A 56760-nucleotide genomic window follows, 5' to 3' on the forward strand; every position below is an offset into this window, starting at 1 on the left:
GTGGCGATATCGGTGCGCGACTTGCGGAAGTCGCGGTCGGTCAGGCCGTAGAAGTTGCTGTGGTCGCCGCCGGAATAAGGCTTGTCCGGGTTGGCCGAGGTGCGGTTGGTGCCGGAGTAGGTGTAGGGCACGCCGGAATCCGGCAGGTCGTCGCTTTCGACGTGGTACCAGTCGAGGTTGACCCGGGTGTCGGTGCCCAGGCCGAAGGCCAGGGACGGGGCGATGCCCCAACGGTCGTAGTTGACCTTGTCGCGGCCGGCGACGTTGCTTTCGTGGCTCATCAGGTTCAGGCGACCGGCAATGGTGTCGGTGAACTGATAGTTGCCGTCGAGGGTATAGCGCTGGGTCTGGTCGGAGCCCCAGGTGAAGCCGCCGTCGAAGGAGTTGCCCAGATGGGCTTTCTTGCTCACCAGGTTGATGCTGCCACCTGCGGCGCCACGGCCGCCGACTGCGGAGTTCGGCCCCTTGCTGACTTCGATGGATTCCACGGCGAACAGCTCGCGGCTCTGTGCGCCGGTGTCGCGCACGCCATCGATGTAGGTGTCGTTCTGCGAGTCAAAGCCGCGGATGAACGGACGGTCGCCTTGCGGGTTGCCGCCTTCACCGGCACCGAAGGTGATGCCCGGTACGGTACGCAGGGCGTCCTGCAGGGTCAGGGCATTGGTGTCCTTGAGGACCTGTTGCGGGACCACGGTGACCGAACGCGGAGTATCGACCAGCGGCGCGGTGTATTTCTGCGACGAGGCGCGCTCGACCTTGTAGTCGGTGCTGGCCTGCTCGGCGGCCTGGGCATTGATGCTGGTGGCATCGAGGGTCAACGGACCAGCCGGCTTGGCAGGTACTGGCTCGTCGGCATAGGCCATGTGCGCGGCGGACGTGGCGGTGATGGCGACACCGATGGCGGATGCGAGCAAGCGCGGTGAGCTGACAGTGGCTGGAACGAATTGACGCGACATCAGGTGGACCCCCTCCCAAGGTTTCGAGGGGGCGGAATATAAGAGCAAGTGATTGGCACTCACAATTGAGAAAGGCTTGCATTTACATTCTTTACACCTTTCTTCACGAAATTTTGCCAAGGATCAATGGCCGCCCCTCGGTTGGGGCTTGTGACCTACGGATAAGAATCAATACCATTGACAACTTTTTCCGCTTAGGTGCCAGATCGCCATGCTTTCACACATTCCCGGCCTGTTCAACCGTGAGGAAGTGCTGCGCATTCGCGAGGCACTGGAGGCTACCGACTGGGCCGACGGCAAGATCACCGCAGGCTATCAATCGGCCAAGGCCAAGCACAATCTGCAGTTGCCCGAAGGTCATCCGCTGGCCAAGGAAATCGGCGCGGCGATGATCGAGCGCCTGTGGAGCAACCCGCGCTTCATGTCGGCGGCGCTGCCGCACAAGGTGTTCCCGCCGCTGATCAACTGCTACCGCGAAGGCGGCAACTTCGGTTTCCATATCGACAACGCGGTGCGCCAGCCCAAGGGCAGTGTGGAGCGGGTGCGTACCGACCTGTCGTCGACCCTGTTCTTCAGCGATCCGGAGGACTACGACGGCGGTGAACTGGAGATCCAGGACACCTACGGCATGCAACGGGTCAAGCTGGCGGCGGGGGACATGGTCCTGTATCCGGGCACCAGCCTGCATCGGGTCAACCCGGTGACCCGTGGCGCTCGCTATGCGGCGTTCTTCTGGACCCAGAGCCTGGTGCGCGAGGACAGCCAGCGCGCGCTGCTGTTCGAGATGGACAGCGCCATCCAGCAACTCACCGCCGATGTGCCGGATCACCCGTCGCTGCTACAACTCACCGGCACCTATCACAACCTGCTGCGGCGCTGGGTGGAGGTCTGAGGCATGGCGTTCCAGTTACGGCGTGAGGAAGTGGTGGGCTCGGACGAATTCGGCCAGATGCTCGAACAGAGCCCGGCCAAGGCGGCCCAGGCCCTGTTGATGGCGGCGGGCAAGGGCGTGGTCGAGGCCCAGGCGCTGCTGGGGCAGATCCTCCTCGACGGGCGCGGGATCGAGAGGGACCCGGCGCTGGCGCGGACCTGGTTCGGGATTGCCGCGCAGCAGGGCAGCGCCATGGCTCACAACATGCTCGGGCGTTGCCTGGAGCATGGCTGGGGCGGCGAGGCGGATGTGCCCAAGGCGGCGTTGCATTACCGGCATGCGGCCAATGGCGGACTGGACTGGGGGATCTACAACCTGGCCAACCTGCTGGCGACCGGGCGTGGCGTGGAGCTGGACCATGAGCTGGCGCTGGCCTGCTACCGGCGCGCGGCGCAAATGGGGCATGCGAAGTCGATGAACCTGCTGGGGCGGTACCTGGAGGAGGGCTTGCATTGCCAGGTGAATGTGCCGGCAGCGCAGGACTGGTATCGGCGTTCGGCGGAGGCCGGGGATTTCCGTGGGCAGTTCAGTCATGCGGCGGTGTTGGCGGCGCAGGGTGAGCTGGAGGGGGCGCTGAGGTGGCTGCAGGTGGCGCTGGAAGGCGGCAATGCCAATTTCCTGCGGGTGGCCGGACCGGCGCTGGAGCAGGCGGCTGAGCCGGAGATTCGGGCGATGGCGGGGGCTTACAAGAAGCGTCTGGCTGAGCTTGTGTAGTGGCCTTGAGGGCCTCATCGCTGGCAAGCCAGCTCCCACAGGGATCGCGTGCACCGCTGAACCTGTGGGAGCTGGCTTGCCAGCGATGAGGCCCGAAAGAGCGATACAAAAAAAAGGGGCTGATCACTCAGCCCCTTTTTTCATTTACAGGTAGTAGGCCTTCAGCGGCGGGAAGCCGTTGAATTCCACCGCGCTGTAGCTGGTGGTGTAGGCACCGGTCGACAGCCAGTACAGGCGGTCACCGATCGCCAGGTTCAGCGGCAGGCCGTACTTGTACTGCTCGTACATGATGTCGGCGCTGTCGCAGGTCGGGCCGGCGATCACCACTTCCTCGGTCTCGCCTTTCTTCTCGGTCCAGATCGGGAACTTGATGGATTCGTCCATGGTTTCGATCAGGCCGGAGAACTTGCCCACGTCGGTGTAGATCCAGCGCTCGACGGCGGTACGGGATTTACGCGCCACCAGCACCACTTCGCTGACCAGGATACCGGCGTTGGCGATCAGCGAACGGCCCGGCTCGAGGATGATTTCCGGCAGATCGTCGCCGAAGTCTTCCTTCAGGAAGCGGATGATCTCTTCGGCGTAGGTTTCCAGGCTGTTGGTCCGGGTGATGTAGTTGGCCGGGAAGCCGCCACCCATGTTGATCAGCTTGAGCTCGATGCCGTCTTCTTCCTTCAGGCGCTCGAAGATCACCTTGACCTTGGCGATCGCGGCGTCCCACACGGAGATGTCACGCTGTTGCGAGCCGACGTGGAAGGAGATGCCGTAAGGCACCAGGCCCAGGTCGCGGGCGAGGATCAGCAGGTCCATGGCCATGTCGGTCTGGCAGCCGAATTTGCGCGACAGTGGCCAGTCGGCAGTGGTCGAGCCTTCGGTGAGGATACGCACGTAGACTTTCGAGCCCGGGGCGGCCTTGGCGATGTTGCGCAGGTCGGCTTCGGAGTCGGTCGCGTACAGGCGCACGCCCTTCTCGTAGAAGTGGCGGATGTCCTTGGATTTCTTGATGGTGTTGCCGTAGCTGATGCGGTCCGCGCTGACGCCGCGGCTCATCACCTTGTCCAGCTCGTAGATCGAGGCGATGTCGAAGCTCGAGCCTTTTTCCTTCAGCAGGTCGATGATCTCGACCGCCGGGTTGGCCTTGACCGCGTAGTAGACCTTGGCGAACTCGAAACCGGCGCGCAGGTCGTCGTAGGCCTGGCTGATCATCTGGGTGTCGATGAGTACGAACGGGGTTTCTTGCTTGTCGGCGAACGCCTTCATTTTCTGGAAGGTTTCACGCGCAAAGTAGTCTTCGACCTGAATCGACATACCTGGGAACTCCATGGGCAAACTGAATGAATAAGTGGCTGCAACTGAACGCCCTCCGTATCCCCACTTTGGTTCGCCTACTTCCCAAGGCATGTCGCCGAAAGCAAAAAGGTCAACCGCGCGCGATACATTGCTGCTACGGGTGACCTTGCTGTCTCGTCGTCAGTACTTGAGCCGGATGGATCGTTTCCAGCATGGACGTTCGGCGCGAACTTTAGGACCTGAGGGGTTCAAGATCAACTAAAAATGTCGCCTTTTCGTACTCCTCGGCGGCCTGTTGTCGACGTGTTCCTTTCATAACCGACTCAGGTGACAGCCATATGTTCCGTCAGATCGCCCTTGCGTAAAAAATTGTGGAATAGCTGGCGAAGTGCTCACTTTTCCAGAACTTCGACACTCAGCCTTTCAATTGGCGCGTTTCCCTTCAAGTTGCTGTTCACTTATTAAGGATGACCGTTTGTCGAGTGTCTTCGAATGGCTGTTTGAGGGGGCTGGGTGTTCATATTTATGGCCACTCGTTTCGTGAGTGTTCGGCGCGAAAAAAATTTGCGTCGACGACCCTCGCGCACCTTCGATCGGGCACCTGAAGGAGGGATTTGCCCGGCTTAACGAGAAATATTACTATTCGCGCACTTTTCCATTGCCTGACGACGACCTTCCTATCGTGTCTCGACACAAAGGCTTCCTCGACCACTACCACGAGCTGATCGGCACCTGGACGCGCAAGCTGCGCAGTCGCCAGCAGGCCGAGGATCTCGCGCACGATGCCTTTGTCCGCGTCCTGGAAACCCAGCAGGATGCGGTGGCGCAGCCGCGCGCCTACCTGCACCAGACTGCACGCAATATCGCCGTGGACGGATACCGCCGCGAAGACCGCCGCCAGTCCCTGGAATTGCAGGCCCTGGAGCTTGCCCCGCAGCTGGACGACGACCCGGAGGCGTTCATGAATGCCCTGCAACTGGCCGACAGCGTCGAGCGGGCGCTGGCCGAGCTGCCGCTGAACTGCCGCAAGGTGTTCGTCTGGCAGAAACTCGAGGGCCTGACCCAGGCGGAGATCGCCGAGCGCATGGGCCTGAGCAGGAACATGGTGGAAAAGTATATGATCCGCACGCTTCGCCATCTGCGCGAGCACCTGGATGTGGCGAACAGATGAGTCAGGCGAAGGTATTCATGAATCAGGACGCAAGTCCCGGCCCGCAGGAGGCCGCGCGCGAGCAGGCAGCCGAATGGTTCGCCCGTGTTCAGGACGGGCCGCTGTCGGCTGAACGGCAGGCGGCTTTCGAGGCCTGGCTCGCGCAGGATCCTCTCCATCGTGACGAATACGCGTTGCTGGCCGACCTGTGGCGTGCCAGCGATCTGCTGCCGCGTGTGCGGCTTGAAGCCCTGTGTGTCGAGGACAAGGTCGCCGTCCTGCCCCGTCGTCGCTTCATTCGCCAGGCCTTGGCGGCGGGCGTCATGGCTGCTGCCGTCGGCCTCGGCTGGTTCACCTGGCAGGACGGCAAGCTCAACCATCATGAACAGTTGCAGACCGGCCTTGGCGAACACCGCCAGGTCGAGCTGCCGGACGGCTCCCGTCTGGAAATCAACTGTCGTACCCGCCTCGAAGTGCGCTTCAGCGCCGGTCAGCGGGATATCCGCCTGGAGCAGGGCGAGGTGATGTTCAGTGTCGCCCATGACAGCGAGCGGCCATTCGTGGTGGATGCGGGCAACGGCACGGTCACCGTCACCGGCACCCGCTTCGATGTGCGCCGCGACCCCGGTCAGACCCGGGTGGTGGTGGAACAGGGCTCGGTCCGGGTCCAGGGCCATCGCGAATCCCAGGCGCTGCTCAGTGCCGGGTTCGGTTCCCATATAGATGAAGAAGGCAACGTCGCCGCGGCGTACAAGGTGGACCCTGCCGCGCTGACCGCCTGGCGTTCCGGCAAGCTGGTATTCAACGACGCCTCCCTGGCCCAGGTGGCCGAAGAGGTCTCGCGCTATCGTCAGCATCCGCTGCACGTGGCGCCGAAAGTGGCGAAGCTGCGCCTGAGCAGCACCTTCCGCGTCGACGATACGGGCGCTCTACTGCGGGCCTTGCCGAGCATCCTGCCGGTCAGCGTGGTGGCCCATGCCGACGGCTCCCAGGAAATAATTTCAAAATAGATTCAGGTATTTTCCCGGTTGTTCGTCTTCCTGCCTGACTTGTAACTGCCAAGCATTTTCATTCTCAGGAAGTCCCGAAGACGTGAACAACAACAAGCATGCTCCGCGTTCCGCCGGCCGTTCGCGCTGGCTGCCCCTGGCGCTGGCCCTGGCGGTCAGTGCCGGCATCGGCAACAGCTACGCCGACTCGACCCCGACCAGCATCCAGATCCAGGCCCAGCCGCTGGCCAGCGCGCTGAACCAGTTGGGTCAGCAGACTTCGCTGCAACTGTTCTTCAGCCCTGACCTGGTGGCCGGCAAGCAGGCCCCGGCGGTGTCCGGCAACCTGGCGCCGGAGCAGGCGCTGCGGGCCCTGCTGCAGGGCAGCGGGCTGACCTACGAGATTTCCCAGGGCAGCGTGGTCCTGCATGCGGCACAGACCGGCGCGCAGGCGGGTGAAACCCTGGAGCTGGCGCCGACCGATATCTCCATGGTCGGCGACTGGCTCGGTGATGCCCAGGAAGCGGTGGTGCAGAACCATCCTGGCGCACGCACTGTGGTGCGTCGCGAGGCGATGATCGAGCAGGGCGCGATGAACGTGCGCGACGTGCTCAAGGGCATTCCCGGCGTGCAGGTGCAGGACTCCAATGGTACCGGCGGCAGCGACCTGTCGCTCAACGTCGGGGTGCGCGGCCTGACCTCGCGCCTGTCGCCACGCTCCACGGTGCTGATCGACGGCATCCCGGCGGCCTTCGCGCCCTATGGCCAGCCGCAACTGTCGATGGCGCCGATCTCTTCCGGCAACCTCGACAGCATCGACGTGGTTCGTGGTGCCGGCTCCGTGCGCTACGGGCCGCAGAACGTCGGCGGGGTGATCAACTTCGTGACCCGGGCGATCCCGGAAAAGGCCACCGGGGAAATCGGCACTACCCTGGAAACCTCTCGCTACGGCGGCTGGAAGCACATCGACACGGCCTTCCTCGGTGGCACCGCCGACAACGGTATCGGCGCCGCGCTGCTGTACTCCGGGGTCAATGGCAACGGCTACCGCCGCAGCAACAACGGCAACGATATCGACGACGTGCTGTTCAAGACCCACTGGGCACCGACCGACCAGGACGAACTGTGGCTGAACTTCCACTACTACGACGGCTCGGCCGACATGCCCGGCGGCCTGACCCAGGCCCAGTACGATGCCGACCCGTACCAGTCCGACCGCGACTACGACAACTTCAGCGGCCGGCGCAAGGATGTGTCGCTGAAGTACCTGCGGCAGATCGACGATGTCACCCAGTTCGAGGTGCAGACCTACTACACCGACAGCTTCCGTGGCAGCACCATTGCCGCCCGCGACCAGAAGACCCTGTCGTCCTTCCCGCGCAGCTATCACACCTTTGCCATCGAACCGCGGCTGTCGCGGCAGTTCTTCATCGGTGATGTGACCCAGGAAGTCAGCGTCGGCGCCCGCTACCTCAAGGAAGCGATGCACGAGCAGGCCAGCCGCCTGGCGCTGATCAACAACGTGCCGACCGTCACCCCGACTTCCGACGGCCATGTCTATCAGGACCGTACCGGCGGCACCGAGGCCAGCGCGTACTACATCGACGACAAGATCGACGTCGGCAACTGGACCATCACCCCGGGCCTGCGCTTCGAGCACATCAATACCGACTGGCACGAACGCGCGGTGCTCGGTACCAACGGCGTGCGGGTCCAGGCCAAGAGCCGCAGCATCAGCAGCGACGAACCGCTGCCGGCGCTGAGCGTGATGTACCACGTCTCTGACGCGTGGAAGCTGTTTGCCAACTATGAAACCTCGTTCGGCAGCCTGCAGTACTTCCAGCTGGGGCAGGGCGGTGTCGGTGACTCGACCGCCAACGGCCTGGAGCCGGAAAAGGCCAAGACCTACGAGATCGGCACGCGCTACAACGGCGAGCACTGGGGCGGCGAACTGACCGCGTTCTACATCGACTTCGACGACGAGCTGCAATACATCAGCAACGATGTGGGCTGGACCAATCTGGGCGCGACCAAGCACCAGGGCATCGAGGCGTCGGTGCGGTATGACCTGGCCGGGCTGGATGCGCGGCTGGACGGCTTGAGTGCGAATGCCGGGTTCACCTACACCCGTGCGACCTACGAAGGCGAGATCCCGGGCTTCAAGGGCCGTGACCTGCCGTTCTACTCGCGCCAGGTGGTCAATGCCGGGCTGCGTTACCAGGTGGACCGCTGGACCTGGAATCTGGATGCCTTCGCCCAGTCGAAGCAGCGTGCGCCGGGGACCGGGATGAATGCCGACGGCAGTTTCACCGGCAACTACATCACCGCGCCGAGTGCCGATGGGCAGTATGGCGATATCCCGGGGTACGTGACCTGGAGTGCGCGGGGCGGCTATGACTTCGGCCAGGAGCTGTCCAACCTGAAGCTGGCGGCGGGGGTGAAGAACATCTTCGACAAACAGTACTACACGCGCTCCAGCGACAACAACTCGGGGATCTATGTGGGTGAGCCGCGGACGTTCTATGTGCAGGCCAGCCTAGGGTTCTGACCTTCAGGGCCCTATCGCTGGCAAGCCAGCTCCCACAGGGACCGCGTACCCTGTGGGAGCTGGCTTGCCAGCGATGAGGCCATCAGCCGTTACACAGCAGTTTCAGCCGGAGACACGATACTGGTCTTGCCCCCACGCGAGCGCCCCGAGCTCAGGTAGGCCGCAATCGACTCCTGGGTCACCTCGCCCAGGAATACCTGTTCCGCATCCAGCACCGGCAACCACGCCCGGTTGAATTCATACATCCGCGACAACAGGATGCGCAGGTGCTCGTCATGCGCAGCGGTGGCATTGAACTGCCGCAGGAAATCGGCACACACACCCTGCTGACGGTGCAGGTCCCGACGTCGCACATAACCCAGCGCACGATTCTCGCCATCGGTCACCACCACATACTTGCGGTCGTGCTCGTCCATCAGCTCCAGCGCTTCCGCCACCGGCATTTCCGGGCTGGCCGACGGCGCGTTGTCCGCCGCGTCTTCCGCGCGCACCAGCAGCAGGCGCTTGAGCGTGCTGTCCTGGCCGACGAAGTTGCTGACGAACTCATCCGCCGGATGCGCCAGCAAGGTGTCCGGGTGATCGATCTGGATCAGCTTGCCCGCGCGGAAAATCGCGATCTTGTCACCCAGCTTGATCGCTTCGTCGATGTCATGGCTGACCATGATCACGGTCTTGTTCAGCGCCCGCTGCATCTCGAAGAATTCGTTCTGGATCATCTCGCGGTTGATCGGGTCGACCGCGCCGAACGGTTCGTCCATCAACAGCAGCGGCGCCTCGGCCGCCAGTGCGCGGATCACCCCGATGCGCTGCTGCTGGCCGCCGGACAGCTCGCGCGGGTAGCGCTGCAGATACTGCTTGGGCTCCAGGCGGATCATGCTCATCAGTTCGCGGGCGCGGTCGTGGCATTTCTGCTTGTCCCAGCCGAGCAGGCGCGGGACCACGGTGATGTTTTCCTCGATGGTCATGTTGGGGAACAGGCCGATCTGCTGGATCACATAGCCGATGCGCCGGCGCAGGGTCACTTCGTCGAGGTCGGTGGTGTCCTCGCCATTGATCAGCACCTTGCCCGAAGTAGGCTCGATCAGGCGGTTGATCATCTTCAGCGTGGTGCTCTTGCCGCACCCGGACGGGCCGAGGAAGACGCAGATCTCGCCTTCGTTGACGGTCAGGCTGACCGAGTCGACCGCCTTGACCTCCTTGCCGTTGCTTTGGAAGGTTTTCGAGAGGTTCTGGAGTTCGATCATTTGAGCAGTCCTTCTGGAGTCAGCTTGCGTTGCAGGGCTTGCAGGAGCAGGTCGGCGGCGATGGCCAGGAGGCTCACCAGCACGGCACCGACCAGCAGCATCGACATGTCGCTGCGGCTGATGGAGGTCAGGATAAGTACGCCAAGACCGCCGGCGCCGATGGTGGCGGCGATGGTCATCACGCCGATGTTCATCACCACGGCGGTACGCACCCCGGCGAGGATCACCGGTACGGCGATCGGCAGTTCGACCATGCGCAGACGCTGGCCGAAGGTCATGCCGATGCCGCGGGCGGCTTCGCGGATGCCCGGCTCGACGTTGGTCAGGGCCAGGTAGGTGTTGCGCATGATCGGCAACAGGGAATAGAGGAACACCGCGGTGATCGCCGGCAGCGGGCCGAGGCCCTGGCCGAACTTCGAGTAGAACGGCAGGAGCAGGCCGAACAGGGCGATCGACGGCACCGTCAGCAGCACCGTGGCGCTGGCCTGGAGCGGGCCGGCGAGGGCCGGGAAGCGGGTCATCAGGATGCCCAGCGGCACGCCGACGAGGATCGCCAGGGTCACGGCGATGCCGACCAGGGTGATGTGCTGGCCGGTCAGTTGCAGCACTTGCGCCCAGTCGAGGTGGGCGAAGGTATCCAGCAGGCTCATTGCGCACCTCCTTGCAGCGGGTGTTCACGCAGGAAGTCGTCGGCCACCTTGCCCGGGCTCTGGTGTTCGACATCGACCTTGGCGTTGAGCTGGCGCATGGTCTCGTCGTCCAGTTGCTCGGCCAGCGGTTTCAGCAGGGTCGCCAGTTCCGGGTTGGCATCGAGGATAGCCTTGCGTACCACCGGCGCCGCGGTGTAGTCCGGGAAGTAGTGGCGGTCGTCTTCCAGCAGCTTCAGGTCGAAGGCGCTGAGGCGGCCGTCGGTGGTGTACACCAGGCCGGTGAACACCTGGCCGTTGCGCAGCGCGGTGTAGACCAAGCCGGCATCCATCTGGCGGATGTCCTTGCGGGTGAACTGCAGGTCGTAGGTTTCGGTCAGGCCGGCGAGGCCGTCCGGGCGGTTGGCGAACTCGGTGTCGAGGGCGAGGACGTGGGTCTTGCCCGCTTCGTCGCGCAGCACCTGGTTGAGCTGGCTGATGGTCTGCACCTGCGGGTACTCCTCGGCCACGTTACGCGGCAGGGCCAGGGCGTAGGTGTTGCTGAAGCGCGAGGGCGCCAGCCAGATCAGGTCTTTCTTCGCGTCCAGTTCCTTGACCCGTGCGTAGGTCGCGGCGGCGTCGGGCAGACGTTCGTCGAAATGGTTGTAGGACACCAGCGACACCCCGGTGTATTCCCAGACCATGTCCAGCTGGCCGCTTTCCTGGGCGCTACGCGCCAGGTTGCTGCCCAGGCCGCTGGTGATGCGCACCTCGAAGCCGTGCTGGCGCAGGTAGCGCGCGGTGATTTCGGCGAGCACGGTCTGCTCGGTGAAGACCCGCGCGCCGATGCGGATCAGGGGTTTTTCGGCAGCCTGGGCAAATCCCGCGAACAGCAGGGCCGCGCCCAGGAGCAAGGCGATTCGTTTCATGGTGATCCCTCGGTCAGTGAGTCAGGCCGCGTTCCAGCCAGCGGCGGCTGCCCTGGGCGACCAGCGCGTCGAGCAGCAAGGCCAGCAGGGCGGTACAGGCCGCGCCCAGCAGCAGTTGCGGCTGGTTGTTCAGGGCGATGCCGGGGAAGATCAGGCTGCCCAGGCTGTTGGCGCCGATCAGGAACGACAGCGGTGCGGTGCCGACGTTGATCGCCAGGGCCACCCGCACACCGCCGACGATGATCGGCACGGCGTTGGGCAGCTCGACCTTGAACAGCGACTGACGCGGGGTCATGCCGATGCCGGTGGCGGCTTCCTTGAGCGAGGCGGGGACGTTTTTCAGGCCTTCGTAGGTGTTGCGCACGATGGGCAGCAGCGAGGCGAGGAACAGCGCGAAGATCGCGGGGCCGGCGCCGATGCCGAGGATACTCAGGGCGATGGCGAGGACGGCGAGGGGAGGAACGGTGTTGCCAATGTTGAAAACCTGCATGAAGCGTTCGGCGCGGTCGACCCGGTGTGGTCGACTCAGGGCAATGCCGGCGGGGATACCCACGGCCAGCGCCGCCACCATCGACAGCAGCACCAGCATCAGGTGCGCCTGCAGGTAGAACCAGAGATCGGCGCGGTAATGCGCGATCGTATCGATGCCGATCCAGTGGATCAGCAGGGCCAGGATGACGAGCGCGGCGGCACATCCCATCAGCCCCTTGCCATAGCGTGCAGCCATAGGCGGACTCCTTTTTTTATCGTCGGCGCACGGCTGCCGTGTGGTCGCCATTCCAGGCGACGGGCGAGCCGTGTGCGAAAAGTGGCGGGCAAAAACTGCGCGCCATAAGCGAAGCCCCGTCAGGCTCGTGTTGCCGGTGAAACCACCCCCGACCAACGGTCATTGCAGGGGAATGGACGCCTCCATCGCTTTAAAGGTTCCCATCTGATGCGGCATTTGGCCAGCGCTAATCCCCCGGGTGTTCGAAATTTCGCACGAGGAATGAGCGTGATTCTTACGGGGAGGCGTTGAATTACCTGCTGTTGGGCCGTTAGTCGCGAGGGGCAGCATTTACCTCCGTACTTCTTGCGAATAGTCGCTTGAAGGAATATTCCTTCGGAGGTATTTTATGCCGTGGACGGTTAAGTTTTGTACAGAGTTCGCTGAAGAGATACAGCGTTCCGATCAATTGTTCAAAGAGCAATTGGCGGTGCATCTGATGCTGTTGAGGGAAATCGGTCCTCTGTTGGGCCGCCCCAGAGTGGATACCTTGAGAGGCTCTCGCCATCAGAACCTCAAGGAACTGCGGTTTTTTTCCAATGGTTGCGTCTGGCGCGTGGTGTTCGCATTTGATCCCTCCCGCTGCGCCGTGGTTTTGGTCGCAGGTGACAAGGCAGGCGTCAATCAGGAGCGTTTCTACAAGGGCTTGATTGCTTGCGCGGATGAGCGGTTTGACAGGTATCTGGCAGGAGGTGCCGGGAAATGACAATGACACTTGATGATTTGATGGACAGCTTTTCTCCAGAGCGCAGGGTACGGGTCGAGGAGCAAGCCCGTGAGCTGATTCGTGAGGAGTTGACCCTGCAGGCTTTGCGACGGCAGTTGGACGTTACCCAGGAAAGCCTTGCCGAGCGATTGGAAATGGGTCAGGCCAATATCTCCAAAGTGGAGAACCGCAGCGACATGTTGATTTCGACGCTGCGCGATTATGTCGAGGCGTTGGGAGGACGGTTGGAACTGGTCGCCTGCATGCCGGGTCGCGCTCCGGTAAAACTACAGGGTTTCACTGACAGCCCGTCGGCTGCCGAGTAGATTTGCGCGCTTTAATATCCATATCAGGGGAGCCGATTTTGGTCCCCGCCCGACTTCAGGTATGATATCGCCCCTTTTTTCAATCCCCAGTCAGGCGATTTCCCATGACCCAGCAGGCCGCCGAAGTCGCGAAGCGCCGCACTTTCGCAATCATTTCCCACCCCGACGCCGGTAAGACCACCATCACCGAGAAGCTCCTGCTGATGGGCAAGGCCATTGCCGTTGCCGGTACGGTGAAGTCGCGCAAGTCCGATCGCCATGCCACCTCCGACTGGATGGAAATGGAGAAGCAGCGCGGTATCTCCATCACCACCTCGGTGATGCAGTTCCCCTATCGCGAGCACATGATCAACCTGCTCGACACCCCGGGCCACGAAGACTTCTCCGAAGATACATACCGCACCCTGACCGCCGTGGACTCGGCGCTGATGGTGCTCGACGGCGGTAAGGGCGTCGAGCCGCGGACCATCGCCCTGATGGATGTCTGCCGCCTGCGCGATACGCCGATCGTCAGCTTCATCAACAAACTCGACCGTGATATCCGCGACCCGATCGAGCTGCTCGACGAGATCGAGGCGGTCCTGAAGATCAAGGCCGCACCGATCACCTGGCCGATCGGTTGCTACAAGGACTTCAAGGGCGTCTACCACCTGTCCGGTGACTACATCATCGTCTACACCCCGGGCCACGGCCACGAGCGGACCGAGGTGAAGATCATCGAGAAACTCGACTCCGACGAAGCCCGCGCGCACTTGGGCGACGAGTACGAGCGTTTCATCGAGCAACTGGAACTGGTTCAGGGCGCCTGCCATGAGTTCAACCAGGACGAGTTCATCAATGGTCAGTTGACCCCGGTGTTCTTCGGTACCGCGCTGGGCAACTTCGGTGTCGACCATGTGCTCGACGCCGTCGTCGACTGGGCTCCGCGCCCGCTGGCCCGGGTCGCCCACGAGCGTACCGTGGAGCCGGTGGAAGAGAAGTTCAGCGGCTTCGTGTTCAAGATCCAGGCGAACATGGACCCGAAACACCGCGACCGCATCGCCTTCATGCGCATCTGCTCGGGCAAGTACGAGAAGGGCATGAAGATGCGCCATGTGCGCACCGGCAAGGACCTGCGCATCGGCGATGCGCTGACCTTCTTCTCCTCCGAGCGTGAGCAACTGGAAGAGGCCTTCGCCGGGGACATCATCGGCCTGCACAACCACGGCACCATCCAGATCGGTGACACCTTCACCGAAGGTGAGAGCCTGGGCTTCACCGGTATCCCGCACTTCGCCCCGGAGCTGTTCCGCCGTGTGCGCCTGAAGGACCCGCTGAAATCCAAGCAGCTGCGCCAGGGCCTGCAGCAGCTGGCGGAAGAGGGCGCCACCCAGGTGTTCTTCCCGGAGCGCAGCAACGACATCATTCTCGGCGCCGTTGGTGTGCTGCAGTTCGATGTGGTCGCCAGCCGGCTGAAAGAGGAATACAAGGTCGAGTGCGCCTACGAGCCGATCACCGTCTGGTCGGCACGCTGGATCACCTGCGATGACAAGAAGAAGCTCGAGGACTTCAAGGTCAAGGCCCTGGAAAACCTTGCGGTGGACGGCGGTGGTCACCTGACCTACCTGGCGCCGACCCGGGTCAACCTGTCGCTGATGGAAGAGCGTTGGCCGGATGTGAAATTCCGGGCTACTCGCGAGCATCACTAAGGGCAGCGGCAAGCTTCAAGCCATAAGCCACAAGAAAAGGCGGAGCACATTGGCCCCGCCTTTTCTTGCAGCTTGAAGCTTACGGCTTGCAGCTCAAGATCAGTTCCCCGCCTTGATGCTGGTCCAGATCCGGGTCCTGATCCGGTCGATCTTCGCCGGCATCGCCTCAAGCGCATACAGCTTGTCCATCACCTCGTCCTTCGGATAGATCATCGGATTGGCCTTCAGCTCTGGCTTCACCAGCGCATCCGCCTGCTGGTTACCGTTGGCGTACTGCACGAAGTCGCTGATATTGGCCATCACCTCGGGCTGCAACAGGTAGTTCATGTAGGCATACCCCGCTTTCTCATCCGGTGCATCCGCCGGCATCGCCACCATGTCGAACCACATCGGCGCGCCTTCCTTGGGAATCGAGTAGCCCACCTTCACGCCATTCTTCGCTTCCTCGGCACGGTTCTTCGCCTGCAACACATCCCCGGAGAAGCCCACCACCACGCACACATCGCCATTGGCCAGGTCGCCGGTGTACTTCGACGAGTGGAAGTAGCTGATGTATGGCCGCACTTTCATCAGCAGGTCCTTGGCCTTGTCGTAGTCCTTCGGATCCTGGCTGTGGTGCGGCAGGCCGAGGTAGTGCAGGGCGATCGGCAACAGCTCCGGACCGTTGTCCAGCACCGCCACGCCGCAGCTTTTCAGCTTGCCGATGTACTCGGGCTTGAAGATCAGGTCCCAGGAGTCCACCGGTGCGTTGTCGCCGAGCACCGCCTTGACCTTGTCGATGTTGTAGCCGATGCCGGTACTGCCCCACAGATACGGGAAGCCATGCTGGTTGCCCGGGTCGTTCACCTCCAGGGCCTTGAGCAGCACCGGGTTGAGGTTCTTCCAGTTCGGCAGCTGGCTCTTGTCCAGCTTCTTCAGGGCGCCGCCCTGGATCTGCCGGGCCATGAAGTGGTTGGAGGGAAACACCACGTCGTAGCCGGAGTGGCCGGTCATCAGCTTGCCGTCGAGGGTTTCGTTGCTGTCGAAGACGTCGTAGGTGGGCACGATGCCGCTGGCCTGCTGGAAGTTCTTCAGGGTGTCCGGGGCGATATAGCTGGACCAGTTGTAGATCTTCACCGAGTCGGCGGCGCTGGCCACGCAGGCGGCCAGCATCAGGGGTGCAACAAGGAGGGTGCGCATGTCCGGGTTACCTTTCTTTATCTGTTGTTATCGAAGGCAGCAGGCGATCAGCGGGATCAGAAAATAAGCACGTAGGTCTTGCGCACGGTCTCCTGGATATCCCAGATGCCGGTGCTGTTGGCCGGTAGCATCAGTGCGTCTCCGGCTTCTATGACAAGCGGCTCGCCACCGTCGGGGGTGAAGGTGCAGCGGCCCTTGATGAAGTGGCAGAACTCCTGTTGCACGATCTGCCGCCGCCAGCGCCCGGGGGTGCACTCCCAGATGCCGGTTTCCACGCCATCGCTGCGCTCGACGCAGGTGACCGACGTCACCGCGAGGGGCTCGCCGAGGGGCACGGCGACCGGGCTGGAAGTCTCCAGGGCGACGCTGTCGGTGTGTTTGAACTGGGTGATGCTCATGACCACGGGTTCCTCGTTCAGGTGATTCAGTTCATGAAGCTCTGCATGAAGTCCGCAAGACCGCTGGCCATGCGCCGGCGCCAGGGCGGGCTGGCCGGGCTGGCGAGGGTGCGGTCCTCGTAGACGAAGCTCTGGATGATGGCGTTGTAGCCCAGCCAGCGGCACGGCTCCGGCGGCCAGCTGGCGAGGCTGGACAGCGCGCGGTTGTCGTGGACCCAGGGCTGGGCGGTGAGGGCGTTGTGCTGGCCAAGGATCAGCGCGGCGAGGGTGCGCCCACCGAGGTTGGTCGCGCCGACCCCTTCGCCGCCGTAGCCGCCGGACAGGGCGATGCCACGCTGGCGATCGCAGAGCATGTGCGGACGGAAGCGCCGCGCCATGCCGAGGTTGCCGCCCCAGGAGTGGGTGATGCGCACGTTCTTCAGTTGCGGGAAGAGTTCGCCGAACAGGTAGCGGCGCAGGTCCACTTCAGCGGTGGTCAGGCTGAAGTCCTCGCGCAGGCGCCCACCGAAGCGGTAACCGCCACGGGCACCGAACATCAGGCGGTTGTCCCGGGTGCGCTGGCCGTAGGTGACCTGGCGGCTGTTTTCGCTGAAGGCCTGGCCTTCCTTGAGGCCGATCTCGTCCCACACCGAATCCGCCAGCGGCTCGGTGGCCACCAGCAGGCTCTGTACCGGCAACTGGTGCTTGCCCAGCGGCGGCAGGCTGGCGGCATAGCCTTCCACGGCCGGTACGACCCAGTGGCTGCGGATGGTCGCTTGCGAAGTGCGGACCTGGCCGGGATTCCAGTCGATGGCCGGGGTGTTTTCGTAGATCGTGACGCCGAGTCTTTCCACTGCCCGGGCCAGGCCGCGAGCGAGTTTCGCCGGCTGGATGGTCGCGGTATGCGGGCTGAAGATCGCACCGTAGGCATTGCTCACCCGCAGCTGGCCTTCCAGCTCCTCGGGGCGCAGCCAGCGGTAGTCGTCGGCGGTCATGCCCTGGCGATAGAGGTCGTCGAGCCAGCTGCGCAGGCTTTTTTCCTGCTCGGGATAGCGCGCCGCGCAGTAGAGCACGCCGCCTTTGCGGTAGTCGCAGTCGATGTTTTCGCGATCCAGCACACGGCGGGCTTCGTCGGGAATGTCGTGGAGCAGGTCGATGCTGTCCCGGCGTTGTTGCGGGGACAGGGTGGCGAGCAGGCGGTCGTCGCCGAGCATGTTGCCCATCAGCCAGCCGCCGTTGCGCCCGGAGGCACCGAAGCCGGCGAACTTCGCCTCGATGATGGCAATGCTCAGGTGCGGCGCCTGCTGCTTGAGGTAGTAGGCGGTCCACAGCCCGGTGTAGCCGGCGCCGATGATGCACACATCGACATCCAGGTCCTGGCTCAACGCCGGGCGCGGCTCGATCGATTCGTCGAGCTGGTCCATCCAGAGGCTGATCGTGCGCCAGGCTTGCATCGGGTACTGCTCCCACATCCGCTAAAGGTCTGGAGCCGATCCTAGTAGCGGGCGGGGCGGGCTGTCTTACGTGCGTGCACGCAGGGAAATCTGCTTCACGTAGGCCTTGGGTGACAGGCCGGTGTGTTCGCGGAAGCATTTGTAGAAGGCGGAGAGGGAGTTGAAGCCGGCGTTGAAGGCCAGTTCATCGATGGGCGCGCTGGTGGCGCCGCCGTCCAGGCCGTCGAGCAGGTGCTGCAGGCGGGCCTGGTTGACGTAGCGGTAGAAGCTCTGGCCGAGGACCTGGTTGAGCAGGTAGGAAATCTGGTTGCGGCTGTAGCCGCTCTCTTTCGCGACCCGTTGCAGATCCAGTTCCGGGTCGAGGTAGGGGCGCTGGCGCTGGAAATAGTGCTCCAGGTCCTGGGCCATGGTGCTCAGCTGGCGTGGCGACAGGCCCAGGCGGCTGGTGGCCGGACGCGGGCCGGAGGGCGTGCTGCCCTTGGCGTTCTGGCGGATCAGCGTGGCGTACTCGTTGACCCGCCAGATCAGCCCGTCCCTGACCGTGATCGCTTCGCTGGACTGGAAGGCCACCAGCCCTTCGCCGCCCTGGACCGTGACCTGGTACTGGATGAAGGCGGTGCAGCCATCGACGCGGATACGGTCGCCGTGGACGATATCCTCGCCGTCCTCGTGGGGCAGGCAGACGCGCACGTAGTCGCGCAATTCGTCGTAGCCGAGGACGCGGTTCTGGAAGAAATCGTGGTACTCGACGTCCGGGTGATAGAGCGCCATCACCCCGTCGAGGTCGCGGCGCATCCAGCAGTGGTGGTAGCGCAGGACGGTGTCGGCGGTGATCGGGGTCTGGGTCGGGCCGTCGGGGAGGAGAGTCATTACTGGATAGTGCTTGAGGGCCTCATCGCTGGCAAGCCAGCTCCCACAGGGTCCGCGGTGCACACGAACCCTGTGGGAGCTGGCGTTGCCAGCGATGAGGCCGGTGAATATTGCAGAAAGCCATCTGTCGGAACGGCTTTCCCGCATTTTGCACGGTCCTCAGACGCCCATCCCCCAGCAAACCCCCGAATTCATTGATCGTCATCATTTGAAACATTTGGCACGCCCGCTGCACCTCCCTCTCCCGAGAAAGGACCCATTGCTCACCGGAGAGGCAAACAGATGATCACCAACGACTATTCACCCGCCCTCGACATCCCGAATCGTTCGGGCGTGTCCTGGGCGGCGATTTTTGCCGGGGCCGCAGCCGCTGCGGCGTTGTCATTGATTCTCGTGGTGCTCGGCGCGGGGCTCGGCTTCGCCGCCGCCTCGCCCTGGGCCGACGAGGGCGCCAGCGCCAAGGCGCTGGGCGTCTCGACGATCATCTGGTTGCTGCTGACCCAGATCATCGCCTCCGGTTTCGGCGGCTACATCGCCGGACGGCTGCGGGTGAAGTGGGCCAACCTGCACGGTGACGAGGTGTATTTCCGCGATACCGCCCATGGTTTCCTGGCCTGGGCCGTGGCGACGCTGATCACTGCGGCGATGGTGCTGGGTACGGCGGGTAGCCTGGCCAGTGCCGGTGCTCAGGCCGGTGCCATGGCGGGTAGTAGCGCCGTGACTGCGGCCGCCAGCAGCAACAGCAATGCCGATCCGATGGGTTATTTCGTCGACACCCTGTTCCGCAGTGAAGGCCCGGCGCCGGTCAGCGATGACGCGGCCAATACCGTGGCGGCACGGATTCTCGGGCGGGCCATCGTCGATGACAGTTTGATGCCGGAAGACCGTGCCTACCTGGCGCAACTGGTAGCGCAGCGCACTCGCCTGACCCAGGGCGAGGCCGAAGCTCGTGTCGATCAGGTATTCGCGCAGGTTCAGCAGGCCAAGGTGAAAGCCAAGCAGGCCGCGGACGCGGCAGCGAAAGCGGCGGCCTGGACGGCGCTGTGGACCTTCGTCGGTCTGCTGTGCGGGGCGTTCTTCGCCAGCCTGGCGGCGCTGTATGGCGGTCGTCGTCGTGACCAGGTGCAGTGGGTGGAAGTCGACGGTGCGGGTTATGTGGCCCGGACTGCGCCGATTCGTTGAGATGAGAGGAGAGACATCATGCGTTCATTACTGCTGTGGTTCCTGGGAGTACCGATTCCTGTGATCATCCTGATCGCGATCTTCATGCATTGATCTGAAGGCCTCATCGCTGGCAAGCCAGCTCCCACAGGGTCCGCGGCGACTCGGAACCCTGTGGGAGCTGGCTTGCCAGCGATGCTTTTAGAGGAACTGCTCCGCGTAATGGCAGGCCACCTGCCTGGTTTCTACCCTGCGAAACGCCGGCACTTCCTTCGCACACCGTTCCGTCGCATGCGGACAACGCTTGTGGAACGCACACCCCTCCGGCGGATTCAGCGGATTGGGCAACTCCCCGGCGATCCTGATCTTCGGCTTCGTCGGATCCGGATGAATCGTCGGTGTCGCCGACAGCAGCGCCTGTGTATAGGGGTGCAGCGGCTTCTCGTAGATCGCTTCCTTCGGCCCCATTTCCGCCGGCCGGCCGAGGTACATCACCAGCACTTCATCCGCCACATGCCGCACCACCGCCAGGTTGTGCGAGATGAACACATAGGCGGTGTTGAACTCCTTTTGCAAATCCATGAACAGGTTGAGCACCTGGGCCTGGATCGACACGTCCAGCGCCGAGGTCGGTTCATCCGCTACCAGCACCTTCGGTTGCAGCATCATCGCCCGGGCCAGGGCGATGCGCTGGCGCTGGCCACCGGAGAACATGTGCGGGTAGCGCTGGTAGTGCTCGGGCCGCAAACCGACCTGCTGCATCATCGCCTGCACCCGTTCCCGCCGCTGCTCCTTGGACAGCGAGGTGTTGATCAGCAGTGGCTCGGCCAACTGGTCGCCGATCTTCTGCCGTGGGTTGAGCGAGGCATACGGACTCTGGAAGACCATCTGCACATCACGACGCAACTGCTTGCGCTCCTGCTTGCTGGCGCCGTTGACCTCTTGCCCGGCGATCTGCAACGAGCCCGACGACGGTTCCTCGATCAGGGTCAGGGCGCGGGCCAGGGTGGACTTGCCGCAGCCGGATTCACCGACCACGGCCAGGGTCTTGCCGGCCTCCAGTTCGAACGACACGCCATTCAGCGCGCGCACCGTGGCATGGCCTTTGAACAGGCCACGGGAGACTTGGTAGTGACGGGTGAGGTCACGGGCGGTCAGTACGACGCTCATTACGCCACCTCCTGGTTCAGCGGATAGAAGCAGCGCGCCAGGCTGTGGGCCTGGGGATCGAGGCCGGGGCGTTGCTGGCGGCAGTTGTCGCGCACATAGGGGCAGCGCGGCGAAAGCAGGCAGCCGGTGGGCCGGTCATAGCGGCCGGGAACGATGCCGGGCAGGGTGGCCAGGCGTTCGGCACCGAGGCTGTGCTCGGGAATCGCCTTGAGCAGCGCTTCGCTGTAGGGATGGGCAGGCACCTCGAACAGCTCCGGCACCTGGCCCACTTCCACCGCCTGGCCGGCGTACATCACGCAGACCCGTTTGGCGGTTTCCGCCACCACGGCCAGGTCGTGGGTGATCAGGATCAGGGCCATGTCCTGTTCCTTTTGCAGGTTCAGCAGCAGCTCCATGATCTGCGCCTGGATGGTCACGTCGAGGGCGGTGGTGGGTTCGTCGGCGATCAGCAGCTTGGGCTCGCCGGCAATCGCCATGGCGATTGCCACGCGCTGGCTCATGCCGCCGGAGAGCTGGTGCGGATAGGCATCGAGACGGCTTTCCGGGGCCGGGATCTCGACCTTCTTCAGCAGTTCCAGGGCGCGCTGGCGGGCGGCCTTGCCGCGCAGGCCAAGGTGCTGGCGCAGCACTTCCTCGATCTGGAAGCCCACGGTATAGCTGGGGTTGAGGGCGGTCATCGGGTCCTGGAAGACCATCGCCATGTCCTTGCCGACCACCTTGCGCCGCTGGCGGCCGCTGATCCTGAGCATGTCGTTGCCATCGAAGCTGAGCTGGTCGGCGCTGATGCGCCCGGGCGCGTCGATCAGGCCCATCAGCGCCATCATGGTCACCGACTTGCCGGAACCGGATTCGCCGACGATGGCCAGCACCTCGCCCTTGTCCACGTTGAGGTCGAGACCATCCACCACCGGCACGGCCGTGGCGTCGCCGAAGCGCACGTTGAGATTGCGGATTTGCAGAAGTGACATGGGCTTCTCCTCAGGCGGCATTCTTGAGTTTCGGGTCCAGCGCATCGCGCAGTCCGTCGCCCATCAGGTTGATTGCCAGCACGCTGAGCAAGATGGTCAGGCCGGGCAGGCTGACCACCCACCAGGCGCGTTCGATGTAGTCGCGGGCCGAGGCCAGCATGGTTCCCCATTCCGGGGTCGGCGGCTGCACGCCGAGGCCGAGGAAGCCCAGGGCAGCGGCATCGAGGATCGCCGAGGAGAAGCTCAGGGTGGCCTGGACGATCAGTGGCGCCATGCAGTTGGGCAGCACGGTGATGAACATCAGGCGTGGCAGGCTGGCGCCGGCCAGGCGCGCGGCAGTGACGTAGTCGCGGTTCAGTTCGCCCATCACCGCAGCGCGGGTCAGGCGCACATAGGACGGCAGCGAGACGATAGCGATGGCGATCACCGTGTTGACCAGGCCAGGGCCGAGGATGGCGACAATAGCCACCGCCAGGAGCAACGAGGGCAGGGCCAGCATCACGTCCATCAGGCGCATGATCGAAGCGCCCAGGGCATTGGGGAAGAAGCCTGCCAGCAGGCCGAGGATGATCCCCGGGATCAACGAGATGACCACCGACGACAGGCCGATCAGCAGCGACAGGCGCGAGCCCTGGATCAGTCGCGAGAGCAGGTCGCGGCCCAGTTCGTCGGTGCCGAGGATGAACTGCCAGTTGCCGCCTTCGAGCCACACCGGCGGGGTCAGCAGGAAGTCGCGGTATTGCTCGCTGGGGCTGTGCGGTGCGACCCAGGGCGCGAACAGTGCGCAGAAGACGATCAGGCACATGAACAGCAGGCCGGCCACCGCGCCCTTGTTGCGCGAGAAGGCGTGCCAGAATTCCTTGTACGGGGACGGGTAGAGCAGGCTCTGGTCGATGGCTGGAGCCGGAGTTGGAGCGGGCGTATTCATGACGGTGGCCTCAGCGCTGGTGACGGATGCGTGGGTTGGCCAGGCCGTAGAGGATATCCACGACGAAGTTGACCAGGATGACCAGGCAGGCGATCAGCAGGATGCCGTTCTGGACCACGGGGTAGTCACGGGCACCGATGGCTTCGATCAGCCATTTGCCGATGCCCGGCCAGGAGAAGATGGTTTCGGTGAGTACCGCACCGGCCAGCAGCGTGCCGACCTGCAGGCCGAACACCGTGAGCACCGGGATCAGCGCATTGCGCAGGCCATGGACGAATACCACGCGTGCTGGCGACAGGCCTTTGGCCCGGGCCGTGCGGATGTAGTCCTCGCGCAGCACTTCGAGCATGGAGGAACGGGTCATCCGCGCGATCACCGCCAGGGGAATGGTGCCGAGGACGATGGCCGGCAGGATCAGGTGCATCACCGCGTCCTTGAACGCGCCTTGCTCGTCGCTGAGCAGGGTGTCGATGAGCATGAAGCCGGTCTTCGGCTCGATGTCGTAGAGCAGGTCGATGCGCCCGGAGACCGGGGTCCAGCCCAGGCTCACGGAGAAGAACATGATGAGGATCAGGCCCCACCAGAAGATCGGCATCGAATAACCGGTGAGGGACAGCCCCATCACCCCGTGGTCGAACAGCGAGCCGCGCTTGAGGGCGGCGATGACCCCGGCCAGCACGCCGATGATGCCGGCGAACAGCAAGGCGGCCAGGGCCAGTTCGAGGGTGGCGGGAAACAGCGCGAGAAACTCGTTCCACACGCTCTCGCGGGTGCGCAAGGACTCACCCAGGTCACCCTGGGACAGCTTGCCGATATAGTCCAGGTACTGCTCGGGCAAGGGCTTGTTCAGGCCCAGCCGTTCCATGGCCTGTGCGTGCATTTCAGGGTCGACCCTGCGCTCGCCCATCATCACTTCCACCGGGTCCCCCGGTATGAGCCGTATGAGGGCGAAGGTCAGCAAGGTAATGCCGAAAAAGGTCGGGATCAGCAATCCCAGACGCCGGGCAATGAAACTCAACATCGTGTGGTGTTCCTCGTCAGCCGGTAAGGCATGTGCCCGCTTTTCCCGGGTGGGGTGGGCGGGCGTTCTTGTTCTACTTCACCTGGGTAGTGGCGAAGTTATTGTTGGTCAGGGGGCTGATGGTGTAGCCCTCGACGTTCCGCCGCATGGCCGTGAACATCTTCGGATGGGCCATGGTTAGCCATGGCCGGTCCGCATCGTACACGGCCAGGGCCTCCTTATAGAGCGCTTCTCGCTGTTGCGGGTCGATCACCTGGCGAGCCTGGGTGATCAGCGCATCGAATTTTTCATTGCACCAACGAGCATAGTTCTCGCCGTTCTTCACCGCCTCGCAGCTGAGCAGCGGGGTCAGGAAGTTGTCCGGGTCGCCGTTGTCGCCGGCCCATCCGGTGGACACCAGGTCGTGCTCGCCGTTCTTCGCCCGACGCAGCATTTCTGCCCATTCCATCACGCGGATATCCAGTTTCAGGCCGATCTGCTTGAGGTCGGCCTGGAGCATTTCTGCGCTCAGGCGCGGATTGGGGTTGGTCATGCCGCCGCCATTGCGGGTGAACAGGGTCAGCCTGGCGCCTTCCGGCACGCCGGCTTCCTTGAGCAGGGCGCGGGCCTTGTCGAGGTCGCGGGGCGGGTTGTGGTTGTCGTGGTTGTAGCCGAGCATGGTCGGTGGATAGGGATTGACCGCCAGCACCGCGTTGCCCTTGCCGAACAGCTGGTCGATGTGGGCCTGGCGGTCGAAGGCGATATCGATGGCCTTGCGCACCCGTACGTCCTTGAGCAGCGGGTGTTCGGTGTTCATCGCCACGTAGCCGATGATCAGCGCTTCCAGTTCGACCACCTTGAGCATCGGGTCCTGCTTGATCGAGGGCACGTCGTCCGGCTTGGGGTAGACCGCCACCTGGCATTCGTTGGCGCGCAGCTTCTGCAGGCGCACGTTGTTGTCGGTGGTGATGGCGAAGACCAGGGTTTCGCTGGGCGGGGCGCCGCGGAAATAGTCCGGGTTGGCCTTGTAGCGGACCTGGGCGTCCTTAATGTAGCGCTGGAAGATGAACGGGCCGGTGCCTACCGGCTTGCTGTTGAGGTCGCCGGTCTTGTCGGCCTTGAGCAACTGGTCGCCATATTCGGCCGAGTAGATCGAGGTGAAGGCCATCGCCAGGTCACGCAGGAACGGCGCCTGGGGCTGGGTCAGGGTGAAGACCACAGTGTGCTCGTCGGTCTTCTCCACGCTTTTCAGCAGTTTGCTGAAACTCATGCCCTCGAAGTAAGGGAAGCCGATGCTGCTTTTGGCGTGCCAGGGATGCTTGGGGTCGAGCTGGCGCTGGAAGCTCCAGAGCACATCGTCGGCGTTCATCTCGCGGGTCGGGGTGAACCAGGGCGTGGTGTGGAACTTGACGCCCTTGCGCAGGTGGAAGGTGTAGGTCAGGCCGTCGTCGCTGATCTCCCAGCGCTCGGCCAGCGACGGCTGGATCTCGGTAGTGCCGGGCTTGAAATCGACCAGGCGGTTGAACAGGGTTTCCGCCGCCGCATCGGCGGTGACGGCAGTGGTGTACTGGGCCATATCGAAGCCTTCCGGGCTGGCTTCGGTGCAGACCACCAGCGGGCGTGCCCAGAGGCTGGCCGAAGCCGTCAGCAGCAGGGCTGCGAAAGCGGCGTGCAGGGGGAGTGTGTTCATCGGCATGTCCTTTGTCGGCTCCTGCCCCGGCGGCGGGCGTGTTTGCGCCGCCGCCGGAGACCTGCATTAGAGAATGTTGAACGGAATGGTGGTCACGATGCGGAATTCATCGAGATTGCCATCGATCTGCTCGCGACTGGCGCGGTGTGCGGTGTAGTAGGCGCGGATGTTGGTCGCCTCCAGCGGCCCGCTCTGCACCACGTAGCTGGCACCCAACGACCATTCCCGGTGATGTTCGCCATCGAGGTTGCGTACATCGTAGCCGTTGCCCTTGTAGCCGGTGCCGTCGATGCCCCAGCCGCGCGCGGTGTAGACATTCAGGCGCAGCCCCGGCACGCCGAACCCGGCCATGTCGAGGGCGTAGCCGACCTGGAACGACTTCTCGTTGGGACCGTTGTAATCGGAGAACAGCGAGTTGGCGAGGAAGATCGCGTTGGTGTCGTGCACGTAGTCGAAGTACTCGTCGCCGTTCACCTGCTGGTAGGCCAGGGTCAGGCTGTGGGCCTGGTGCGCCAGGGTGAAGGACAGGCTGAAGGTGTCGTTGTCGATATCCCCCAGTTTCGCCGAGCCGGTGTCGCGGGTGCCGTAGTAGTTGAAGCCGGTGGTCAAGGCCAGGGTGCCCTTGTCGCCCAGGTCATGGGAGGCGCCGACGTAGTACTGGTTCCAGATGTCCTCGACCTGGCCGAGGTACAGGCTGGTGGTCAGGCTGCGCAGCGGCTGGTAGTTGAGGCCGGCGAGGCTGACCCGGTCGGCGTTGACGCCCAGTGCCGAGTACTCGGTGGTGAACTTGCTCTTGCCCTGTTCGGTACGGGTCGAGACCCGCTCGAAGGTGCCGAGGTCGAAGGACAGGTTGTCGAATTCGGCGCTGTGCAGGGCGACCCCGTCGAAGCTCGACGGCAGGGCGCGGTTGCCGATATAGGCGAACACCGGGGTGTTGATCGACTGGCGCCCGGCGACCAGGGTGGTGTTGGAGATCCGCGCCTGCAGGTTGGCCAGGCCGAGTTTGCTCCACTGGCCGATGACGTCGCCGTCGCTGTGGGTCAGGGTGCGGTTGTTCGGCCCGGCGACCCGGGCGCGCCCGCGCTCCAGGGCGAGGGCGTGGTAGCCGGCGACCTGGGCGGCGAAACCGACCGGGCCCTGGGTGAAACCGGAGCTGTAGTCGAGCACGGTGCCCTGCACCCAGTTGTCGCGGCTGTGGGTGGCCTGGCGCGTGCCGTCGCTCTTGTAGTAGCGGAACAGCGGACCCTTGCTCGCGCGCTCGCGGGCATACCAGTTGCGGGTCCAGCCGGACAGGCTCTGGTCTTCGATGAAGCCGTTGGATTCGGCCTGGGCGCTGGTTTCCTTGAGGGTCAGCGGCAGGTAGTCCTGGCTGGTGGCTTCGGCCTGGGCGAGGCCGGACAGGCCGCCAAGGGAAAGGGCGATTACGGTGGTGATTCGTTTCAAGGCGATACTTCCTTTCTTGTTCTTCTCGATGGACCGGCGGGCCTCGTGGACCCGTCGGCCAGTGCTGCGGATCGCGGCCGGTGGGCCGTGATCCGTACTGCGCCGGTCAGTCGATGCCAACGTCGCGGAACGTGGTCTTGCCGAACGGGCTGACCAGGTATCCCTCCACCCGCGTGCTCACCGGCTGGGCGACGGTGGAGTGGGCGATGGGGGTGATCGGCACGTTCTGCTTGATGTAGTGCTGGGCCTGGCGATACAGCTCGCTGCGCTGCTCGCGGTCGTTGGTGCCCTTGGCCTTTTTCATCAGGGCGTCGTATTGCGGGTCGCACCACATGGAGTGGTTGTGGCTGCCGATGGCATCGCAGCCGTACAGGGTGCCGAGCCAGTTGTCCGGGTCGCCGTTGTCGCCGGTCCAGCCGATCAGCAGGGTGTCGTGCTCGCCGTTCTTGGCGCGCTTGAGGTATTCGCCCCATTCGTAGCTGACGATGTTCACCTTCAGCCCGAGCTTGCCCCAGTCGTCCTGGAGCATCTGCGCCATCAGGCGGGCATCGGGGTTGTACGGGCGCTGCACGGGCATGGCCCAGAGGGTGATCTCGGTGCCTTCCTTGACCCCGGCGTCGCGCAGCATCTGCTTGGCTTTTTCCAGGTCGCGAGGGGCGTCGGCGATGCTCTCGTCGTAGGACCACTGGGTCGGCGGCATGGTGTTCACCGCCACCTGGCCGGCGCCCTGGAACACGGTCTTGATGATCGCCTCCTTGTTCACCGCCATGTCCAGGGCCTGGCGGACTTCCAGTTGGTCGAACGGCTTGTGCCGGGTGTTGTAGGCGATGTAGCCGAGGTTGTAGGCGGGCTTTTCGATCAGGTTGATGTTTTCGTCGCGGCGCAAGGCCTCGAGGTCGGCGGGGCGCGGGTGGATGCTCACCTGGCATTCGCCCTTGCGCAGCTTCTGCACCCGGACTGACGGATCGACGTTGATGGAGTAGATCAGGTTGTCCAGCTTGACTTGCTCCGGGGCCCAGTACTCGGTGTTGCCGCGATAGCGGATCTGGGTGTCCTTCTGGTAGCGGGTGAACACGAAGGGGCCGGTACCGATGGGCTTGTCGGTGATGTCCGACGGCGTGCCGCGGGCCAGCAGGTGTTCGGCATATTCGGAGAGCACCGAGGCGAAGCTCATGGCGAGGTTCTGCAAGAGCGCGGCGTCGGGGTGGTTGAGGGTGAAGGTCACGCTCATCGGGCCGCTTTTCTCCACCTTGGCGATGGTCTTGTCCATGCCCATGGCGCTGAAGTACGGGAACACCGTGCCGTAAGCCAGGCGGAAAGGGTGGGTCGGGTCGAGCATGCGGCTGAAGGTGAACACCACGTCGTCGGCGTCGAAATCGCGGCTCGGCTTGAAACCGGCGTTGCTGTGGAACTTCACCCCGGGGCGCAGGTTGAAGGTGTACACCAGGCCGTCATCGGAAATGCTCCAGTCGGTGGCCAGCGACGGTTCCACCACCGTGGCCCCGCGCTCGAACTCCACCAGGCGGTTGTACAGCGGCTCGGACACGTCGTTGTCGGTGCCGCTCTGGTATTGCGCGGTGTCGAAGCCGGAAGGGCTGCCTTCCGAGCAGAATACCAGGCTGCCCTTGGCCAGGCCGAAGGGCGAATGGGCCAGCAGACCGGCTCCTAGCAAGGCGGCGAAGAGAGACGTCTTACGCATGGGAATTCCCTGTCTTGTAGTCGTTATTGGAAGTTTCCGCGGCACGCAGCGAATCCTCGCTGACGGGGCACGGGCACCGTTCCCACGGTAAGTGGGGACAGGGCTTCCGACGAGGTACACAGGGAGCAAGTTGGGGTGGGAGCTTTCCGACTGTGTTGAGGAAATTTCGGACAAGTAACCGATGTGCCATCAACCAGCTGTTGTTCTGGGCCAGGGCTGCGGCATTGGCCGCAGCCCTGGCAGGCGGTTATGGCTTCACGCTGACGCCGTAGAAGTCATTGAGGGCGAAGGGGCTGATCTTGAAGTCCTCGACGCTCTTGCGCATCGGCTGGTAGACCGTGGAGTGGGCGATCGGGGTGATCGGCACCTGGTCCTTGAGGATGTGCTGGGCCTGCTTGTACAGCTCGGTGCGCTTGGCCTGGTCGGGGATGCGCTTGGCGTCCTTGACCAGCTTGTCGTAGTCGCTGTTGCACCAGTGCGAGAAGTTGTTGCCGTTGACCGCGTCGCAGCCGTACAGGGTGCCGAGCCAGTTGTCCGGGTCACCGTTGTCGCCGCTCCAGCCGATCAGCATGGCGCCGTTCTCGCCGTCCTTGGCGCGCTTGATGTACTCGCCCCATTCGTAGCTGACGATGCGTGCCTTGATGCCGATCTTGGCCCAGTCGGACTGGATCATCTCGGCCATCAGCTTGGCGTTGGGGTTGTACGGGCGCTGTACCGGCATGGCCCACAGGGTGATCTCGGTGCCTTCCTTGACCCCGGCTTCCTTGAGCAGGGCCTTGGCTTTCTCGACGTTGTACTCGGTGCCCTTGATGGTCTCGTCGTAGGACCACTGGGTCGGCGGCATGGCGTTGACCGCCAGCTGCCCGGCGCCCTGGTACACCGAATCGATGATCTGCTGCTTGTTCACCGCCATGTCCAGGGCCTGGCGCACCTTGAGCTGGGCCATGGGGTTGGGCTCGTTGCTGCCCTTGATCTTGTCCATCACGTTGTAGGCGATGTAGCCGAGGTTGAAGCCGGCCTGGTGCGGCATCTGCAGGTTCGGGTCGGCCTTCAGCGATTCGAGGTCGGCAGGGCGCGGGAACAGGGTGACCTGGCACTCGTTCTTCTTCAGCTTCTGCATGCGCACCGAGGCGTCGGTGGTGATGGCGAAGATCAGGTTGTCGATCTTCACTTCGCCGGGCGACCAGTAGTCCTTGTTGCCCTTGAAGCGGATTTGCGCGTCCTTCTGGTACTTGCTGAACACGAACGGGCCGGTGCCGATCGGCTTCTGGTTGATGTCCGCGGCCTTGCCCTGCTTGAGCAACTGGTCGGCGTATTCGGCGGACTGGATCGAGGCGAAGCTCATGGCGATGTTCTGGATGAACGCGGCGTCGACTTCGTTGAGGGTGAACTTGACGGTGTGCTCGTCGACCTTCTCGACCTGCTTGATGTTCGCGTCCATGCCCATGTCGGTGAAGTACGGGAACTCGGTGGGGTACGCCTTGCGGAACGGCATGTCCTTGTCGAGCATGCGGTTGAAGGTGAACAGCACGTCGTCGGCGTTGAACTCGCGGGTCGGCTTGAAGTAGTCGGTGGTGTGGAACTTGACCCCTTCGCGCAGATGGAAGGTATAGGTCAGGGCGTCGTCGGAAACGTCCCAACTGGTGGCCAGCCCGGGGATGACCTGGGTGCCGCCGCGCTCGAACTGGGCCAGGCGGTTGAACACGGTCTCGGACGAGGCATCGAAGTCGGTGCCGGTGGTGTACTGGCCGGGATCGAAGCCGGCGGGGCTGCCTTCGGAGCAGTAGACCAGGTTGGAAGCGGCCTGGGCGGCCGGGGTAGCGGCGAGCAAACCTGCGCCGACAAGGAACGGAATGACTGCGGTTTTCAGCATGGTGGCCTCATTGTTGTCATTGTGATCTGAGGGCGGCCTTGTGGGCCGACCCGCGGATACTTATGCAGGTACTGGACCTGATGCAACGGTTGAGGATAGCTTCTGACAGTAATTTCGGAACGTTCGTACAAGGATGTCGCGATTGTGTAACTTTGTGCGAGTTGAACGTTTGCTTGGCGGGAATTGGCGAAATTTTCGAGATGTGTGTTGAATTTGAGGGCCTCATCGCTGGCAAGCTAGCTCCCACAGGTTCAGCGGTGCACGCGGTCACTGTGGGAGCTGGCTTGCCAGCGATGAGGCCTTCACAGGCAATCGAGAAGGGCCGGCCATGCACCGGCCCAAGGTCACTCAGGGCATCTGCACTTCAATGGTGCCATCCGCATTGACGCTGACCTGGGTGGTCCCCGCCTCGACCTGCGGCGACGGCGCCGCCTCGGCATCCATGCTGGCCTTCATCATCATCGGCGCACGCATGTACGGCTGTGGATAACCGCTGCTGTTGAGGTTCAGGCTGACCACCTTGTAGCCCTTGCCACCCAGTGCCTCGGTGGCGATCTGTGCCCGGGCCTTGAACGCGTCCACCGCATCCTTGATCAGCGCATCCTCGCTGGTCTTGCGCGTGGCCGGGGCGATGGCGAAGTCCATGCCGCCCATCTTCAGCTGTTGCAGGAGCTCGCCGGTCAGCTTGGACAAGGCCGGGAAGTCGGCACTTTCCAGACGCAGTTCGGCACGTTCGCGCCAGCCGGTGATCTTCTGGCCCTTGTCGTCATAGATCGGGTAGGCATTGCGGCTGCCCTGGCTGATCTTCACGTCCTTGACCTGGCGCGCCTGTTCCAGGGCCTTGTTCAGGGTGGTGGTGATCTCGGCAGCAAGCTTGGCCGGGTCGGTGTTCTGCGCTTCGCTGTAGAGGGTCACGACCATCAGGTCCCGGGCCACTTCCTTGCTCGCTTCGGCACGCAGGGAAATCTGGTTGTAACGCGGCTCGTCCGCCAGAACGGGGAGGCTGACCAGCAGGCTGGCGGCCAGCAGGGCTTTGGCGCTACGGCGTGGGGTATTCATGCATGACTCCTTGAAAAATGGGCGTGGCCAGTACGATCCTGTGCGCCACGCAGACCCTGTCTGACCTTGAAAGTAGCACCAAGGTTCCAAATCGCTATCATTTAGCCTTGGCACGGTGTGGCGAGTTGCCGCATTGCTGCAGTCGCGGACGTCGCTTCGGTATACTTCGCCCCGGTTTACCTGGAGCACTCATCAGGAGAGCTCATGCTCGCCCCGGTCACTATGCAAATGTTGTCTGCTACCCGCCAGAACCTCTGGCGCCTTACGTTCATCCGCACCCTGGTGCTGGCTGCCCAGGCCGGTTCGGTCGCGGTTGCCTACTGGACCGAACTGCTGCCACTGCCCTGGCTGGCGCTGAGCGTCACCCTCGGCTTCTCCATGGTCCTGTGCCTGGTCACCGCCCTGCGCCTGCGCGCCTCGCTGCCGGTGACCGAGCTGGAATACGCGGTGCAACTGGCCTGCGACCTGCTGATCCACAGTGCCTTGCTGTATTTCTCCGGCGGCTCGACCAACCCCTTCGTCTCGTATTACCTGGTGCCCCTGGCGATCGCTGCGGTGACCCTGCCATGGGTCTATTCGCTGATCCTTTCGGGTATCGCGCTGGTGGCCTACACCCTGCTGCTGGTGCAGTTCTATCCGCTGGATACCTTCCCCATGGCCCGGGAGAAGATGCAGATCTACGGCATGTGGCTGAGCTTTGCCCTGGCGGCGGCGGTGATCACCTTCTTCGCCGCCAAGATGGCCGAGGAGTTGCGCCGCCAGGAAGCCTTCCAGGCCCAGCGCCGTGAAGAAGGCCTGCGCGACCAGCAACTGCTGGCCGTGGCCACCCAGGCCGCTGGCGCCGCCCATGAACTGGGCACGCCGCTGGCGACCATGAGCGTGCTGATCAACGAAATGCGTCAGGACCACACCGATCCGCTGCTGCAGGACGACCTGGCGGTGCTCCAGGAGCAGGTCAAGCAATGCAAGCACACCTTGCAGCAACTGGTCCGCGCCGCCGAGGCCAATCGCCGGATGGCGGTGGAAGAGCAGCCGGTGACCTTCTGGATGGACGAGTCGCTGAACCGCTGGCACCTGATGCGCCCGGAAGCCAGCTACCGCTTCCAGCGCCTCGGCCAGGGCCTGGTACCGCACCTGGCGCCGCCGCCGGACCTGACCCAGGCCCTGCTGAACCTGCTGAACAACGCCGCTGATGCTTGCCCAGATGGCCTGGAGGTCCGGCTGGACTGGGATGCCACCGATATCGTCATCAGCATCCGCGACCACGGTCCCGGCGTGCCGGTGGCCATCGCCGAGCAGATCGGCAAACCCTTCTTTACCACCAAGGGCAAGGGCTTCGGCCTGGGCCTGTTCCTGAGCAAGGCCAGCGTTACCCGTGCTGGCGGCTCGGTAAAACTCTATAGTCACGAAGAGGGCGGCACGCTGACCGAGCTGCGCCTGCCCCGTGACGCGCGAGGAGACGTGTGATGAGTGATGAAATCCAGGCTGAAGGTGAAGACCTGCCGCACCTGCTGCTGGTCGACGACGACGCGACCTTTACCCGGGTGATGGCCCGCGCCATGGTTCGCCGCGGCTTCCGTGTCAGCACCGCGAGTTCGGCGGAGGAGGGGCTGGTCCTGGCCCAGCAGGATATTCCGGACTACGCCACGCTGGACCTGAAGATGGAAGGCGACTCCGGCCTGGTGCTGCTGCCCAAGCTGCTGGAGCTGGACCCGGAAATGAAGGTGGTGATCCTCACCGGCTACTCCAGCATCGCCACGGCGGTGGAGGCCATCAAGCGCGGCGCCTGCAACTACCTGTGTAAGCCGGCGGATGCCGACGATGTGCTGGCGGCGCTGGCCTCGCAGCATGGCGACCTGGATAGCCTGGTGCCGGAAAACCCGATGTCGGTGGACCGTTTGCAATGGGAGCACATCCAGCGCGTGCTGAGCGAGCACGAGGGCAATATCTCCGCCACGGCCCGGGCCCTGGGCATGCACCGGCGGACGTTGCAGCGCAAGTTGCAGAAGCGGCCCGTTCGGCGCTGAGTTCTTTATTGCCCTTGAGGGCCTCATCGCTGGCAAGCCAGCTCCCACAAGTCCTGTGGGAGCTGGCTTGCCAGCGATGAGGCCCTCAAAATCGCCGAAATTCTGGCATTTCATCCACAAACCCCCATCCCTGAGCCCTGCACTGGCGTATCATTAGCCCCCTAACGACAGGCCCACGGAAATCCCCCCGCATGCTCGCCCTTTTCATCCAGACCCTGAACATCACGGCACCGGTCTTCGCGATGCTGTTCATGGGCGTGCTGCTGCGTCGCATCGATGCGATCAACGACAACTTCATCCAGGTCGCCTCGTCGCTGGTCTTCAACGTGTGCATGCCGTCGCTGCTGTTCCTCGGCATCTACCACGCCGACCTCGACGCCGCCGTCAAACCGAGCCTGCTGCTGTACTTCATCGCCGCCACCTTCGGCAGTTTCGCCTTGGCCTGGCTGATTGCCATCTGGCGCTGCCCCAAGGAAGATCGCGGCATCTATACCCAGGGCGCGTTTCGCGGCAACAACGGGGTGATCGGCCTGGCGCTGGCGGCCAGCATGTACGGCGACTACGGTATTTCCCTCGGCGCGATCCTCGCCGGGCTGGTGATCCTGCTCTACAACTCGCTGTCGGTGGTGGTGCTGGCGGTGTACAGCCCGAGCCTGAAGTCGGACCCATGGAGCATCTTCAAGAGCATCCTGCGCAACCCGCTGATCATCAGCGTGCTGCTGGCAACGCCACTGGCCTACGCCAAGGTGGCGCTGCCGAACTGGATGCTCACCTCCGCCGACTACATCGCGCAGATGACCTTGCCGCTGGCGCTGATCTGCATCGGCGGCACCCTGTCGCTGGCGTCGTTGCGCGCCAGTGGACGGATGGCGGTGAGTGCGAGCCTGGTGAAGATGGTCTGGCTGCCGCTGATCTTCACCTTCGGCGGCTGGCTATGCGGCTTTCGCGGGGCGGAACTGGGCATCCTGTTCCTTTATATTGGCAGCCCGACGGCTGCGGCCAGCTACGTAATGGCCCGCTCGTCCAACGGCAACCATGAACTGGCGGCATCGATCATCGTGATCACGACCCTTGCCGCCGCTGTGACAACCAATATCGGAATATTCCTATTGCAGTGGGGCGGGTGGATCTAGATCCTTCGCGCAAAAAACAACTCCAACACTGCCTCTCACGTCCGAGGACACTTCATGCAAGACCAGATCACGCCCGAGCGTTTGCATCGCGGCCTGAAAAATCGCCATATCCAGTTGATCGCCCTGGGCGGGGCGATCGGCACCGGGCTGTTCCTGGGTATCGCCCAGACCATCCAGATGGCCGGCACCTCGGTGCTGCTGGGCTACGCCATCGCCGGCCTAATCGCCTTCTTCATCATGCGCCAGCTCGGCGAGATGGTGGTGGAAGAGCCGGTCTCCGGGACCTTCAGCCACTTCGCCCACAGCTACTGGGGGCCGTTCGCCGGCTTCATGTCGGGCTGGAACTACTGGGTGCTGTACGTGCTGGTGGGCATGGCCGAGCTGACCGCCGTCGGCGTCTACATCCAGTACTGGTGGCCGGGCGTTCCGACCTGGGTCACGGCGGCGGTGTTCTTCGTCATCATCAACCTGATGAACGTCAGCCAGGTGAAGGTCTTCGGCGAGATGGAGTTCTGGTTCGCCCTGATCAAGGTGGTGGCCATCCTCGGCATGATCGGCTTCGGCGGTTATCTGCTGTTCAGCGGCAATGGCGGCCCGGACGCCAGCGTCGCCAACCTGTGGCAGCACGGTGGCTTCTTCCCCCATGGCGCCACCGGCCTGATGATGGCCATGGCGGTGATCATGTTCTCCTTCGGCGGCCTGGAACTGGTGGGTATCACCGCAGCTGAAGCCGATAACCCGCGCCACAGCATCCCGCGTGCTACCAACCAGGTGATCTACCGCATCCTGCTGTTCTATGTGGGTGCCCTGGCCGTACTCCTGGCGCTGTACCCGTGGCAGAAAGTGGTCGATGGCGGCAGCCCGTTCGTGATGATCTTCCACGACCTCAACGCCAACGCCGTGGCCACGGTGCTCAACCTGGTGGTCCTGACCGCTGCGCTGTCGGTCTACAACAGCTGCGTGTACTGCAACAGCCGCATGCTGTTCGGCCTGGCGACCCAGGGCGATGCGCCAAAGTCGCTGCTCAAGGTCAATGACAAGGGCGTGCCACTGGTAGCACTGGGCATTTCCGCGCTGGCTACCGGGCTGTGCGTGGTCATCAACTACTTCATGCCACGCGAGGCCTTCGGCTTCCTGATGGCGCTGGTGGTCGCGTCGCTGGTGATCAACTGGGGCATCATCAGCATCACCCACCTGAAATTCCGCAAGGCCAAGGCGGCGCAGAAGCACGAGACCTTCTACAAGAGCCTCGGCTACCCAATGACCAACTACCTGTGCCTGGCCTTCCTCGCCTTTATCCTGGTGGTCATGGCGATGACCGAAGGCACGCGCATCTCGGTCGGGCTGATTCCGGTCTGGCTGCTGGTGTTGTGGATTGCCTACAAACTGACCAAGGGTCGTCGCGCCTAAGGCCTGACGACCCGTTCCGGGAAGTGCTCGATCAGTCCTGTTGCCAGGCGTCGATCACTTCCTGGGCCGCGCGGAACGCATCGATCGCCGCCGGTACGCCCGCATAGACTGCGCAATGCAGCAGGGCTTCGCGAATCTCTTCCACGCTACAGCCATTGTTCAGTGCGCCACGCACGTGGCCCTTGAGTTCCTGCGGGCATTTCAGCGCGGTCAGGGCGGCGAGGGTGATCAGGCTGCGGGTCTTCAGCGGCAGGCCTTCGCGGCTCCAGACGCTGCCCCAGGCATGCTCGTTGACGAACGCCTGCAATGGCGCGGTGAATTCGGTGGCATTGCCCAGCGCGCGATCGACGAACACATCGCCCATGACCTGGCGGCGAACCTGCTCGCCGGTTTTCTTCGTCTCACCCATGTTGTTTTCCTTAGTGTTGGCGGCGCCAGGCGCGGGCTGTGGTGTAAGTCAGCAATACCGCGAGCACTGGCAGAACATAGAACAGCATCAACTGCTCCAGACGATTGGCCAGCGGCATGCCGGTGGTGAAGGCCACCACGTGCAGGCCGTAGGCCAGATACAGGCAGAGGAACACCAGGCCCTCGGCGCGGGTGACCCGGTAGCCGGAATAGAACACCGGCAGGGTCAGCACGGCGACGCCGAGCATTACCGGCAGGTCGAAGTCCAGGGCATTGGGCGAGATAGACAGCGGCTCGGGTGCCAGCACGGCGGTCAGGCCGAGCACTGCCAGCAGGTTGAACAGGTTGCTGCCGATCACGTTGCCCACGGCGATTTCCCGTTCGCCGCGAATCGCTGCGATCAGCGAGGTGGCCAGTTCCGGCAGCGAGGTGCACACGGCGACCACGGTCAGGCCGATTACCCGTTCCGACAGGCCCAGGTCAGTCGCCACTTCCACGGCGGCTTCCAGCAGCAGGTGCCCGGCCAGGCTGAGCAGGCCGAGGCCGAGCAGCATCAGCAGCAGGCTGCCGAACCAGAAGCCGATGCCCCGGTCGACCCGCGGGTTGGGTGCCGGGTAAGTGCGAGCGTAATGCCGCGACTGATGCCAGAGCATGGCGAGGTACGCCACCAGGCCGGCCAGCAGCAGCGCGCCCTCCCAGCGCCCGATGAACTCGTTCAGGGCCAGCAGGTAGACCAGCAGGCTGGCGCCGATCATCAGCGGGATATCCAGGCGCACCAGTTGGCGCGAGACCCGCAGCGGGATGATCAGCGCGGCGAGGCCGAGGATCACCAGGACATTGAAGATATTGCTGCCGATCACGCTGCCCAGCGCTACGTCCGGCGCGCCAGTGTAGGCGGCCTGCAGGCTGACGGTCAGTTGCGGCGCGCTGCTGCCGAAGGCCACCAGGCTCAGGCCGATGATCAGCGGGCGCACGTGCAGGCTGGCGGCGATGCGCAGGGCGGCACGCACCAGCAGCTCGGCGCCGAGAATCAGGAGGATCAGGCCGCTGGCCAGTTGCAGCAGGCTGAAGGTGGGTAAAGCGGCCAGGTTGAAAATGGTCGTGCTCCCGTAGAACAGAATCAGTCGCTCAGGCTTTGTACCCGGACTCGCGCCGTTCCGCTACGGATCATGTCCAGTTGCTGGGCGGCGGCTTTGGAAAGGTCGATCAGACGGCCACGGGTATGGGGGCCGCGATCGTTGATGCGGACCACCACGCTGCGGTCGTTTTTCAGGTTGGTCACCATGACCCGGGTGCCGAAGGGCAGGGTACGGTGGGCGGCGGTCAGGCCATGCTGGTTGAACGGCTCGCCGCTGGCGGTGCGTTTGCCGTGATGGCGGGAACCATAGAAAGAAGCGGTGCCGGTTTCATCGTAGCCGCGGGGGTCGATGTCGTGGCTGGCACAGCCGGCAAGGAAGGTGAACAGCGCCAGGGCGCTTAGGGGACGCCACATTGATCAGGATGCTCCATTGGAGTTGGGCTATCCCCTGTAGGAGCGTGGCTTGCCCGCGAAGGACCGCGTAGCGGTCCCAGAATAGTGGCAGCCATAAGATTCTGGGACCGCTGCGCGGTCCTTCGCGGGCAAGCCACGCTCCTACAGGAAGAAGCGCAGCGATCAGCCTTCGAGCTTGCTCTTGAGCAGTTGGTTCACCTGTTGCGGGTTCGCCTTGCCCTTCGAGGCCTTCATCGCCTGGCCGACGAAGAAGCCGAACATCTTGCCGCGCTTGGCTTCGTCCGCCGCACGGTACTGTTCGACCTGCTCGGCGTTGGCCGCGAGCATTTCATCCAGCACCTTCTCGATCGCGCCGCTGTCGGTCACCTGCTTCAGGCCGCGGGCCTCGATGATCTGGTCGGCATCACCTTCACCCGCCGCCATCGCTTCGAACACGGTCTTGGCGATCTTGCCGCTGATGGTGTTGTCACGAATGCGCAGCAACATGCCGCCCAGTTGCTCGGCAGTCACCGGCGCCTGGTCGATCTCGACACCCAGCTTGTTCAGCAGGCTGCCCAGCTCCACCATGACCCAGTTGGCCGCCAGCTTGGCGTCGCCGCCGATGGCCGCGACCTTCTCGAAGTACTCCGCCTGCTCGCGGCTGGACGCCAGCACGTTGGCGTCGTAGGCCGACAGGCCGTACTGGCTCTGGAAGCGCTCGACCTTCTGTGGCGGCAGCTCCGGCAGGGTGGTGCGCAGGTCGTCGAGGTAGGCCGACTCGATCACCACCGGCAGCAGGTCCGGATCGGGGAAGTAACGGTAGTCGTTGGCTTCCTCCTTGCTGCGCATGGAGCGGGTTTCGTCCTTGTTCGGGTCGTACAGGCGGGTTTCCTGGATGACCTTGCCGCCGTCCTCGATCAGCTCGATCTGGCGCTGTACTTCGCTGTTGATCGCGCGCTCGATGAAGCGGAACGAGTTGACGTTCTTGATCTCGCAGCGGGTGCCGAACTCGACCTGGCCCTTCGGCCGGATCGATACGTTGCAGTCGCAACGCAGCGAACCTTCGGCCATGTTGCCGTCGCAGATGCCGAGGTAGCGCACCAGGGCGTGGATCGCCTTGACGTAGGCCACGGCTTCCTTGGCGCTGCGCATTTCCGGCTCGGACACGATTTCCAGCAGCGGGGTGCCGGCACGGTTCAGGTCGATCCCGGAAGAACCGGCGAAATCTTCGTGCAGGCTCTTGCCGGCGTCTTCTTCCAGGTGCGCACGGGTGATGCCGATGCGCTTGACGGTGCCGTCTTCAAGGGCGATGTCCAGGTGGCCCTTGCCGACAATCGGCAGCTCCATCTGGCTGATCTGGTAGCCCTTGGGCAGGTCCGGGTAGAAGTAGTTCTTGCGGGCGAACACGTTGTGCTGGCCGATCTCGGCGTCGATCGCCAGGCCGAACATGCAGGCCATGCGCACCGCTTCCTGGTTCAGCACCGGCAGCACGCCGGGCATGCCCAGGTCGATCAGGCTGGCCTGGGTGTTCGGCTCGGAACCGAAGGTGGTGGCGCTGCCGGAGAAAATCTTCGACTGGGTGGCGAGCTGGGTATGGATCTCCAGCCCGATGACAACTTCCCATTGCATGTGTCTGCTCCTCAGAAGCCGTTGGGTGCGCGGGTGTGCCAGTCAGTCACTTGCTGATACTGGTGCGCGACGTTGAGCAGGCGGCCTTCCTGGAAATACGGGGCCAGGAGCTGCACGCCCACCGGCAGGCCATCGACGAAGCCGGCCGGCATCGACAGGCCCGGCAGGCCGGCGAGGTTGGCGGTGATGGTGTAGACGTCTTCCAGGTACGCGGCGACCGGGTCGGCGTTCTTGGCGCCGATCTTCCAGGCCAGGTTCGGCGTGGTCGGGCCGAGGATCACGTCGACGCCTTCGAAGGCAGCCATGAAGTCGTTCTTGATCAGGCGACGGATCTTCTGCGCCTTCAGGTAGTAGGCGTCGTAGTAGCCGGCCGACAGGGCGTAGGTACCGACCATGATGCGGCGCTGCACTTCGCTGCCGAAGCCTTCACCGCGGGAACGCTTGTACAGGTCGGTGAGGTCCTTCGGGTTCTCGCAGCGGTAGCCGAAGCGCACGCCGTCGAAACGCGAGAGGTTGGAGGAGGCCTCGGCCGGGGCGATCACGTAGTACGCAGGAATGGCGTGCTGCATGTTTGGCAGGCTGATTTCCTTGATCACCGCGCCGAGCTTCTCCAGCTCCTTGACGCTGGCCTGGACCAGGTCGGCGATGCGCGGGTCGAGACCGGCGCCGAAGTATTCCTTCGGCAGGCCGATGCGCAGGCCCTGCAGCGAGCCGTTGAGGCTGGCGCTGTAGTCCGGGACCGGTTCGTCGATGCTGGTGGAGTCCTTCGGATCGAAGCCGGCCATGCCTTGCAGGAGCAAGGCGCAGTCTTCGGCGGTGCGGGCCATCGGGCCGCCCTGGTCGAGGCTGGAGGCGTAGGCGATCATGCCCCAGCGCGAAACCCGGCCGTAGGTCGGTTTCAGGCCGGTCAGGCTGGTCAGCGCGGCCGGCTGGCGGATCGAGCCGCCGGTGTCGGTGCCGGTGGCAGCCGGCAGCAGGCGCGCGGCCACGGCCGCGGCGGAACCGCCGGACGAACCGCCTGGCACGTGTTCCAGGTTCCACGGGTTCTTCACCGCGCCGTAGTGGCTGGATTCGTTGGCCGAACCCATGGCGAATTCGTCCATGTTGGTCTTGCCCAGGGTCACGGTACCGGCGGCGGCCAGCCTGGCGACCACGGTGGCGTCATAGGGCGCCTTGAACGAGTCGAGCATCTTCGAGCCGCAGCTGGTGCGCACGTCGAGGGTGCAGAACAGGTCCTTGTGGGCGATCGGCGCGCCGAGCAGGGCGCCGGTCTCGCCGGCTGCGCGGCGGGCGTCGGCGGCCTGGGCCTGGGCGATGGCCAGGTCGTCGGTGACGCTGATGAAGCTGTTGAGTTGCGGGTCGAGCTGGTGGATGCGCTGCAGCAGCGCACGGGTCAGCTCTTCGGCGGAAAACGATTTGTCGGCGAGGCCACGGGCGATCTCGGCCAGGGTAAGTTGATGCATGCTGGCGCTATTCCCTTACTCGATGACTTTCGGAACCAGGTACAGGCCGCTGTCCGTGGACGGCGCGATGGCCTGGTAGCGGTCGCGTTGGTTGCTTTCTGTTACAACGTCGGCGCGCAGGCGCTGACTGGCTTCCAGAGGGTGGGCCAGAGGCTCGATGCCGTCGGTATCGACCGCCTGCATCTGGTCAACCAGGCCGAGAATGCTGTTGAGGGCATCGGTAGTGCGTGGAAGATCGGCCTCGTTCAGGCCCAGACGGGCCAGATGGGCGATCTTTTCCACGTCGCAGCGTTCAAGCGCCATGGGGATCTCCTGGGAAAAAAGGAATTGTCCGGGATGAGGAACATGCCGGGATACACGCGGTCATAAGGCCCGATCGTGTGCTGGCCTGCTCGGAAAAACCGCCAATTTAACATATTGGCGCCTTGCCCAAAATCCCCGCCATTGTTAGAGTTTGCCGCACTTTTTTACCCACGCGTTGCCAGGGTCCCTTTCCCATGTTCAAGAAACTGCGTGGCATGTTTTCCAGCGATCTCTCCATCGACCTGGGCACTGCCAACACCCTAATCTACGTGCGTGAGCGCGGTATCGTCCTGAATGAGCCCTCTGTCGTGGCCATTCGCACCCACGGCAACCAGAAAAGTGTCGTCGCGGTAGGTACCGAAGCCAAGCGCATGCTCGGCCGTACCCCGGGCAACATTGCTGCCATTCGTCCGATGAAGGACGGCGTGATCGCCGACTTCAGTGTCTGCGAAAAGATGCTGCAGTACTTCATCAACAAGGTTCACGAGAACAGCTTCCTGCAGCCAAGCCCGCGCGTGCTGATCTGCGTACCGTGCAAGTCGACCCAGGTCGAGCGTCGTGCCATTCGTGAGTCGGCGCTGGGCGCCGGTGCCCGTGAAGTGTTCCTGATCGAAGAGCCGATGGCCGCCGCCATCGGTGCCGGCCTGCCGGTCGAAGAAGCCCGCGGCTCGATGGTCGTCGATATCGGTGGCGGTACCACTGAAATCGCACTGATCTCCCTGAACGGCGTGGTCTACGCCGAATCCGTCCGCGTTGGCGGCGACCGCTTCGACGAAGCCATCGTCACCTACGTGCGCCGCAACTACGGCAGCCTGATCGGCGAATCCACCGCCGAGCGCATCAAGCAGGAAATCGGTACCGCCTACCCGGGCGGCGAAGTGCGCGAAGTCGACGTCCGCGGCCGCAATCTGGCCGAAGGCGTACCGCGTGCCTTCACCCTGAATTCCAACGAAGTGCTGGAAGCCCTGCAGGAATCCCTGGCGACCATCGTCCAGGCGGTCAAGAGCGCCCTGGAGCAATCGCCTCCCGAGCTGGCTTCGGACATCGCCGAACGTGGCCTGGTGCTGACCGGTGGTGGCGCCCTGCTGCGCGACCTCGACAAGCTGCTGGCCCAGGAAACCGGCCTGCCGGTGATCGTCGCCGAAGACCCGCTGACCTGTGTCGCCCGTGGCGGCGGTCGCGCCCTGGAGATGATGGACAAGCACACCATGGACCTGCTCTCCAGCGAGTGATTCGCCGGATTGCCTTCCTGTCGCCCGGATTTCGGCTAGCCTGCGCAGTGCTGTCCGAAACCGGGTCGGCGTCCGTCCGGGATGCCGATTCTTCCCATCCGCAAGCCAGGCCGGTGTGTTGCCGTATGAATGACCTCCTGAACCGTCGTCCACGAGGAGCGGCCCATTAAACCGCTTTTTGCCAAAGGCCCGTCCCTGGGCGTGCGCCTGCTCGTGCTGGTGGTGCTGTCGATCGCCCTGATGGTGGTCGATGCCCGTTTCACCGTACTCAAGCCTGTGCGCAGCCAGATGTCCCTGGTGCTGATGCAGTCCTACACCATCACCGACCTGCCCGTGCGTCTGTGGCAGGGGGTGGCCAGCCAGTTCGGCAGTCGCACCGAGCTGATCGCCGAAAACGAGAAACTCAAGACCGAAGCCCTGCTCCTGCAAGGCCGCCTGCAGAAGCTGGCGGCGCTGACCGAGCAGAACGTGCGCCTGCGCGAGTTGCTCAACTCCTCGGCGCTGGTCAACGAGAAGGTCGAGGTCGCCGAGCTGATCGGCATGGACCCGAACCCCTTCACCCATCGCATCCTGATCAACAAGGGCGAGCGTGATGGCGTGGTGCTCGGCCAGCCGGTACTCGATGCCCGCGGCCTGATGGGCCAGGTGGTCGAGCTGATGCCGTACACCTCCCGCGTGCTGCTGCTCACCGACACCACCCACAGCATTCCGGTGCAGGTCAACCGCAATGGCCTGCGCGCCATCGCCAGCGGTACCGGCAATCCGGAGCGCCTGGAACTGCGGCACGTCGCCGACACGGCCGACATCAAGGAAGGCGACCTGCTGGTCAGTTCCGGCCTGGGCCAGCGTTTCCCGGCGGGCTATCCGGTGGCCACGGTCAAGGAAGTGATCCACGATTCCGGGCAGCCGTTCGCCATCGTGCGTGCGGTGCCGACGGCGGCGCTCAATCGCAGCCGCTACCTGCTGCTGGTGTTCTCTGACGGCCGCACGCCCGAAGAGCGCGCCAGCGACGCGGTCAAGGCCCAGGAAGCGGAACAGATGGGCCCGCCGGCGCCAGGCGCCGACCCGGCACATCCGGCCACGACCCCGGCCCCTGCCACTCCCGCGACCCCTGCCGCGGCGCCCCACGCGCCAGCGGCAACGCCGGCTCCGGCCGCCGCCCCGGCGACTCCCGCAGCGCCAACCACACCTTCCCGGGAGAGACACTGATGGTCAGTACCCACGGCAAGAATGGCTGGGTGGTCTGGCTGACCTTCCTGGTCGGCCTGCTCCTGAGCGTCTGGCCGATGCCGCCGTTCATGGATATCTTCCGTCCCTTGTGGCTGGCCCTGCTGGTCGCCTTCTGGACCCTCAACCTGCCGCACAAGGTCGGCATGACCACCGCCTTCGCCCTCGGCCTGTGCGAGGATGTGCTCTACGGCACCCTGCTCGGCCAGAACGCTTTGGTCCTGACCCTGATCACCTTCCTCGTGCTGAGTCTGCAGCAACGTCTGCGCATGTTCCCGATGTGGCAGCAGAGCCTGACCATTTTGGTGATTTTCGGCGTCGCGCAGTTGGTGCAACTCTGGCTCAGTGCCCTGACCGGCAACCGCCAGCCGACCCTGGCGCTGGTCTGGCCGGCGGTCACCAGTGCCTTGCTCTGGCCGTGGATCAGCTTCGGCCTGCGCGGCTTGCGCAGCCGCCTGAGTATCTACTGAAACCTTCGCTTTTCGACGCTGACAGGGAGTAGTCAAGATGACCCCGCTGTACCTGGCCTCCGGTTCGCCGCGCCGCCGTGAACTGCTGACCCAGATCGGCATTCCCTTCACCGTCGTCAGCGCCTCCATCGACGAAACCCCGCTGCCCGGCGAGCAGGCCGGTGCTTATGTCGAGCGCCTGGCCCGCGCCAAGGCCGCCGCCGGCCTGGCCCTGCTGACCGCCAGTGGCGCCAGTGAACCGCTGGCGGTGCTGGGTGCCGATACCGCCGTCGTCCTCGACGGGCGCATCCTCGGCAAACCGGTCGATCGCGACGATGCCCTGGCCATGCTGGCCGCACTTTCCGGACGTGAGCACGATGTACTGACCGCCGTCGCCGTCAGCGATGGCCAGCGCACGGAAAGCCTGTGCATCAGCAGCCGGGTCGCCTTCAATATCATCAGCGCAGAACGGGCCCGTCGCTACTGGGCCAGCGGCGAGCCGCAGGACAAGGCCGGCGCCTATGCCATCCAGGGCCTTGGCGCGGTGTTCGTCCAGGGCCTGCAAGGCAGCTATTCCGCCGTGGTCGGCCTGCCGGTGGCGGAAACCGCCGAACTGCTGGCCCGCTTCGGCATCCCCTGCTGGCAGGGCGTGCCCAACGCCGAGTGAGGATGTACCCAAGCCCTTTATCGCTCGCCAGTCGGTGTCGGGCGATCCATGATTACCCGAAGCCCCTTTGACGAGAGATTGCCATGAGTGAAGAGATCCTGATCAACATCACCCCGATGGAATCCCGCGTGGCGGTGGTGGAAAACGGCGTCCTTCAGGAAGTCCATGTCGAGCGCACCCAGCGCCGCGGCATCGTCGGCAATATCTACAAGGGCAAGGTGGTGCGGGTGCTGCCGGGTATGCAGGCGGCGTTCGTCGATATCGGCCTGGACCGCGCGGCCTTCATCCATGCCTCGGAAATTTCCCTGCGCGAAGGCACTACGGTGGAAAGCATCAGTGCCCTGGTCCACGAAGGGCAGAGCCTGGTGGTGCAGGTGACCAAGGATCCGATCGGCTCCAAGGGCGCGCGCCTGACCACCCAGTTGTCGATTCCGTCGCGTTACCTGGTATACATGCCGCGCACCAAGCATGTCGGCATTTCCCTGAAGATCGAGGACGAAGCCGAGCGCGAGCGCCTCAAGAAGGTGGTCAGCGACTGCGTGGCCCAGGAAAACATCCAGGATTCCGGTGGTTTCATCCTGCGCACGGCGGCCGAAGGCGCCGGCTCCGACGAAATTCTCATGGATATCCGCTATCTGCGCCGCCTGTGGGACCAGATCGGCGCGCAGATCAAGACCGTTGGCGCGCCCACGGAAATCTACGAAGACCTCGGCCTGGCCCTGCGCACCCTGCGCGACCTGGTCAACCCGAAGATCGAGAAGATCCGCATCGACTCCCGGGAAACCTTCCAGAAAACCACGCAGTTCGTCGCCGAATTGATGCCGGAAATCGCCGATCGCCTGGAGCACTACCCGGGCGAGCGGCCGATCTTCGACCTCTATGGTGTCGAGGACGAGATCCAGCGCGCCCTGGAGCGCAAGGTGCCACTCAAGTCCGGCGGCTACCTGGTGGTGGACCCGGCCGAGGCCATGACCACCATCGATGTGAACACCGGCGCCTTCGTCGGCCATCGCAATCTTGAAGAGACCATCTTCAAGACCAATCTCGAGGCGGCCACCGCCATTGCCCGGCAACTGCGCCTGCGCAATATCGGCGGGATCATCATCATCGACTTCATCGACATGGAAGACGAAGAGCACCAGCGCCAGGTCCTGCGTACCCTGGAGAAGCAGCTCGAGCGCGACCATGCCAAGACCAACATCATCGGCCTGACCGAGCTGGGCCTGGTGCAGATGACCCGCAAGCGCACCCGCGAAAGCCTGGAGCAGGTGCTCTGCGAGCCGTGCATCTGCTGCCAGGGCCGCGGCAAGCTGAAGACTCCGGAAACAGTCTGCTACGAGATCTTCAGGGAAATTCTTCGCGAGGCGCGGGCCTACCAGGCCGAAGGGTATAGAGTGCTGGCCAATCAAAAGGTGGTGGACCGCCTGCTGGACGAAGAGTCGGGGAATGTCGCCGAACTGGAAGCCTTTATCGGGCGAACCATTCGTTTCCAGGTGGAGTCCATGTATTCCCAGGAACAATACGATGTGGTGCTGCTCTGACCTGCCCTGAACCGTCGATGGTGGCAAACCCTGCATGTCGGGCCATAGTTAGGGCTTGGATGACTCGGGGGCCACAGCAATGGAGCGTCTGATCCGCGTTCTGGCTGCCCTGACTCGCTGGGGGCTGGGCGCCTGCGCGTTGATCGCGGTGCTGGTGGCGCTCTACGTCAGCCTCGGTCGCGAGCTGATTCCGTTGGTCGCTGAATACCGTACCGATGTCGAGGACAAGGCCGAGGCCAGCCTTGGCCTGCCGGTGCATATTGGTGCGCTGGAAGGCCGCTGGAGCGGTCTGGCGCCGATTCTCATGGTGCATGATGTGCAGGTGGGCGAGGGCGCCTCGGCCCTGCGCCTGGATACAGTCAAGGTGGTGCCCGACCTGTGGGCCAGCCTGGTGGCCCGCGATGTGCGCCTGGCCCGGGTCGAGCTGGGCGGCCTGCAGCTCAACCTGCATGAAGATGAAAGCGGCAAGTGGTCGCTCAAGGGCCTGCCGGTGCAGGCTGATGACCAGCCACTGGATGTCGAGCAGGCGCTGCGGCGTATGCAGGTGGTATCGAAAGTCTCGGTGCTCGATAGCCAGATCACCCTGGAACCCTTCGATCACGATCCCATGACCCTGACCTATGTCGGCCTGAGCCTGCAGACCGGCAGCGTGCGCCAGCGCCTGGATGCACGCATGACCCTGCCTGATGGCCAACCCATGGCCATCAGCCTGAAAAGCCGGATTCGCCCGGCCAAATGGCAGGACGCCGAGGTCGACGCCTATGCCAGCCTGCCGCAAAGCGATTGGGCGAAATGGCTGCCGGCGCGTTTGCTGGGGCAATGGCAACTGCCTGAGCTGCGCGCCGGGGGTGAAGTCTGGCTGGGCTGGGGCAACGGCAAGGTGCAAAGTGCCACGATTCGCCTGAATGCTCCGCAGTTGCAAGGCGCCTACGCTGAGCGCGAACCGGTGAAGATCGAGAATCTGGCGCTCAATGCCTGGCTGCGGCGTGGCGATGAAGGCCTGCAGCTCACTATCGATTCACTGGCCATGAACCTGGGCGAAACCCGCTGGGAATCCCATGTGCAGATCAACCAGTCGAATGCCGGCGAAGACGGCGAGCTCTGGAAGATCCAGGCCGACCGCGTCGACCTGACCCCGCTGACCCCGGTGATCCAGGCCCTTGGTCCGCTGCCGAAACCGGCGATGGCGGTGGTCGATGGCCTCAAGGTCACCGGCGGCCTGCGCAACGTCCTGCTGGACGTGCGGCCCCAGGTCGAGGGCGACCGCCTGTTCAGCTTTGCCGCCAACCTCGACCGGGTCGGCTTCGATGCCTATCACGGCGCTCCGGCGGCGGGGAATGTCAGCGGCAGCATCAGCGGCGATCTCGGGCATGGCGAGCTGCGCCTGGACACCGACAAGTTCATGCTGCATCTGGTGCCGATCTTCGCCGATCCCTGGCATTATCTGAAGGCCAATGCGCGCCTGACCTGGAAGCTGGACAAGGAAGCCTTCACCCTGGTCGCCCCCTATCTCCACGTGCTGGGTGAAGAGGGCAAGATCGCCGGCGACTTCCTCATTCGTATTCATCTCGAGCCGGGTCACGAAGACTACATGGACCTGCGGGTCGGCTTGGTCGAGGGTGACGGGCGCTATACCGCCAAGTACCTCCCGGAAGTGCTCAGCCCCGATGTCGATCACTGGCTGCGCACGGCTATCCTCAAGGGCGATGTCGACGAGGGCTATTTCCAGTACCAGGGCTCGATCAACCATGGCGCGCCGGACCACGCCCGCAGCATCAGCCTGTTCTTCAAGGTGCGCGACGCAGCGCTCGACTTCCAGCCAGGCTGGCCGCAGCTGAGCAAGGTGGACGGTGATGTGTTCATCGATGACCACGGCGTGCGGATCAAGGCCAGCACCGGGCAGATGCTCAATACCAGGGTCAGCGATGTGCTGGTGGATATCCCTCATGTCCCGGCGGGCGAACACAGTCATCTGTTCGTCGATGGCGATTTCGACGGCACCCTGGCTGACGGGGTGAAGATTCTCCAGGATGCGCCGATCGGCACCGGTCCCACCTTCGCCGGCTGGGAAGGCGAGGGCGACCTGAAGGGCTCGCTGAAACTGGATATCCCGCTGGCCCACGGCATCGAACCGAAAGTGGTGGTGGACTTCCGCACTGAACAGGCGCGCCTGAAGCTCAGCGAACCGGTGCTCGAACTGAGCAAGCTCAAGGGTGACTTCCGCTTTGACCTGGACAAAGGTCTGAGCGGCCAGAGCATCAGCACCGTGGCCTTCGGCAAGCCGGTGACGGCGGAGATCTTCGCCGAAGGCAAGCCGGGGCAGTTGCAGACGCGGATCGTCGCCAATGGCCAGATTGCCCTGAAATCCTTGACCGACTGGCTGCAGTTCAACCAGGCGCTGCCGGTCTCCGGCGAACTTCCCTATCAGTTGCAGGTGGTGCTGGGTCGCGACAACCTGCTGAGTGTCGAGTCGAACCTCAAGGGCCTGGCCATCGACCTTCCGGCGCCCTTCGGCAAAGACGCCAGCGAGGCCCGCGCTAGCAAGTTCCGTATGAACCTGGGGGGCAACGAGCGGCGTATCGATGCGAATTACGTCGATCTCGCGAGCCTGGCCATGGCTGCGCCTGCCGGCAAGACCGAGCAGGTGCGCGGCGAGTTGCTGCTGGGCGGTGGCACCGCGCAACTGCCGGCGAGCCAGGGCCTGCGCGTGCGCGGCCGGATTGCCGAGCTGAACCTCGAGGACTGGCAAAGCAAGGCTGGCAGCTATACCGGCGATGATCCCAGCGGCAGTGCCCGGCAGATCCTGCGTGGCGTGGACCTGAGCATCGGCAGGATCAAGGCCTGGAACTTCGAGCTCAACCAGGCGGTGGTACGCCTGGACCGCAACAGCGACAACTGGGGCCTGCGCCTGGACAGCCAGGAAGTCATCGGCAACGCCCGGATCCCCGATGCCAAGGCCGCACCCATCGTGGTCGACCTGCCGACCCTGCGCCTGCCGGCCGCCGACCCGGCGACGGAAGCCGCGCCGGATGCCCCGGATCCGCTGGCGTCGACCGATCCGCGCAAAGTTCCGGCGGTGAACCTGAACATCGGCAAGCTGTTCCGCGGAGATGACCTGATGGGCAGCGTGTCGCTCAAGTCCCGGCCCGGTGCCCAGGGCGTGGCGTTCAACGACCTTGATCTGAATCTCAAGGGCCTGGCGATCAATGGCTCGGCTGGCTGGGAAGGTACGCCCGGTGCCAGCAGCAGTTGGTACAAGGGACGCCTGGAGGGCGGCAACCTGGCCGATGTGCTCAAGGCCTGGGGCTTCGCGCCGACCGTGACCAGCCGCGATTTCCATATGGACGCCGATGGCCGCTGGCCGGGTTCGCCGGCCTGGGTCAGCCTCAAGCGCTTCTCCGGCAGCATGGATGCCTCGCTGCGCGACGGGCAGATCATCGAAGTGGACGGCAGTGCCCAGGCCTTGCGGGTGTTCGGCCTGCTCAACTTCAACTCGATCGGGCGCCGTTTGCGCCTGGACTTCTCCGACCTGCTGGGCAAAGGGCTGAGCTACGACCGGGTCAAGGGGCTGCTGGTGGCCAGTGACGGCGTCTATGTGACCCGCGAGCCGATCACCGTCACCGGCCCGTCGAGCAATTTCGAGCTGGAAGGCACCCTGGACCTGGTGCGTGATCGCATCGCCGCCAATCTGATGGTGACCCTGCCGGTGACCAACAACCTGCCACTGGCGGCGTTGATCGTCGGTGCGCCCGCCGTGGGCGGGGCGCTGTTCCTGGTAGACAAGCTGCTGGGTGACCGGGTGGCGCGCTATGCCAGCGTCAACTATCGGGTCGAAGGCCCGGTGAAAGAGCCTAAGATTACCTTTGTGAAACCTTTCGGCAAATCCAGATAGAGCGTGGCCATGACCTTCGCCGTCATCCAGATGATCAGCCAGGACGATATCGTCGCCAATCTCCAGCGCGCCCGCGCGTTGCTGGAGCAGGCGGCGCAGCAGGGCGCCCGGCTCGCCGTGTTGCCGGAAAACTTCGCCGCCATGGGCCGCCGCGACAGCGCCGCTATTGGCCTGGCCGAGGCCCGGGGCGAAGGTCCGATCCTGCCCTGGTTGAAACAGACGGCCCGCGACCTCAGGTTATGGATAGTGGCGGGCACCTTGCCGCTGCCGCCCGTCGACCGGCCCGAGGCCAAAGCCCATGCCTGCTCCCTGCTGGTGGACGAGCACGGCGAACTGGTCGCCCGCTACGACAAATTGCACCTGTTCGATGTGGATGTGGCCGACAGCCGTGGCCGCTACCGTGAATCGGACGACTATGCCCACGGCACCAATGTGGTGGTAGCCGATACCCCGGTGGGCAAGCTGGGCCTGACGGTCTGCTACGACCTGCGTTTCCCCGAGCTGTACAGCGCGCTGCGCGAAGCCGGGGCGGAACTGATCACGGCGCCGGCGGCCTTCACCGCCGTCACCGGCGCGGCGCACTGGGAAGTGCTGATCCGCGCCCGCGCCATCGAAACCCAGTGCTATGTGCTGGCCGCCGCCCAGGGCGGGATGCACCCGGGACCACGGGAAACCCACGGCCAGGCGGCGATCGTCGACCCCTGGGGACGGATTCTCGCGCAGCAGGCCCGCGGCGAAGCGGTGCTGCTGGGCACGCGCGACAGCACAGAACAGGCGTCCATCAGGGCGCGGATGCCGGTGGCCTCGCACCGGCGCTTTTTCTCGCAGGACGCCTTGCGGCCTGCGCACACCTCGGAGTGACTATGAGCGAGTTGTTAACCAGCGTCAGCGAGCAACTGCTGGCCCCCGGCGACCTGACCCTCGACAGCCTGCAAAGCGTGCTGGGCGAGCTGGCCGGGCCGGGCATCGACGCGGCCGACCTGTATTTCCAGGGCCAGATCTCGGAGTCCTGGGCACTGGAAGACGGCATCGTCAAGGAAGGCAGCTTCAACCTCGACCAGGGCGTGGGCGTGCGTGCCCAGTCCGGCGAGAAGACTGGCTTTGCCTACAGCAATGCCATCAATCTCGAAGCCCTGACCGCTGCCGCCCAGGCCGCCCGCTCGATTTCCCGGGCCGGGCAGAATGGCACGGTGCAGGCGTTCAGGAGCCAGGCGATCACCCCGCTGTATGCCGCGGATAACCCGCTGGAAGTCCTGAGCCGCGCGGAAAAGGTCGAGCTGCTCAAGCGCGTCGATGTTGCCACCCGTGCCCTCGACCCGCGTATCCAGCAGGTCAGCGTGAGCATGGCCGGGGTCTGGGAGCGCATCCTGATTGCCGCTGCCGATGGCAGCCTGGCCGCAGACGTCCGTCCGCTGATCCGCTTCAATGTCAGTGTCATCGTCGAGCAGAATGGCCGTCGCGAGCGCGGTGGCCATGGCGGCGGCGGGCGTACCGATTACCGCTATTTCACCGAAGATCGCGTCATGGGCTATGCCCGCGAGGCGCTGCGCCAGGCACTGGTCAACCTCGAAGCGGTGCCGGCCCCGGCCGGTACGCTGCCGGTGGTGCTGGGCTCGGGCTGGTCCGGCGTGCTGCTGCACGAAGCGGTTGGCCACGGCCTGGAAGGCGACTTCAACCGCAAGGGCAGTTCGGCCTACAGCGGGCGCATCGGCGAGATGGTCGCCTCGAGCCTGTGCACCATCGTCGATGACGGCACCCTGAAGGACCGCCGTGGCTCGCTGAGCGTCGACGACGAAGGCACGCCGACCGAATGCACCACCCTGATCGAGAACGGCAAGCTGGTCGGCTACATGCAGGACAAGCTCAATGCCCGCCTGATGGGCATGGCGGTCACCGGCAACGGGCGTCGCGAGTCCTACGCGCACCTGCCGATGCCGCGTATGACCAACACCTACATGCGTGCCGGTGAAAGCGATCCGGCGGAGATCATCGCCTCGGTCAAGCGCGGTCTGTACTGCGCCAACCTCGGCGGCGGCCAGGTGGATATCACCAGCGGCAAGTTCGTCTTCTCCACCAGCGAGGCGTACCTGATCGAGGACGGCAAGATCACCGCCCCGGTCAAGGGCGCGACCCTGATCGGCAACGGTCCGGAAGCCATGAGCCGGGTGTCCATGGTCGGTAACGACCTGAGCCTGGACAGCGGCGTGGGCACCTGTGGCAAGGATGGGCAATCGGTGCCGGTGGGCGTGGGCCAGCCGACCCTGAAGATCGATGCGATCACCGTGGGTGGCACGGGCGCATGAAGGTGACACCGGGCGGGCAGGGTGCCCGCCCGGTTGCGTGAATCAGCGCAGGCCGCGCTGGCTCTCGTCGAGGTCGCGGATGTACTTGAAGATCTTGCGCGCGGCGGTTGGCGGCTTGTTGGTCTTGGCCTCGTGCTGGGCCTGGCGGATCAACGAGCGCAGTTGCTGACGGTCGGCTTCCGGGTATTCCTGGACGAATTTTTCCAGGACCTCGTCGGTACCGCCGATCAGCCGGTCACGCCAGCGTTCGAGATTGTGGAAACGCTCGTTGTACTGGCGCGAAGACGCGTCCAGTTGGTCGAGCAAGGCGTTGATGGCGTCGAGGTCCTGGTCGCGCATCAGCTTGCCGATGAACGAGCGGTGACGGCGCTTGGCCTCGTTGGCCGTGTGCTTCTTGTGCTCTTCGAGCGCTTTGCGCAGCTCGTCGGTCAGAGGCAGTTTGGCCAGGGTGTCGGGCTTGAGCGTGGTAAGGCGCTCGCCCATATCGACCAGCGCCTGAAGCTCGCGCTTGATCTGGGTTTTGCTTTTTTCGCCTTCGTCGAAGGCATCGTAAGAATCAACCATGGGGGCAGTCCGCTGAGAATCGCCGTCATGATAACCAGTCGGGGGCCGCTTGTCCGGCCCGGTCGCTCGATGACCCTCGCCGAACGCCGAATTTGAGTGGAGAAAACCATGAGTGCAGTGCAGAGCGTAGGTCCGCAAGCCCTGCCGGCCTTGCAGGAGCAGGTCGAGCAGATCATCGCCGAGGCGAAACGCCAGGGCGCCACGGCGTGCGAGGTGGCGGTGTCGCTGGAGCAGGGGTTGTCCACCTCGGTGCGCCAGCGCGAAGTGGAAACGGTGGAGTTCAACCGCGACCAGGGCTTCGGCATCACCCTCTACGTTGGCCAGCGCAAGGGCTCGGCCAGCACTTCGGCCAGCGGCAGCGACGCCATTCGGGAAACCGTCGCGGCGGCCCTGGCGATTGCCAAGCACACCTCCGAAGATGATTGCGCAGGCCTGGCCGATCCGGCGCTGATGGCCCGCGACCTGCAGGATTTCGACCTGTATCACGCCTGGGATATCACCCCGGAGCAGGCCATCGAGAAAGCGCTGCTCTGTGAAGCGGCGGCCTTCGATGCCGATCCGCGGATCAAGAATGCCGATGGCACCACCCTCAATACCCACCAGGGTTGCCGTGTGTACGGCAACAGCAACGGCTTCGTCGGCGGCTATGCCTCGACCCGTCATAGCCTCAGCTGCGTGATGATCGCCGAAGGCGACGGGCAGATGCAGCGCGATTACTGGTATGACGTGAACCGCCAGGGCGAGTTGCTGGCCGATCCGGCGTCCATCGGTATCCGCGCCGCCCAGCGTGCTGCCAGCCGCCTGGGTGCGCGGCCGGTGCCGACCTGCGAAGTGCCGGTGCTGTTCTCGGCGGAACTGGCCGGTGGCCTGTTCGGCAGTTTCCTGTCGGCGATTTCCGGCGGCAACCTGTACCGCAAATCATCGTTCCTCGAAGGCACCATCGGCCAGCGCCTGTTCCCGAGCTGGCTGACCCTCGACGAACGTCCGCATCTGCAGCGCGCCCTGGGCAGTGCCGCGTTCGATGGCGATGGCCTGGCGACCTACGCCAAGCCGTTCGTCGAAAATGGTCACCTGGTTTCCTATGTGCTGGGCACGTACTCCGGTCGCAAGCTGGGCTTGCCCAGCACCGCCAACGCCGGTGGCGTGCACAACCTGTTCGTCACCCATGGCGTCGAGGACCAGGCGGCGTTGATCCGCCGCATGGGCCGCGGCCTGTTGGTCACCGAGCTGATGGGCCATGGCCTGAACATGGTGACCGGTGATTACTCCCGTGGTGCAGCGGGTTACTGGGTGGAGAACGGCGAGATCCAGTTCGCCGTGCAGGAAGTGACGATCGCCGGGAATATGAAAGACATGTTCCAGCAGATTGTGGCCATCGGCAGCGATCTGGAAACCCGCAGCAATATCCACACCGGCTCGATCCTGATCGAACGGATGACGGTTGCCGGCAGCTGATCGCCGCTTCGCCCGTTTCACCCGAAAGCCCGGCCACTGCGCCGGGCTTTTTGCTTTCGAGCGGCAAGCTCCAAGCTTCAAGCGGCAAGAAAAAGCAGTCATCACTCGGTCTGCTTTTTCTTGCCGCTTGAAGCTTGAGGCTTGTACTGATTCTATTTATCAATTAATAATGAATATCATTATCTAGGTGATGATATTCGTGCCATGAAATCCGTCCTTCACGAACTGCCCTACCTCGAAAACTGGCGCTGGCTGAGCCGACGCATCCGCTGTGCGCTGGAGCCCGACGAGCCGCGCCTGATCGAACACTACCTCGCTGAAGGACGCTACCTGGTCTGCTGCACCGACACCTCGGCGTGGACCGTCGCCCTGACTTCTTTCCGTCTTCTGCTCGATACCGCCTGCGACCGCATGTTGCCGTGGCATTGGCGCTGCCTGTGCCTGGACCAGGCGTGGCGCCCATTGCTGCAACTGCGCAAGCTCGATGGCGGCGAGCACGGCCAGCGCTGGCAGCCGCTGGCCCTGCAACTGGCGAATTGCACGCTGTTGCCTTCGATTTCTTCCGCTGAACTGATGCAAGGACTTGATGATGAGTAATACCCGTATCGAGCGTGACAGCATGGGTGAACTGCAGGTGCCGGCCGAGGCCCTGTATGGCGCCCAGACCCAGCGCGCGGTCAACAACTTCCCGATCAGCCAGCAACGCATGCCGACCCAGTTCATCCGTGCGCTGCTGCTGGCCAAGGCCGCCGCCGCCAAGGCCAACGTCGAACTGGAGCAGGTCACCCCGGCCCAGGGCCAGGCCATCGTCGCGGCGGTGGAGCAACTGCTGGCCGGTGACTTCATGCAGCACTTCCCGGTGGATGTGTTCCAGACCGGTTCCGGCACCAGTTCCAACATGAACGCCAACGAGGTGATCGCCACCCTCGCCAGCCGCGTCGCCACCGACAAGGTCAATGCCAATGACCACGTCAACTGTGGCCAGAGCAGCAACGACATCATCCCCACCACCATCCACGTCAGTGCCGCCCTGGCCCTGCACGAGCAACTGCTGCCGGCGCTGAATCACCTGGTCAAGGTGATCGAGGCCAAGGCGGTAGAGGTGCATCCGTTCGTCAAGACCGGCCGTACCCACCTGATGGATGCCATGCCGGTGCGCATGAGCCAGGTCCTCGGTGGCTGGGCGCAACAGATCAAGGCCAGCATCGCGCACCTGCAGAACACCCTGCCGGCCCTGCAGGCCCTGGCCCAGGGCGGTACTGCGGTGGGTACCGGGATCAACGCCCACCCGCAATTCTCCGCGCTGTTCGCCAAACAGCTGAGCGGCCTGACCCAGGTCGACTTCGTGCCGGGCGAGAACCTGTTTGCCCTGATCGGCTCGCAGGACACTGCGGTTGCCGTGTCCGGCCAGCTCAAGGCCACCGCCGTGGCGCTGATGAAGATCGCCAACGACCTGCGCTGGATGAACTCCGGTCCGCTGGCCGGCCTCGGTGAAATCGAGCTGGAAGGCCTGCAGCCGGGCTCCTCGATCATGCCGGGCAAGGTCAACCCGGTGATTCCGGAAGCCACCGCCATGGTCGCCGCCCAGGTCATCGGCAACGACGCCACCATCGCCATCGCCGGCCAGTCGGGCAACTTCGAATTGAACGTGATGCTGCCGGTCATCGCTCGCAACCTGCTGGAAAGCATCGAGCTGATGGCCAACGCCAGCCGCCTGCTGGCCGACAAGGCCATCGCCAGCTTCAAGGTCAACGAGCCGAAGCTCAAGGAAGCCCTGGCGCGCAACCCGATCCTGGTCACCGCGCTGAACCCGATCATCGGTTACCAGAAGGCTGCCGAGATCGCCAAGACC

50 protein-coding genes (2 of these 50 cut by a window edge) are annotated in these 56760 nt (G+C 64.0%); 24 read left to right on the top strand and 26 right to left on the bottom strand.

What is annotated here, in order from left to right; all coding sequences use genetic code 11:
- On the bottom strand, positions 1-956 hold the beginning of the coding sequence (locus PSEMO_RS30435; RefSeq protein ID WP_075806566.1) for a TonB-dependent receptor. The gene continues 1390 nt to the left of window position 1, outside the view; 956 of the gene's 2346 nt are visible here — the first part of the coding sequence; the start codon lies at positions 954-956; its stop codon lies off the left edge, out of view.
- Between the two features lie 211 nt (positions 957-1167).
- Between PSEMO_RS30435 and PSEMO_RS30440 the strand changes: the two genes are divergently transcribed.
- Together PSEMO_RS30440 and PSEMO_RS30445 are read left to right on the top strand one after the other, a co-directional pair.
- On the top strand, positions 1168-1848 hold the full coding sequence (locus PSEMO_RS30440; protein WP_075806567.1) for a Fe2+-dependent dioxygenase: 681 nt from the start codon (positions 1168-1170) through the stop codon (positions 1846-1848).
- A gap of 3 nt (positions 1849-1851) precedes the next feature.
- The gene (locus PSEMO_RS30445; protein WP_075806568.1) at positions 1852-2601 is read left to right on the top strand and encodes a tetratricopeptide repeat protein; all 750 of its coding nucleotides are present in this window, start codon (positions 1852-1854) and stop codon (positions 2599-2601) included.
- A 144-nt stretch (positions 2602-2745) separates the two neighbouring features.
- Here the strand turns inward: PSEMO_RS30445 and PSEMO_RS30450 are convergent, their stop codons facing one another.
- Complete coding sequence (locus PSEMO_RS30450) at positions 2746-3909, bottom strand: type III PLP-dependent enzyme (protein WP_075806569.1); 1164 nt, start codon at positions 3907-3909, stop codon at positions 2746-2748.
- 664 nt (positions 3910-4573) lie between these two features.
- Between PSEMO_RS30450 and PSEMO_RS30455 the strand changes: the two genes are divergently transcribed.
- From PSEMO_RS30455 to PSEMO_RS30465, 3 genes are all read left to right on the top strand, one after another.
- Positions 4574-5062 (top strand): sigma-70 family RNA polymerase sigma factor, encoded by a 489-nt coding sequence (locus PSEMO_RS30455; protein WP_075806719.1) that lies wholly within the window; start codon positions 4574-4576, stop codon positions 5060-5062.
- A gap of 17 nt (positions 5063-5079) precedes the next feature.
- Entirely contained in the window at positions 5080-6051 is a 972-nt protein-coding gene (locus tag PSEMO_RS30460; protein WP_075806720.1) for a FecR family protein, read from the top strand.
- 82 nt (positions 6052-6133) lie between these two features.
- Positions 6134-8578: a TonB-dependent siderophore receptor gene (locus PSEMO_RS30465; protein WP_075806570.1), complete on the top strand. Its 2445-nt coding sequence runs from the start codon at positions 6134-6136 to the stop codon at positions 8576-8578.
- A gap of 89 nt (positions 8579-8667) precedes the next feature.
- Here the strand turns inward: PSEMO_RS30465 and PSEMO_RS30470 are convergent, their stop codons facing one another.
- The 4 genes from PSEMO_RS30470 to PSEMO_RS30485 are packed head-to-tail and all read right to left on the bottom strand — an operon-like array spanning position 8668 to position 12104.
- A complete protein-coding gene (locus PSEMO_RS30470; RefSeq protein ID WP_075806571.1) occupies positions 8668-9822 on the bottom strand; it encodes an osmoprotectant ABC transporter ATP-binding protein OsmV in 1155 nt (384 codons plus the stop codon).
- Entirely contained in the window at positions 9819-10472 is a 654-nt protein-coding gene (locus PSEMO_RS30475) for an ABC transporter permease (RefSeq protein ID WP_075806572.1), read from the bottom strand. The genes PSEMO_RS30470 and PSEMO_RS30475 overlap by 4 nt, the downstream gene beginning before the upstream one ends.
- Positions 10469-11377, bottom strand: a complete 909-nt coding sequence (locus PSEMO_RS30480; RefSeq protein ID WP_075806573.1) for a glycine betaine ABC transporter substrate-binding protein — start codon at positions 11375-11377, stop codon at positions 10469-10471. The genes PSEMO_RS30475 and PSEMO_RS30480 overlap by 4 nt, the downstream gene beginning before the upstream one ends.
- 13 nt (positions 11378-11390) lie before the next feature.
- Complete coding sequence (locus tag PSEMO_RS30485) at positions 11391-12104, bottom strand: ABC transporter permease (protein ID WP_075806574.1); 714 nt, start codon at positions 12102-12104, stop codon at positions 11391-11393.
- Positions 12105-12492: 388 nt separating this feature from the next.
- Between PSEMO_RS30485 and PSEMO_RS30490 the strand changes: the two genes are divergently transcribed.
- From PSEMO_RS30490 to PSEMO_RS30500, 3 genes are all read left to right on the top strand, one after another.
- On the top strand, positions 12493-12849 hold the full coding sequence (locus PSEMO_RS30490; RefSeq protein ID WP_075806575.1) for a type II toxin-antitoxin system RelE/ParE family toxin: 357 nt from the start codon (positions 12493-12495) through the stop codon (positions 12847-12849).
- The gene (locus PSEMO_RS30495; RefSeq protein WP_075806576.1) at positions 12846-13175 is read left to right on the top strand and encodes a helix-turn-helix domain-containing protein; all 330 of its coding nucleotides are present in this window, start codon (positions 12846-12848) and stop codon (positions 13173-13175) included. The genes PSEMO_RS30490 and PSEMO_RS30495 overlap by 4 nt, the downstream gene beginning before the upstream one ends.
- A 104-nt stretch (positions 13176-13279) precedes the next feature.
- On the top strand, positions 13280-14863 hold the full coding sequence (locus PSEMO_RS30500) for a peptide chain release factor 3 (protein ID WP_075806577.1): 1584 nt from the start codon (positions 13280-13282) through the stop codon (positions 14861-14863).
- A 99-nt stretch (positions 14864-14962) separates the two neighbouring features.
- Here the strand turns inward: PSEMO_RS30500 and PSEMO_RS30505 are convergent, their stop codons facing one another.
- The 4 genes from PSEMO_RS30505 to PSEMO_RS30520 all read right to left on the bottom strand — a co-directional run bounded on the left by PSEMO_RS30505 (position 14963) and on the right by PSEMO_RS30520 (position 18743).
- Entirely contained in the window at positions 14963-16042 is a 1080-nt protein-coding gene (locus PSEMO_RS30505; protein WP_075806578.1) for a polyamine ABC transporter substrate-binding protein, read from the bottom strand.
- 56 nt (positions 16043-16098) lie between these two features.
- Positions 16099-16440: a cupin domain-containing protein gene (locus PSEMO_RS30510; protein ID WP_075806579.1), complete on the bottom strand. Its 342-nt coding sequence runs from the start codon at positions 16438-16440 to the stop codon at positions 16099-16101.
- 26 nt (positions 16441-16466) lie between these two features.
- A complete protein-coding gene (locus PSEMO_RS30515; protein ID WP_075806721.1) occupies positions 16467-17873 on the bottom strand; it encodes an NAD(P)/FAD-dependent oxidoreductase in 1407 nt (468 codons plus the stop codon).
- 66 nt (positions 17874-17939) lie between these two features.
- On the bottom strand, positions 17940-18743 hold the full coding sequence (locus PSEMO_RS30520; protein ID WP_075806580.1) for a helix-turn-helix domain-containing protein: 804 nt from the start codon (positions 18741-18743) through the stop codon (positions 17940-17942).
- A 282-nt stretch (positions 18744-19025) separates the two neighbouring features.
- Here PSEMO_RS30520 and PSEMO_RS30525 point away from each other — a divergent pair, with 282 nt between their 5' ends.
- A complete protein-coding gene (locus tag PSEMO_RS30525; protein WP_075806581.1) occupies positions 19026-19925 on the top strand; it encodes a hypothetical protein in 900 nt (299 codons plus the stop codon).
- A gap of 180 nt (positions 19926-20105) precedes the next feature.
- Here PSEMO_RS30525 and PSEMO_RS30530 read toward each other — a convergent pair whose 3' ends face one another.
- The 9 genes from PSEMO_RS30530 to PSEMO_RS30570 form a co-directional block, all read right to left on the bottom strand.
- Positions 20106-21074 (bottom strand): peptide ABC transporter ATP-binding protein, encoded by a 969-nt coding sequence (locus tag PSEMO_RS30530; protein ID WP_075806582.1) that lies wholly within the window; start codon positions 21072-21074, stop codon positions 20106-20108.
- Positions 21074-22042 carry an ABC transporter ATP-binding protein gene (locus PSEMO_RS30535; protein WP_075806583.1) on the bottom strand — a complete coding sequence of 323 codons (969 nt, stop codon included), beginning with the start codon at positions 22040-22042 and terminating at the stop codon, positions 21074-21076. The genes PSEMO_RS30530 and PSEMO_RS30535 overlap by 1 nt, the downstream gene beginning before the upstream one ends.
- 10 nt (positions 22043-22052) lie before the next feature.
- Positions 22053-22970 carry an ABC transporter permease subunit gene (locus PSEMO_RS30540; RefSeq protein ID WP_075806584.1) on the bottom strand — a complete coding sequence of 306 codons (918 nt, stop codon included), beginning with the start codon at positions 22968-22970 and terminating at the stop codon, positions 22053-22055.
- Positions 22971-22980: 10 nt separating this feature from the next.
- Positions 22981-23991 carry an ABC transporter permease subunit gene (locus PSEMO_RS30545; RefSeq protein ID WP_075806585.1) on the bottom strand — a complete coding sequence of 337 codons (1011 nt, stop codon included), beginning with the start codon at positions 23989-23991 and terminating at the stop codon, positions 22981-22983.
- Between the two features lie 73 nt (positions 23992-24064).
- Complete coding sequence (locus tag PSEMO_RS30550; RefSeq protein ID WP_075806722.1) at positions 24065-25660, bottom strand: ABC transporter substrate-binding protein; 1596 nt, start codon at positions 25658-25660, stop codon at positions 24065-24067.
- 66 nt (positions 25661-25726) lie between these two features.
- Positions 25727-27103 carry an OprD family outer membrane porin gene (locus PSEMO_RS30555; RefSeq protein WP_075806586.1) on the bottom strand — a complete coding sequence of 459 codons (1377 nt, stop codon included), beginning with the start codon at positions 27101-27103 and terminating at the stop codon, positions 25727-25729.
- A gap of 106 nt (positions 27104-27209) precedes the next feature.
- Positions 27210-28802, bottom strand: coding sequence for an ABC transporter substrate-binding protein (locus tag PSEMO_RS30560; protein ID WP_075806587.1), 1593 nt, complete (start codon positions 28800-28802; stop codon positions 27210-27212).
- A 247-nt stretch (positions 28803-29049) separates the two neighbouring features.
- Positions 29050-30675 carry an ABC transporter substrate-binding protein gene (locus PSEMO_RS30565; RefSeq protein WP_075806588.1) on the bottom strand — a complete coding sequence of 542 codons (1626 nt, stop codon included), beginning with the start codon at positions 30673-30675 and terminating at the stop codon, positions 29050-29052.
- Between the two features lie 348 nt (positions 30676-31023).
- Positions 31024-31734: an SIMPL domain-containing protein gene (locus PSEMO_RS30570; RefSeq protein WP_075806589.1), complete on the bottom strand. Its 711-nt coding sequence runs from the start codon at positions 31732-31734 to the stop codon at positions 31024-31026.
- A gap of 204 nt (positions 31735-31938) precedes the next feature.
- Here PSEMO_RS30570 and PSEMO_RS30575 point away from each other — a divergent pair, with 204 nt between their 5' ends.
- From PSEMO_RS30575 to PSEMO_RS30590, 4 genes are all read left to right on the top strand, one after another.
- Positions 31939-33201 carry an ATP-binding protein gene (locus tag PSEMO_RS30575; protein ID WP_075806590.1) on the top strand — a complete coding sequence of 421 codons (1263 nt, stop codon included), beginning with the start codon at positions 31939-31941 and terminating at the stop codon, positions 33199-33201.
- A complete protein-coding gene (locus PSEMO_RS30580; protein ID WP_075806591.1) occupies positions 33201-33761 on the top strand; it encodes a response regulator transcription factor in 561 nt (186 codons plus the stop codon). Before PSEMO_RS30575 ends, PSEMO_RS30580 begins: the two co-directional genes overlap by 1 nt.
- A 191-nt stretch (positions 33762-33952) precedes the next feature.
- Positions 33953-34894 carry an AEC family transporter gene (locus PSEMO_RS30585; protein ID WP_075806592.1) on the top strand — a complete coding sequence of 314 codons (942 nt, stop codon included), beginning with the start codon at positions 33953-33955 and terminating at the stop codon, positions 34892-34894.
- A gap of 54 nt (positions 34895-34948) precedes the next feature.
- The gene (locus PSEMO_RS30590; protein WP_075806593.1) at positions 34949-36304 is read left to right on the top strand and encodes an amino acid permease; all 1356 of its coding nucleotides are present in this window, start codon (positions 34949-34951) and stop codon (positions 36302-36304) included.
- Positions 36305-36335: 31 nt separating this feature from the next.
- Here the strand turns inward: PSEMO_RS30590 and PSEMO_RS30595 are convergent, their stop codons facing one another.
- From PSEMO_RS30595 to gatC, 6 genes are all read right to left on the bottom strand, one after another.
- Complete coding sequence (locus tag PSEMO_RS30595; RefSeq protein ID WP_075806594.1) at positions 36336-36713, bottom strand: carboxymuconolactone decarboxylase family protein; 378 nt, start codon at positions 36711-36713, stop codon at positions 36336-36338.
- 10 nt (positions 36714-36723) lie between these two features.
- Positions 36724-37767, bottom strand: coding sequence for a calcium/sodium antiporter (locus PSEMO_RS30600; RefSeq protein ID WP_075806595.1), 1044 nt, complete (start codon positions 37765-37767; stop codon positions 36724-36726).
- Between the two features lie 65 nt (positions 37768-37832).
- The gene (locus PSEMO_RS30605) at positions 37833-38204 is read right to left on the bottom strand and encodes a septal ring lytic transglycosylase RlpA family protein (protein ID WP_075806596.1); all 372 of its coding nucleotides are present in this window, start codon (positions 38202-38204) and stop codon (positions 37833-37835) included.
- Between the two features lie 162 nt (positions 38205-38366).
- Entirely contained in the window at positions 38367-39812 is a 1446-nt protein-coding gene (gene gatB, locus PSEMO_RS30610; protein WP_075806597.1) for an Asp-tRNA(Asn)/Glu-tRNA(Gln) amidotransferase subunit GatB, read from the bottom strand.
- An 11-nt stretch (positions 39813-39823) separates the two neighbouring features.
- Positions 39824-41275: an Asp-tRNA(Asn)/Glu-tRNA(Gln) amidotransferase subunit GatA gene (gene gatA / locus PSEMO_RS30615; protein ID WP_075806598.1), complete on the bottom strand. Its 1452-nt coding sequence runs from the start codon at positions 41273-41275 to the stop codon at positions 39824-39826.
- A 15-nt stretch (positions 41276-41290) separates the two neighbouring features.
- Positions 41291-41578 (bottom strand): Asp-tRNA(Asn)/Glu-tRNA(Gln) amidotransferase subunit GatC, encoded by a 288-nt coding sequence (gene gatC, locus PSEMO_RS30620; protein WP_075806599.1) that lies wholly within the window; start codon positions 41576-41578, stop codon positions 41291-41293.
- A 194-nt stretch (positions 41579-41772) separates the two neighbouring features.
- Between gatC and mreB the strand changes: the two genes are divergently transcribed.
- The 8 genes from mreB (at position 41773) to tldD (ending at position 52889) form a co-directional block, all read left to right on the top strand.
- Positions 41773-42810: a rod shape-determining protein MreB gene (mreB, locus tag PSEMO_RS30625; RefSeq protein ID WP_008371426.1), complete on the top strand. Its 1038-nt coding sequence runs from the start codon at positions 41773-41775 to the stop codon at positions 42808-42810.
- A gap of 165 nt (positions 42811-42975) precedes the next feature.
- Complete coding sequence (gene mreC / locus PSEMO_RS30630) at positions 42976-44019, top strand: rod shape-determining protein MreC (protein ID WP_075806600.1); 1044 nt, start codon at positions 42976-42978, stop codon at positions 44017-44019.
- Positions 44019-44507, top strand: coding sequence for a rod shape-determining protein MreD (gene mreD / locus PSEMO_RS30635; protein WP_075806601.1), 489 nt, complete (start codon positions 44019-44021; stop codon positions 44505-44507). The genes mreC and mreD overlap by 1 nt, the downstream gene beginning before the upstream one ends.
- A gap of 37 nt (positions 44508-44544) precedes the next feature.
- A complete protein-coding gene (locus tag PSEMO_RS30640; protein WP_075806602.1) occupies positions 44545-45153 on the top strand; it encodes a Maf family protein in 609 nt (202 codons plus the stop codon).
- 83 nt (positions 45154-45236) lie between these two features.
- Positions 45237-46694: a ribonuclease G gene (rng, locus tag PSEMO_RS30645; RefSeq protein WP_075806603.1), complete on the top strand. Its 1458-nt coding sequence runs from the start codon at positions 45237-45239 to the stop codon at positions 46692-46694.
- A 79-nt stretch (positions 46695-46773) separates the two neighbouring features.
- Positions 46774-50586: a YhdP family protein gene (locus PSEMO_RS30650; protein ID WP_075806604.1), complete on the top strand. Its 3813-nt coding sequence runs from the start codon at positions 46774-46776 to the stop codon at positions 50584-50586.
- A gap of 9 nt (positions 50587-50595) precedes the next feature.
- The gene (locus tag PSEMO_RS30655; RefSeq protein ID WP_075806605.1) at positions 50596-51447 is read left to right on the top strand and encodes a carbon-nitrogen hydrolase family protein; all 852 of its coding nucleotides are present in this window, start codon (positions 50596-50598) and stop codon (positions 51445-51447) included.
- A gap of 2 nt (positions 51448-51449) precedes the next feature.
- Entirely contained in the window at positions 51450-52889 is a 1440-nt protein-coding gene (gene tldD, locus PSEMO_RS30660) for a metalloprotease TldD (RefSeq protein WP_075806606.1), read from the top strand.
- Positions 52890-52931: 42 nt separating this feature from the next.
- Here tldD and yjgA read toward each other — a convergent pair whose 3' ends face one another.
- Positions 52932-53453 (bottom strand): ribosome biogenesis factor YjgA, encoded by a 522-nt coding sequence (gene yjgA / locus PSEMO_RS30665; RefSeq protein WP_075806607.1) that lies wholly within the window; start codon positions 53451-53453, stop codon positions 52932-52934.
- Between the two features lie 108 nt (positions 53454-53561).
- Here yjgA and pmbA point away from each other — a divergent pair, with 108 nt between their 5' ends.
- The 3 genes from pmbA to PSEMO_RS30680 all read left to right on the top strand — a co-directional run.
- Positions 53562-54908, top strand: coding sequence for a metalloprotease PmbA (pmbA, locus tag PSEMO_RS30670; RefSeq protein WP_075806608.1), 1347 nt, complete (start codon positions 53562-53564; stop codon positions 54906-54908).
- A gap of 204 nt (positions 54909-55112) precedes the next feature.
- A complete protein-coding gene (locus PSEMO_RS30675) occupies positions 55113-55505 on the top strand; it encodes a FagA protein (protein ID WP_075806609.1) in 393 nt (130 codons plus the stop codon).
- Positions 55498-56760, top strand: the 5' portion of a protein-coding gene (locus PSEMO_RS30680) for a class II fumarate hydratase (protein ID WP_075806610.1). 114 nt of this gene lie beyond the right edge of the window; 1263 of the gene's 1377 nt are visible here — the first part of the coding sequence; it begins with the start codon at positions 55498-55500; the stop codon falls past the right edge of the window. Before PSEMO_RS30675 ends, PSEMO_RS30680 begins: the two co-directional genes overlap by 8 nt.

The sequence above is a fragment of the Pseudomonas putida genome, from assembly GCF_001941965.1.
GTDB classification, from domain to species: domain Bacteria; phylum Pseudomonadota; class Gammaproteobacteria; order Pseudomonadales; family Pseudomonadaceae; genus Aquipseudomonas; species Aquipseudomonas putida_L.

Coding starts and splice junctions, on each gene's coding strand:
- PSEMO_RS30440 (WP_075806567.1), top strand. CDS start 1,168: ATGCTTTCACACATTCCCGGCCTGTTCAACCGTGAGGAAGTGCTGCGC.
- PSEMO_RS30445 (WP_075806568.1), top strand. CDS start 1,852: ATGGCGTTCCAGTTACGGCGTGAGGAAGTGGTGGGCTCGGACGAATTC.
- PSEMO_RS30450 (WP_075806569.1), bottom strand. CDS start 3,909: ATGTCGATTCAGGTCGAAGACTACTTTGCGCGTGAAACCTTCCAGAAA.
- PSEMO_RS30460 (WP_075806720.1), top strand. CDS start 5,080: ATGAATCAGGACGCAAGTCCCGGCCCGCAGGAGGCCGCGCGCGAGCAG.
- PSEMO_RS30470 (WP_075806571.1), bottom strand. CDS start 9,822: ATGATCGAACTCCAGAACCTCTCGAAAACCTTCCAAAGCAACGGCAAG.
- PSEMO_RS30475 (WP_075806572.1), bottom strand. CDS start 10,472: ATGAGCCTGCTGGATACCTTCGCCCACCTCGACTGGGCGCAAGTGCTG.
- PSEMO_RS30480 (WP_075806573.1), bottom strand. CDS start 11,377: ATGAAACGAATCGCCTTGCTCCTGGGCGCGGCCCTGCTGTTCGCGGGA.
- PSEMO_RS30485 (WP_075806574.1), bottom strand. CDS start 12,104: ATGGCTGCACGCTATGGCAAGGGGCTGATGGGATGTGCCGCCGCGCTC.
- PSEMO_RS30490 (WP_075806575.1), top strand. CDS start 12,493: ATGCCGTGGACGGTTAAGTTTTGTACAGAGTTCGCTGAAGAGATACAG.
- PSEMO_RS30495 (WP_075806576.1), top strand. CDS start 12,846: ATGACAATGACACTTGATGATTTGATGGACAGCTTTTCTCCAGAGCGC.
- PSEMO_RS30500 (WP_075806577.1), top strand. CDS start 13,280: ATGACCCAGCAGGCCGCCGAAGTCGCGAAGCGCCGCACTTTCGCAATC.
- PSEMO_RS30505 (WP_075806578.1), bottom strand. CDS start 16,042: ATGCGCACCCTCCTTGTTGCACCCCTGATGCTGGCCGCCTGCGTGGCC.
- PSEMO_RS30510 (WP_075806579.1), bottom strand. CDS start 16,440: ATGAGCATCACCCAGTTCAAACACACCGACAGCGTCGCCCTGGAGACT.
- PSEMO_RS30515 (WP_075806721.1), bottom strand. CDS start 17,873: ATGCAAGCCTGGCGCACGATCAGCCTCTGGATGGACCAGCTCGACGAA.
- PSEMO_RS30520 (WP_075806580.1), bottom strand. CDS start 18,743: ATGACTCTCCTCCCCGACGGCCCGACCCAGACCCCGATCACCGCCGAC.
- PSEMO_RS30525 (WP_075806581.1), top strand. CDS start 19,026: ATGATCACCAACGACTATTCACCCGCCCTCGACATCCCGAATCGTTCG.
- PSEMO_RS30530 (WP_075806582.1), bottom strand. CDS start 21,074: ATGAGCGTCGTACTGACCGCCCGTGACCTCACCCGTCACTACCAAGTC.
- PSEMO_RS30535 (WP_075806583.1), bottom strand. CDS start 22,042: ATGTCACTTCTGCAAATCCGCAATCTCAACGTGCGCTTCGGCGACGCC.
- PSEMO_RS30540 (WP_075806584.1), bottom strand. CDS start 22,970: ATGAATACGCCCGCTCCAACTCCGGCTCCAGCCATCGACCAGAGCCTG.
- PSEMO_RS30545 (WP_075806585.1), bottom strand. CDS start 23,991: ATGTTGAGTTTCATTGCCCGGCGTCTGGGATTGCTGATCCCGACCTTT.
- PSEMO_RS30550 (WP_075806722.1), bottom strand. CDS start 25,660: ATGAACACACTCCCCCTGCACGCCGCTTTCGCAGCCCTGCTGCTGACG.
- PSEMO_RS30560 (WP_075806587.1), bottom strand. CDS start 28,802: ATGCGTAAGACGTCTCTCTTCGCCGCCTTGCTAGGAGCCGGTCTGCTG.
- PSEMO_RS30565 (WP_075806588.1), bottom strand. CDS start 30,675: ATGCTGAAAACCGCAGTCATTCCGTTCCTTGTCGGCGCAGGTTTGCTC.
- PSEMO_RS30570 (WP_075806589.1), bottom strand. CDS start 31,734: ATGAATACCCCACGCCGTAGCGCCAAAGCCCTGCTGGCCGCCAGCCTG.
- PSEMO_RS30575 (WP_075806590.1), top strand. CDS start 31,939: ATGCTCGCCCCGGTCACTATGCAAATGTTGTCTGCTACCCGCCAGAAC.
- PSEMO_RS30580 (WP_075806591.1), top strand. CDS start 33,201: ATGAGTGATGAAATCCAGGCTGAAGGTGAAGACCTGCCGCACCTGCTG.
- PSEMO_RS30585 (WP_075806592.1), top strand. CDS start 33,953: ATGCTCGCCCTTTTCATCCAGACCCTGAACATCACGGCACCGGTCTTC.
- PSEMO_RS30590 (WP_075806593.1), top strand. CDS start 34,949: ATGCAAGACCAGATCACGCCCGAGCGTTTGCATCGCGGCCTGAAAAAT.
- PSEMO_RS30595 (WP_075806594.1), bottom strand. CDS start 36,713: ATGGGTGAGACGAAGAAAACCGGCGAGCAGGTTCGCCGCCAGGTCATG.
- PSEMO_RS30605 (WP_075806596.1), bottom strand. CDS start 38,204: ATGTGGCGTCCCCTAAGCGCCCTGGCGCTGTTCACCTTCCTTGCCGGC.
- gatB (WP_075806597.1), bottom strand. CDS start 39,812: ATGCAATGGGAAGTTGTCATCGGGCTGGAGATCCATACCCAGCTCGCC.
- gatA (WP_075806598.1), bottom strand. CDS start 41,275: ATGCATCAACTTACCCTGGCCGAGATCGCCCGTGGCCTCGCCGACAAA.
- gatC (WP_075806599.1), bottom strand. CDS start 41,578: ATGGCGCTTGAACGCTGCGACGTGGAAAAGATCGCCCATCTGGCCCGT.
- mreB (WP_008371426.1), top strand. CDS start 41,773: ATGTTCAAGAAACTGCGTGGCATGTTTTCCAGCGATCTCTCCATCGAC.
- mreD (WP_075806601.1), top strand. CDS start 44,019: ATGGTCAGTACCCACGGCAAGAATGGCTGGGTGGTCTGGCTGACCTTC.
- PSEMO_RS30640 (WP_075806602.1), top strand. CDS start 44,545: ATGACCCCGCTGTACCTGGCCTCCGGTTCGCCGCGCCGCCGTGAACTG.
- rng (WP_075806603.1), top strand. CDS start 45,237: ATGAGTGAAGAGATCCTGATCAACATCACCCCGATGGAATCCCGCGTG.
- PSEMO_RS30650 (WP_075806604.1), top strand. CDS start 46,774: ATGGAGCGTCTGATCCGCGTTCTGGCTGCCCTGACTCGCTGGGGGCTG.
- PSEMO_RS30655 (WP_075806605.1), top strand. CDS start 50,596: ATGACCTTCGCCGTCATCCAGATGATCAGCCAGGACGATATCGTCGCC.
- tldD (WP_075806606.1), top strand. CDS start 51,450: ATGAGCGAGTTGTTAACCAGCGTCAGCGAGCAACTGCTGGCCCCCGGC.
- yjgA (WP_075806607.1), bottom strand. CDS start 53,453: ATGGTTGATTCTTACGATGCCTTCGACGAAGGCGAAAAAAGCAAAACC.
- pmbA (WP_075806608.1), top strand. CDS start 53,562: ATGAGTGCAGTGCAGAGCGTAGGTCCGCAAGCCCTGCCGGCCTTGCAG.
- PSEMO_RS30675 (WP_075806609.1), top strand. CDS start 55,113: ATGAAATCCGTCCTTCACGAACTGCCCTACCTCGAAAACTGGCGCTGG.